Annotated in this window: 64 protein-coding genes, 1 tRNA gene, 1 other RNA gene and 5 pseudogenes (2 of these 71 running past the window's edge); 38 read left to right on the plus strand and 33 right to left on the minus strand. The window is 32.2% G+C overall.

The window, feature by feature from the left end; genetic code table 11:
* The 3 genes in view from CQA42_RS00585 to CQA42_RS00595 are tightly spaced (at most 30 nt apart) and all read right to left on the minus strand, a layout consistent with a single transcriptional unit that may run on beyond the window.
* A protein-coding gene (locus CQA42_RS00585) for an NAD(P)-dependent oxidoreductase (protein ID WP_115582765.1) crosses the window boundary here: on the minus strand, positions 1 to 483 show its 5' portion. The gene continues 432 nt to the left of window position 1, outside the view; the window shows 483 of its 915 coding nt (coding positions 1–483); it begins with the start codon at positions 481 to 483; its stop codon lies beyond the left edge, outside the window.
* 30 nt (positions 484 to 513) lie between these two features.
* A complete protein-coding gene (locus tag CQA42_RS00590) occupies positions 514 to 1122 on the minus strand; it encodes a UPF0323 family lipoprotein (protein ID WP_115583112.1) in 609 nt (202 codons plus the stop codon).
* An 8-nt stretch (positions 1123 to 1130) separates the two neighbouring features.
* Positions 1131 to 1463, minus strand: a complete 333-nt coding sequence (locus CQA42_RS00595) for a histidine triad nucleotide-binding protein (protein ID WP_115582766.1) — start codon at positions 1461 to 1463, stop codon at positions 1131 to 1133.
* A 355-nt stretch (positions 1464 to 1818) separates the two neighbouring features.
* Between CQA42_RS00595 and CQA42_RS00600 the strand changes: the two genes are divergently transcribed.
* Both CQA42_RS00600 and CQA42_RS00605 read left to right on the plus strand, forming a co-directional pair.
* Positions 1819 to 2235: a hypothetical protein gene (locus CQA42_RS00600; protein WP_258865516.1), complete on the plus strand. Its 417-nt coding sequence runs from the start codon at positions 1819 to 1821 to the stop codon at positions 2233 to 2235.
* Positions 2236 to 2293: 58 nt separating this feature from the next.
* A complete protein-coding gene (locus CQA42_RS00605; RefSeq protein ID WP_115582767.1) occupies positions 2294 to 3319 on the plus strand; it encodes a thiamine pyrophosphate-dependent enzyme in 1026 nt (341 codons plus the stop codon).
* On the opposite strand, the gene CQA42_RS00610 is transcribed toward CQA42_RS00605, so the two are convergent.
* A complete protein-coding gene (locus CQA42_RS00610) occupies positions 3300 to 3512 on the minus strand; it encodes a DUF3343 domain-containing protein (RefSeq protein ID WP_147289239.1) in 213 nt (70 codons plus the stop codon). The genes CQA42_RS00605 and CQA42_RS00610 overlap by 20 nt on opposite strands.
* A gap of 4 nt (positions 3513 to 3516) precedes the next feature.
* Positions 3517 to 4575 (minus strand): YedE family putative selenium transporter, encoded by a 1059-nt coding sequence (yedE, locus tag CQA42_RS00615; RefSeq protein ID WP_115582769.1) that lies wholly within the window; start codon positions 4573 to 4575, stop codon positions 3517 to 3519.
* 174 nt (positions 4576 to 4749) lie between these two features.
* Here yedE and CQA42_RS08370 point away from each other — a divergent pair, with 174 nt between their 5' ends.
* The 6 genes from CQA42_RS08370 to ribA all read left to right on the plus strand — a co-directional run bounded on the left by CQA42_RS08370 (position 4750) and on the right by ribA (position 7232).
* Positions 4750 to 4875, plus strand: coding sequence for a hypothetical protein (locus CQA42_RS08370; RefSeq protein WP_258865517.1), 126 nt, complete (start codon positions 4750 to 4752; stop codon positions 4873 to 4875).
* A gap of 8 nt (positions 4876 to 4883) precedes the next feature.
* On the plus strand, positions 4884 to 5798 hold the full coding sequence (locus CQA42_RS00620; RefSeq protein ID WP_115582770.1) for a phosphonoacetaldehyde reductase: 915 nt from the start codon (positions 4884 to 4886) through the stop codon (positions 5796 to 5798).
* 9 nt (positions 5799 to 5807) lie between these two features.
* On the plus strand, positions 5808 to 6191 hold the full coding sequence (locus tag CQA42_RS00625) for a YbgC/FadM family acyl-CoA thioesterase (protein WP_115582771.1): 384 nt from the start codon (positions 5808 to 5810) through the stop codon (positions 6189 to 6191).
* Entirely contained in the window at positions 6184 to 6438 is a 255-nt protein-coding gene (locus tag CQA42_RS00630; protein WP_115582772.1) for a DUF493 domain-containing protein, read from the plus strand. The genes CQA42_RS00625 and CQA42_RS00630 overlap by 8 nt, the downstream gene beginning before the upstream one ends.
* A gap of 48 nt (positions 6439 to 6486) precedes the next feature.
* A tRNA-Leu gene (locus CQA42_RS00635) sits at positions 6487 to 6571 on the plus strand.
* A gap of 91 nt (positions 6572 to 6662) precedes the next feature.
* On the plus strand, positions 6663 to 7232 hold the full coding sequence (gene ribA / locus CQA42_RS00640) for a GTP cyclohydrolase II (protein WP_115582773.1): 570 nt from the start codon (positions 6663 to 6665) through the stop codon (positions 7230 to 7232).
* A 9-nt stretch (positions 7233 to 7241) separates the two neighbouring features.
* Here the strand turns inward: ribA and CQA42_RS00645 are convergent, their stop codons facing one another.
* A complete protein-coding gene (locus CQA42_RS00645; RefSeq protein WP_115582774.1) occupies positions 7242 to 9317 on the minus strand; it encodes a heavy metal translocating P-type ATPase in 2076 nt (691 codons plus the stop codon).
* A 126-nt stretch (positions 9318 to 9443) separates the two neighbouring features.
* Between CQA42_RS00645 and ssrA the strand changes: the two genes are divergently transcribed.
* Positions 9444 to 9815, plus strand: a transfer-messenger RNA (tmRNA) gene (ssrA, locus tag CQA42_RS00650).
* Positions 9816 to 9933: 118 nt separating this feature from the next.
* On the opposite strand, the gene CQA42_RS00655 is transcribed toward ssrA, so the two are convergent.
* The 3 genes from CQA42_RS00655 to pta all read right to left on the minus strand — a co-directional run bounded on the left by CQA42_RS00655 (position 9934) and on the right by pta (position 13363).
* Positions 9934 to 10293, minus strand: a complete 360-nt coding sequence (locus tag CQA42_RS00655; RefSeq protein ID WP_408941424.1) for a MerR family transcriptional regulator — start codon at positions 10291 to 10293, stop codon at positions 9934 to 9936.
* A gap of 364 nt (positions 10294 to 10657) precedes the next feature.
* Positions 10658 to 11842: an acetate kinase gene (locus CQA42_RS00660; RefSeq protein WP_115582776.1), complete on the minus strand. Its 1185-nt coding sequence runs from the start codon at positions 11840 to 11842 to the stop codon at positions 10658 to 10660.
* Positions 11843 to 11851: 9 nt separating this feature from the next.
* Positions 11852 to 13363, minus strand: a complete 1512-nt coding sequence (gene pta, locus CQA42_RS00665; RefSeq protein WP_115582777.1) for a phosphate acetyltransferase — start codon at positions 13361 to 13363, stop codon at positions 11852 to 11854.
* 655 nt (positions 13364 to 14018) lie between these two features.
* On the opposite strand from pta, the pseudogene CQA42_RS08185 reads away from it, so the two are divergent.
* From CQA42_RS08185 to CQA42_RS08190, 6 genes and pseudogenes are all read left to right on the plus strand, one after another.
* A pseudogene (locus tag CQA42_RS08185) lies at positions 14019 to 14838 on the plus strand (beta-ketoacyl synthase N-terminal-like domain-containing protein); the annotation flags it as partial.
* A pseudogene (locus CQA42_RS08375) lies at positions 14833 to 15033 on the plus strand (CoA-transferase); the annotation flags it as partial. The pseudogenes CQA42_RS08185 and CQA42_RS08375, both read left to right, overlap by 6 nt.
* A gap of 66 nt (positions 15034 to 15099) precedes the next feature.
* A complete protein-coding gene (locus tag CQA42_RS08315; RefSeq protein WP_220271569.1) occupies positions 15100 to 15351 on the plus strand; it encodes a TIGR00366 family protein in 252 nt (83 codons plus the stop codon).
* A 17-nt stretch (positions 15352 to 15368) separates the two neighbouring features.
* Positions 15369 to 15563: a TIGR00366 family protein gene (locus CQA42_RS08320; RefSeq protein WP_258865535.1), complete on the plus strand. Its 195-nt coding sequence runs from the start codon at positions 15369 to 15371 to the stop codon at positions 15561 to 15563.
* Between the two features lie 103 nt (positions 15564 to 15666).
* A pseudogene (locus tag CQA42_RS08380) lies at positions 15667 to 16257 on the plus strand (TIGR00366 family protein).
* Positions 16197 to 16379, plus strand: a complete 183-nt coding sequence (locus CQA42_RS08190; RefSeq protein WP_181881466.1) for a hypothetical protein — start codon at positions 16197 to 16199, stop codon at positions 16377 to 16379. Before CQA42_RS08380 ends, CQA42_RS08190 begins: the two are co-directional and overlap by 61 nt.
* Before the next feature lie 44 nt (positions 16380 to 16423).
* On the opposite strand, the pseudogene CQA42_RS00695 reads toward CQA42_RS08190, so the two are convergent.
* Both CQA42_RS00695 and CQA42_RS00700 read right to left on the minus strand, forming a co-directional pair.
* A pseudogene (locus CQA42_RS00695) lies at positions 16424 to 16681 on the minus strand (winged helix-turn-helix transcriptional regulator); the annotation flags it as partial.
* A gap of 83 nt (positions 16682 to 16764) precedes the next feature.
* Positions 16765 to 17202 carry a copper resistance protein CopD gene (locus tag CQA42_RS00700; RefSeq protein WP_115582781.1) on the minus strand — a complete coding sequence of 146 codons (438 nt, stop codon included), beginning with the start codon at positions 17200 to 17202 and terminating at the stop codon, positions 16765 to 16767.
* Positions 17203 to 17364: 162 nt separating this feature from the next.
* Here CQA42_RS00700 and CQA42_RS00705 point away from each other — a divergent pair, with 162 nt between their 5' ends.
* Positions 17365 to 18438, plus strand: coding sequence for an MBL fold metallo-hydrolase (locus CQA42_RS00705; RefSeq protein WP_115582782.1), 1074 nt, complete (start codon positions 17365 to 17367; stop codon positions 18436 to 18438).
* Between the two features lie 541 nt (positions 18439 to 18979).
* On the opposite strand, the gene CQA42_RS00710 is transcribed toward CQA42_RS00705, so the two are convergent.
* From CQA42_RS00710 to CQA42_RS00730, 5 genes and pseudogenes are all read right to left on the minus strand, one after another.
* Positions 18980 to 19804: a phosphate/phosphite/phosphonate ABC transporter substrate-binding protein gene (locus CQA42_RS00710; RefSeq protein WP_115582783.1), complete on the minus strand. Its 825-nt coding sequence runs from the start codon at positions 19802 to 19804 to the stop codon at positions 18980 to 18982.
* 283 nt (positions 19805 to 20087) lie between these two features.
* On the minus strand, positions 20088 to 21194 hold the full coding sequence (locus CQA42_RS00715) for an acyl-CoA dehydrogenase family protein (protein WP_258865518.1): 1107 nt from the start codon (positions 21192 to 21194) through the stop codon (positions 20088 to 20090).
* Positions 21195 to 21549: 355 nt separating this feature from the next.
* A complete protein-coding gene (locus CQA42_RS00720; RefSeq protein WP_115582785.1) occupies positions 21550 to 22716 on the minus strand; it encodes a ferritin-like domain-containing protein in 1167 nt (388 codons plus the stop codon).
* A 119-nt stretch (positions 22717 to 22835) separates the two neighbouring features.
* Positions 22836 to 23075, minus strand: coding sequence for a hypothetical protein (locus tag CQA42_RS08340; protein ID WP_220271573.1), 240 nt, complete (start codon positions 23073 to 23075; stop codon positions 22836 to 22838).
* A 111-nt stretch (positions 23076 to 23186) separates the two neighbouring features.
* Positions 23187 to 23726, minus strand: a pseudogene (locus CQA42_RS00730) (DEAD/DEAH box helicase family protein).
* Between the two features lie 220 nt (positions 23727 to 23946).
* Here CQA42_RS00730 and CQA42_RS00735 point away from each other — a divergent pair.
* The 3 genes from CQA42_RS00735 to CQA42_RS08195 all read left to right on the plus strand — a co-directional run bounded on the left by CQA42_RS00735 (position 23947) and on the right by CQA42_RS08195 (position 25800).
* Positions 23947 to 24573 carry a helix-turn-helix domain-containing protein gene (locus CQA42_RS00735; protein WP_408941427.1) on the plus strand — a complete coding sequence of 209 codons (627 nt, stop codon included), beginning with the start codon at positions 23947 to 23949 and terminating at the stop codon, positions 24571 to 24573.
* Positions 24574 to 24719: 146 nt separating this feature from the next.
* The gene (locus CQA42_RS00740; protein ID WP_115582787.1) at positions 24720 to 25469 is read left to right on the plus strand and encodes an ATP-binding protein; all 750 of its coding nucleotides are present in this window, start codon (positions 24720 to 24722) and stop codon (positions 25467 to 25469) included.
* A gap of 187 nt (positions 25470 to 25656) precedes the next feature.
* The gene (locus CQA42_RS08195; RefSeq protein WP_181881435.1) at positions 25657 to 25800 is read left to right on the plus strand and encodes a hypothetical protein; all 144 of its coding nucleotides are present in this window, start codon (positions 25657 to 25659) and stop codon (positions 25798 to 25800) included.
* Positions 25801 to 25880: 80 nt separating this feature from the next.
* Here the strand turns inward: CQA42_RS08195 and CQA42_RS00745 are convergent, their stop codons facing one another.
* Entirely contained in the window at positions 25881 to 26276 is a 396-nt protein-coding gene (locus CQA42_RS00745) for a group III truncated hemoglobin (protein ID WP_115582788.1), read from the minus strand.
* Between the two features lie 80 nt (positions 26277 to 26356).
* On the opposite strand from CQA42_RS00745, the gene CQA42_RS00750 reads away from it, so the two are divergent.
* Positions 26357 to 26953 (plus strand): Crp/Fnr family transcriptional regulator, encoded by a 597-nt coding sequence (locus tag CQA42_RS00750; protein WP_115582789.1) that lies wholly within the window; start codon positions 26357 to 26359, stop codon positions 26951 to 26953.
* A gap of 116 nt (positions 26954 to 27069) precedes the next feature.
* Here the strand turns inward: CQA42_RS00750 and CQA42_RS00755 are convergent, their stop codons facing one another.
* Together CQA42_RS00755 and CQA42_RS08200 are read right to left on the minus strand one after the other, a co-directional pair.
* Positions 27070 to 27648 (minus strand): YceI family protein, encoded by a 579-nt coding sequence (locus CQA42_RS00755; protein ID WP_115582790.1) that lies wholly within the window; start codon positions 27646 to 27648, stop codon positions 27070 to 27072.
* A 208-nt stretch (positions 27649 to 27856) separates the two neighbouring features.
* Complete coding sequence (locus CQA42_RS08200) at positions 27857 to 28030, minus strand: hypothetical protein (RefSeq protein WP_181881436.1); 174 nt, start codon at positions 28028 to 28030, stop codon at positions 27857 to 27859.
* Between the two features lie 558 nt (positions 28031 to 28588).
* On the opposite strand from CQA42_RS08200, the gene CQA42_RS00760 reads away from it, so the two are divergent.
* Positions 28589 to 28867, plus strand: a complete 279-nt coding sequence (locus tag CQA42_RS00760) for a hypothetical protein (RefSeq protein WP_147289240.1) — start codon at positions 28589 to 28591, stop codon at positions 28865 to 28867.
* Positions 28868 to 28884: 17 nt separating this feature from the next.
* Here CQA42_RS00760 and CQA42_RS00765 read toward each other — a convergent pair whose 3' ends face one another.
* Entirely contained in the window at positions 28885 to 30276 is a 1392-nt protein-coding gene (locus CQA42_RS00765; protein WP_147289241.1) for an McrC family protein, read from the minus strand.
* A complete protein-coding gene (locus tag CQA42_RS00770; RefSeq protein WP_115582793.1) occupies positions 30273 to 32549 on the minus strand; it encodes an McrB family protein in 2277 nt (758 codons plus the stop codon). Before CQA42_RS00770 ends, CQA42_RS00765 begins: the two co-directional genes overlap by 4 nt.
* Positions 32550 to 32869: 320 nt before the next feature.
* On the opposite strand from CQA42_RS00770, the gene CQA42_RS00775 reads away from it, so the two are divergent.
* The 13 genes from CQA42_RS00775 to CQA42_RS08205 all read left to right on the plus strand — a co-directional run bounded on the left by CQA42_RS00775 (position 32870) and on the right by CQA42_RS08205 (position 43767).
* Positions 32870 to 33673, plus strand: a complete 804-nt coding sequence (locus CQA42_RS00775; protein WP_147289242.1) for a HipA family kinase — start codon at positions 32870 to 32872, stop codon at positions 33671 to 33673.
* The gene (locus CQA42_RS00780; RefSeq protein ID WP_115582795.1) at positions 33666 to 34388 is read left to right on the plus strand and encodes a DUF3037 domain-containing protein; all 723 of its coding nucleotides are present in this window, start codon (positions 33666 to 33668) and stop codon (positions 34386 to 34388) included. Before CQA42_RS00775 ends, CQA42_RS00780 begins: the two co-directional genes overlap by 8 nt.
* A 140-nt stretch (positions 34389 to 34528) precedes the next feature.
* The gene (locus tag CQA42_RS00785) at positions 34529 to 35620 is read left to right on the plus strand and encodes an ATP-binding protein (protein WP_115582796.1); all 1092 of its coding nucleotides are present in this window, start codon (positions 34529 to 34531) and stop codon (positions 35618 to 35620) included.
* Positions 35621 to 35733: 113 nt separating this feature from the next.
* Positions 35734 to 35988, plus strand: coding sequence for a hypothetical protein (locus CQA42_RS00790; protein WP_115582797.1), 255 nt, complete (start codon positions 35734 to 35736; stop codon positions 35986 to 35988).
* 10 nt (positions 35989 to 35998) lie between these two features.
* Positions 35999 to 36358, plus strand: coding sequence for a hypothetical protein (locus CQA42_RS00795; protein WP_115582798.1), 360 nt, complete (start codon positions 35999 to 36001; stop codon positions 36356 to 36358).
* Positions 36348 to 37118 (plus strand): restriction endonuclease subunit S, encoded by a 771-nt coding sequence (locus CQA42_RS00800; protein WP_181881437.1) that lies wholly within the window; start codon positions 36348 to 36350, stop codon positions 37116 to 37118. The genes CQA42_RS00795 and CQA42_RS00800 overlap by 11 nt, the downstream gene beginning before the upstream one ends.
* Before the next feature lie 42 nt (positions 37119 to 37160).
* Positions 37161 to 37838, plus strand: a complete 678-nt coding sequence (locus CQA42_RS00805) for a restriction endonuclease subunit S (RefSeq protein ID WP_115582800.1) — start codon at positions 37161 to 37163, stop codon at positions 37836 to 37838.
* A 169-nt stretch (positions 37839 to 38007) separates the two neighbouring features.
* On the plus strand, positions 38008 to 38295 hold the full coding sequence (locus tag CQA42_RS00810; protein ID WP_115582801.1) for a GIY-YIG nuclease family protein: 288 nt from the start codon (positions 38008 to 38010) through the stop codon (positions 38293 to 38295).
* Positions 38296 to 38746: 451 nt separating this feature from the next.
* Positions 38747 to 39973: an aromatic amino acid transport family protein gene (locus tag CQA42_RS00815; protein WP_115582802.1), complete on the plus strand. Its 1227-nt coding sequence runs from the start codon at positions 38747 to 38749 to the stop codon at positions 39971 to 39973.
* 36 nt (positions 39974 to 40009) lie between these two features.
* The gene (locus tag CQA42_RS00820) at positions 40010 to 41365 is read left to right on the plus strand and encodes an L-serine ammonia-lyase (protein ID WP_115582803.1); all 1356 of its coding nucleotides are present in this window, start codon (positions 40010 to 40012) and stop codon (positions 41363 to 41365) included.
* Positions 41366 to 41758: 393 nt separating this feature from the next.
* Positions 41759 to 43171, plus strand: coding sequence for a class I SAM-dependent DNA methyltransferase (locus CQA42_RS00825; protein ID WP_115582804.1), 1413 nt, complete (start codon positions 41759 to 41761; stop codon positions 43169 to 43171).
* Positions 43172 to 43198: 27 nt separating this feature from the next.
* Positions 43199 to 43612, plus strand: coding sequence for a DNA alkylation repair protein (locus CQA42_RS00830; protein ID WP_115582805.1), 414 nt, complete (start codon positions 43199 to 43201; stop codon positions 43610 to 43612).
* Positions 43606 to 43767 (plus strand): hypothetical protein, encoded by a 162-nt coding sequence (locus tag CQA42_RS08205; protein ID WP_181881438.1) that lies wholly within the window; start codon positions 43606 to 43608, stop codon positions 43765 to 43767. Before CQA42_RS00830 ends, CQA42_RS08205 begins: the two co-directional genes overlap by 7 nt.
* A 197-nt stretch (positions 43768 to 43964) precedes the next feature.
* On the opposite strand, the gene CQA42_RS00835 is transcribed toward CQA42_RS08205, so the two are convergent.
* Together CQA42_RS00835 and CQA42_RS08210 are read right to left on the minus strand one after the other, a co-directional pair.
* The gene (locus tag CQA42_RS00835; RefSeq protein ID WP_181881439.1) at positions 43965 to 44522 is read right to left on the minus strand and encodes an FkbM family methyltransferase; all 558 of its coding nucleotides are present in this window, start codon (positions 44520 to 44522) and stop codon (positions 43965 to 43967) included.
* Positions 44519 to 44749, minus strand: a complete 231-nt coding sequence (locus CQA42_RS08210; RefSeq protein WP_181881440.1) for a hypothetical protein — start codon at positions 44747 to 44749, stop codon at positions 44519 to 44521. Before CQA42_RS08210 ends, CQA42_RS00835 begins: the two co-directional genes overlap by 4 nt.
* A gap of 292 nt (positions 44750 to 45041) precedes the next feature.
* Between CQA42_RS08210 and CQA42_RS00840 the strand changes: the two genes are divergently transcribed.
* Positions 45042 to 45296, plus strand: a complete 255-nt coding sequence (locus CQA42_RS00840) for a hypothetical protein (RefSeq protein ID WP_147289243.1) — start codon at positions 45042 to 45044, stop codon at positions 45294 to 45296.
* Positions 45297 to 45653: 357 nt separating this feature from the next.
* Entirely contained in the window at positions 45654 to 45872 is a 219-nt protein-coding gene (locus CQA42_RS00845; RefSeq protein ID WP_115582807.1) for a hypothetical protein, read from the plus strand.
* 513 nt (positions 45873 to 46385) lie between these two features.
* On the opposite strand, the gene CQA42_RS08215 is transcribed toward CQA42_RS00845, so the two are convergent.
* Positions 46386 to 46553 carry a hypothetical protein gene (locus CQA42_RS08215; protein ID WP_181881441.1) on the minus strand — a complete coding sequence of 56 codons (168 nt, stop codon included), beginning with the start codon at positions 46551 to 46553 and terminating at the stop codon, positions 46386 to 46388.
* Positions 46554 to 46731: 178 nt separating this feature from the next.
* On the opposite strand from CQA42_RS08215, the gene CQA42_RS00860 reads away from it, so the two are divergent.
* Positions 46732 to 47166: a cupin domain-containing protein gene (locus CQA42_RS00860; RefSeq protein WP_115582810.1), complete on the plus strand. Its 435-nt coding sequence runs from the start codon at positions 46732 to 46734 to the stop codon at positions 47164 to 47166.
* Between the two features lie 40 nt (positions 47167 to 47206).
* Here CQA42_RS00860 and thyX read toward each other — a convergent pair whose 3' ends face one another.
* The 4 genes from thyX to CQA42_RS00880 form a co-directional block, all read right to left on the minus strand.
* The gene (gene thyX / locus CQA42_RS00865; RefSeq protein WP_115582811.1) at positions 47207 to 47827 is read right to left on the minus strand and encodes an FAD-dependent thymidylate synthase; all 621 of its coding nucleotides are present in this window, start codon (positions 47825 to 47827) and stop codon (positions 47207 to 47209) included.
* Between the two features lie 14 nt (positions 47828 to 47841).
* Positions 47842 to 49071 (minus strand): FtsW/RodA/SpoVE family cell cycle protein, encoded by a 1230-nt coding sequence (locus tag CQA42_RS00870; RefSeq protein WP_309544411.1) that lies wholly within the window; start codon positions 49069 to 49071, stop codon positions 47842 to 47844.
* 105 nt (positions 49072 to 49176) lie between these two features.
* Positions 49177 to 50940, minus strand: a complete 1764-nt coding sequence (uvrC, locus tag CQA42_RS00875) for an excinuclease ABC subunit UvrC (RefSeq protein WP_115582812.1) — start codon at positions 50938 to 50940, stop codon at positions 49177 to 49179.
* On the minus strand, positions 50921 to 51403 hold the full coding sequence (locus CQA42_RS00880; RefSeq protein WP_181881467.1) for a hypothetical protein: 483 nt from the start codon (positions 51401 to 51403) through the stop codon (positions 50921 to 50923). Before CQA42_RS00880 ends, uvrC begins: the two co-directional genes overlap by 20 nt.
* 88 nt (positions 51404 to 51491) lie before the next feature.
* Between CQA42_RS00880 and CQA42_RS00885 the strand changes: the two genes are divergently transcribed.
* The gene (locus tag CQA42_RS00885; RefSeq protein ID WP_115582814.1) at positions 51492 to 52931 is read left to right on the plus strand and encodes an L-aspartate oxidase; all 1440 of its coding nucleotides are present in this window, start codon (positions 51492 to 51494) and stop codon (positions 52929 to 52931) included.
* Between the two features lie 2 nt (positions 52932 to 52933).
* Here the strand turns inward: CQA42_RS00885 and CQA42_RS00890 are convergent, their stop codons facing one another.
* The 5 genes in view from CQA42_RS00890 to CQA42_RS00910 are tightly spaced (at most 14 nt apart) and all read right to left on the minus strand, a layout consistent with a single transcriptional unit that may run on beyond the window.
* The gene (locus tag CQA42_RS00890) at positions 52934 to 54556 is read right to left on the minus strand and encodes an LTA synthase family protein (protein ID WP_147289244.1); all 1623 of its coding nucleotides are present in this window, start codon (positions 54554 to 54556) and stop codon (positions 52934 to 52936) included.
* A complete protein-coding gene (locus CQA42_RS00895; RefSeq protein WP_115582816.1) occupies positions 54516 to 55208 on the minus strand; it encodes a 5'-methylthioadenosine/adenosylhomocysteine nucleosidase in 693 nt (230 codons plus the stop codon). Before CQA42_RS00895 ends, CQA42_RS00890 begins: the two co-directional genes overlap by 41 nt.
* A gap of 10 nt (positions 55209 to 55218) precedes the next feature.
* The gene (fabD, locus tag CQA42_RS00900) at positions 55219 to 56136 is read right to left on the minus strand and encodes an ACP S-malonyltransferase (protein WP_115583115.1); all 918 of its coding nucleotides are present in this window, start codon (positions 56134 to 56136) and stop codon (positions 55219 to 55221) included.
* Between the two features lie 10 nt (positions 56137 to 56146).
* Positions 56147 to 56689, minus strand: a complete 543-nt coding sequence (locus CQA42_RS00905) for a peptidylprolyl isomerase (protein ID WP_115582817.1) — start codon at positions 56687 to 56689, stop codon at positions 56147 to 56149.
* Between the two features lie 14 nt (positions 56690 to 56703).
* Positions 56704 to 57122, minus strand: partial view of a tol-pal system YbgF family protein gene (locus tag CQA42_RS00910; RefSeq protein ID WP_115582818.1) — the 3' end only. Its footprint extends 502 nt past the window's final position; only the last 419 of its 921 coding nucleotides appear in the window; the start codon falls outside the window, past its right edge — the gene reads right to left on this strand; the stop codon is at positions 56704 to 56706.

Raw genomic sequence — 57122 nt, forward strand, 5'->3', positions numbered from 1 at the left:
TTGTTCTATTAGATAATGTATAAATTTATTATTATCATCAAATGGTCCATACATATGCTCAATACAAACATCAATAATATTTATATTATCAAAATATCTAAAATAATTACTAAGATGATTTTTACTCATGCAATATGGATTTGTCATGGGATTTTGAAGAGTATTTATATTGATGAAAGTTTTGATATTTTTATCATTGGCAAATTCCAAAACCTGAATACCAAATAATAGATTAGAATCTATTATTTCACTTAGTTTATTGCCATTTCTGCCATAATTTGTAGCAGTATGAATAATAAAATCAATATTTTTTTCTATATGATTTAAATCTTTAGAATCTACAAGCTCTATATCATAGTCTTTTAGTCTCCAAAGATTACTATCTTTTCTTATTACTCCAATGATTTTATTAGATTTATAAAATGCTTTTACCAAATGGCTACCTAAGAATCCACTTGCTCCAGTAATTAAAATAGTTTTCATTCAAAATTGCCTAAGACTTTTATATGATTCTTATCCACCAAATGCACTTTGACTTCTATCACTGCTACCAGCACTACTACTATTACCAAAAAAGCCGCTTTTTCCACTGCTTGCAGTAGCTCTATTTGTGCTTGCTCCTGCTTGATTTCCAAATGAATTTTTGCTTCTTTCATATGCTTGTGGCGATTTGTATGTCGTTCTTTGCTGTGTTTGAAAATTTTGATTATTAAAGAGTTTGTTTCCTATCCAGCTGCCTATTATCGCACCAGCAGCAGAAGCAAGTATAGCCTCACCAAGTCCTAATCCTGTTCCTGTTGGATTTGTAAGCTGTGAAGTACCATTATCAATTTTCTTTTCTTCTTCTTTTAGCATCTCATTTATTTCTTCATTGCTTAACATTCTCTCATTTCCATCTTTTGATTTTAAAAGCACTCTTGTTGTATCACTTGGGTGTTCTTCTAGAATCTTATAGCTTCCATCTTCTTGCTCTTCAATAATTACAAAAGCCCCTTGCTTTATAGAATTTGATGTTGCCTGCTCTTTGTTATCTTGTGAATTGCAACCTGATAATACAAATAATGTTGCAATTCCTATACTACCTGCTATGCTGTATTCACCTATTTTTCTAATATGTTTCATTTTATTTTTTATCCTAATTTTTCCCATTTTAACTTTGCTCCTCCAAGTATATGAAAATGTAAGTGCGGGACTTCTTGCCCACCATCGCTACCTATATTAGAAATGATTCTATAACCATTCTTATCTAAACCAACTTTTTTTGCTACTTCTTTTATAAACTCATTTAAACCTTTTAGCAATTCTGCATCTGCATTATGAAAATCTTTTATACATTTTTTTGGAATTGCTAATATATGAATAGGTGCTTTTGGATTGATATCATAAAATGCTAAAAAATCATCATTTTCTAATACTTTATTTGCTGGAATCTCTCCACTTACTATTTTCTCAAATATTGTCATTTTATACCTTTAGTGTATTAAATTAGATTGAAATTATCTTATATCATTATTTAAAAATTAATTATTTAAAAATTAGATTCTACATAGTTTTTTATTGTGAAAGCTCGCAATATTATGATACTTTCAAATCCATTCTTGATGCATTAGATAGATTTTCTCACCCTTATACTTATTACACTTCAAATAAAGATGATTTATGCTTTTTTAGAAATTCTCCATTTGGCACTTTTAGCTACATAGGCAAAGGTAATAGAGCTTATAGTATTCTTAATCGTTTAAATGCAGATATTTTCGTGCTAACTACGCCTGGACTTGATGTCTTGCAAATAAAACGCAATCGTGGTGTAAAACATTATTGTCATATCGTGCATGCGCTTACACCTATGACTTATCGTGTATTTGGTATAGATTATTTTGTTCTGTATTAGTTGCAAATAGTGCTCAATTAGATTTTATCCGTGATATAGAATCTGCTCATAATACCAAAGCAAAATATATAGCAATTACTGGTAGCACTTATCTTGATGAATTAAGCTTAAAGCAAGATTCTAATAAGAATCTAAATAAAGATTCTAATACAATATTAGTATCGCCATCATGGGGAAAAGAAAGTCTTCTTTTTAAATTTGGATTAGATTTGCTTTTACCCTTGGCACAAAGTGGCTATCACATTATCATTCGTCCGCACCCACAAAGCTTTATCTCTAAAGATGAAAATGAAAATATTAAATATTTACAAGAATCTTTACAATCCTATAGCAATATAAAATAAGAAATTGCGTGAGGCTTATTTAGATAATTTGCATTGCAAAAATTTAAAAAGGATAATAATGCTAGATACACAAGAATTCGGAAAGCTTTTAAAAGATATTGGAGTAGAGCAATTTAGTGGCGTGCCTTGTTCATATCTTGCACCACTTACAAGTCTAAATCATACTTTTAAGATTCCAATACTTGGCTTTGTATCACTTCGAGGCAAGCGAGATGAAAATAACAAAAACACAGATGAGCCCCAACATGAACTCTTAGGCGTGATAACTGATAAGCTTTTAGAAATTTGTGAGATAAAATATGAATTTTTAGATTTTGATATTAAAAAGGCAAAAATACAAATAAAGCATGCAAAAAAGATTTTAGATTCTAATCAAAGTTTCTTTTTTATCGTGCAAGAAGGGACATTTTGCAAAGTTCCATTAAATCTCAATCCACTTGATAAATCAAATATTGTTTTATTAGATTCTAAAAAAATGAAATCTAGTGCAGAATCTACTATTCCATCGCGACTTGAGGCACTTAGAATCTTGCATAATCTTGCATTTAGACATAATGCCCTACTTTTTGCTACCACTGGAAAATGTGGCAGAGAACTTTATGAGATTGCTGATAATCCAAATCAATTTTATATGGTTGGCTCTATGGGTTGTGTTAGCTCACTATCCCTTGGCATAGCACTTGCAAGTAAGCATAAAGTTATTGCTATTGATGGAGATTCTGCACTTTTAATGCGACTTGGAAATTTAAGCACAAACGCATATTATGCGAAAAATCGCAATCTTGATAATTTTTGCCATATTTTATTGGATAATCAAAGTCATGATAGCACAGGTGGGCAGTTTAATCTCTCGCCATTTGTAGATTTTGCAAGTATTGCAGAATCTTGTGGATATGATAAGGTAAATATCGCTTATAATTTAAATGATTTTCAAAAGTATATAAATCTATTTTTGGAAGCAAATGCTGGTGGCGCTCACTTTATATATTTAGCGATAAAAAAAGGTAGCAAAGAAAATCTTGGACGACCAAAAATACTACCACAAGATGTAGCAAAGAGATTATCTAATTTTTTATCTCTTTAAATTTATAAGGAATATTGTAGTTTGTTAAAAGCAAATCAACTAAAGAAAAATCATCAATATATATTGCAATACCACAATCACTAGAGATTTCTCTAGGAATCGTAGTGATTTTATGGCTAATTTTTGATTGTTTTAGTAGCTTTTCTACTTGAAAAGCATAAAAATCTACATCAAATATTAGATAACCCTTCATTGCTTTATTTTTTTTCTTTTGCAAAAAATGCGACAATCAAACAAAATGCGATACCTAGTAAAACTGCAGTAGGTGCATTTGCTGTAATTCCATTTGCAGAACTTGCTAGATTAAAATTGTGTGCTATTGCACCGCCAAGAAGCAATCCAAGTACAAATATACCAGCATCATTATCACCTTCTCCAGCAAGCACGAGCTGTCTTCCTGGACAACCACCACCAAGACTAAATGCTAATCCACATAATAGCATGCTAAGAAAATTCCATAATATATTATTGTGTGCTATTGGCTGATTTGTAAAACCTAGTGAGAAAAATCCAAATGCTAGATTTGTAATAAATGCTGCAACAAGCAATGCCATTACACCTTGTAGCATTGCGCTATCTTTGATTAAATATATATTTTTAAATGCTCCAATAGTGCAGAATCTACTTCTTTGAAATATAAAGCCAATAGAGATTCCAGCTACAATTGACAATAAAAATGGAGCATGCGCTGCCCCTGGACCTTTTGTAGAAAATGATATAGGTGAATTATCACCAAATACTTTCCAAGCAAAAAATAACAATAATGCAATGATAAAAAATAAAAATCCAAATCCAGAAAATTTATTTAACTCTTTTTTAGAACCAAGAGAAAATCCTCTTTTTATAAAAAAGCTTCCAACAATTATTCCACCAACAAGTCCAAATAATCCAGCAATAGCACTTAAATCCCCAGCACTAAGTCTTAAAAACAATCTCCAAGGACAGCCCAAAAATACCAATGCCCCTATCATAGCAAAGATTCCAAGTATAAATCTTATAACAGGCGATGAACCACCTCTTCCTTTGAATTCACTAAAAATCAATGATGCTATAAATGCGCCAATAACAATACCAATAATCTCTGGTCTTATATATTGTGTAGCTTGCATTTGATGGAGGTTTAGTGCTCCTGCTATATCTCTTGTAAAACATGCTGCACAAACACCCATATTTTTTGGATTCCCAAAATATACAAGGATAGGTGCCAAAACCCCAAGTAACGCTCCTGAAATAACAGGCATAGTTGCAAATTTCATAAATAATTCCTTTGTATTTATTTTAGATTCTAAACAGCTTGAAGAATTTTTAAAAAGAAAGATTACAAAAGCTGTGTATGCTTAAACCTTAAGCTAATTATTGTAAAACCATATGTTGTAAAAGATGCTTATTGTAATGTAAAATACTGCAAAATTCAAGATAAAGGCAAAATTATGAATTTTTCTTATTACAATCCAGTAGATATTAGGTTTAATGTATCTTATATTGATATTTTAAAGGATATAGATTTTAAAAATGCCTTGATAGTCACTTCAAAAGGATTTAAAAAAGAGGCATAATAAAGAAAATGCAAGATATATTTAAAAATAAAATTAATTATGTTTTTGATGAAATATCACCAAATCCAGAGCTTTCATTTTTGCAAAATATAAAAAAAGATTTGCCTAATTTTGATTGCATTATAGCTATTGGAGGTGGAAGCGTGCTAGATAGTGCGAAATTTTTATCTCTTAAAAATGAAATTATGGCTAAAAATGGAGCATTAGAAATCATAGGTAATGTAGAATCTAAATCCATATATGCTATACCAACTACAGCAGGGACAAGTAGTGAGCTAACAAAATGGGCGACTATTTGGGATAAAGATTCAAATATAAAATATTCTCTAAATCATAATCTTTTATATCCCAAAATCGCTATTTATGATATAAATCTCATGCAAAGCATTCCAAAAGATATTACGATTTCTACTGGACTTGATGTATTAAGTCATGCAGTAGAATCTATTTGGAATATTAATGCAAATCCAATATCTACAAACAATGCAATAAAAGCAATAGATTTGATACTGCAAAATCTAGCTTTATTAAGCTGCAATCTAGATTCTAGAGATTTAAGAGAGAATCTAGCTCTTGCTTGTATATACGCAGGATTTGCTTTTTCAAATACACAAACTGCACTAGCACATGCCATAAGCTATCCAATCACAATGAGATTTGGAATCCCACATGGAATAGCTTGCTCTTTTAGTATTCCATTGTTATTAGATTGCATTCCTAAAGGAGAATCTTGCTCTTTATTGTTACAATACAAAGATAGAATAAAAAATCTTTTTTATGATTTAGAGATTTCACAAGATTTAAAGGATTATGGGCTAGATTCTAAATTTATTAATGAAATATTTGTTAGTCTAAATCAAAGAGCAAAAAATAGCATTTTTGATATTAATTTTGTAAAAGAGAGATTTTTAGAAAATATATAATGAGGATTTATGCAAGTAAGAATATATTACGAAGATACTGATTGTGGCGGCATTGTATATCATACAAATTATATAAAATACTGCGAAAGAGCAAGAAGTGAGCTATTTTTTAGTAATGGCGTTATGCCAAATACAGATAGAATAGGACTTGTTGTGCGGCATATAGAATGTGATTTTTTAGATTCTGCAAAGCTTGGTGATTTGCTTGTTGTAAGTTCAAAGATTTTAAAACTTGGCAAAAGTAGTATAATCCTAAAACAAAGTATAAATCTCGATACTAAAGTAATTTTTGAAGCAACTATAAAACTTGCTTGTATTGATGTAATAAATAAAAAAATAGAGAAGATTCCAAGTGAAATTTTAAAAATATTAGAGGCGATGCAAAATGGATAATAAAGATTTAAATATAGAATATCCTAGAATCTGGGAATATCTAATCATCACAAGCAATAAAGATATATTACAATCAAGTATAAAAGATAAGTTTGGTTCATTGGATTATAAATTTGAATTCTCTAAAGATAGCACAGGTGGTAAATATTCTAGTTATAATTTTAGTATCTATGTAGTTAGCCAAAAAGAAAGAGATGAAATTTTTAAAATATTAACAAATATAAAAGATGTAAAAGCAGTTATTTAGCTTAATATTATTTTAAAAATAAAATTATATAATCTCGAATTCAAAAATGCGGGAATGGCGGAATTGGTAGACGCACCAGACTTAGGATCTGGCGCCGCGAGGTGTGGAGGTTCGAGTCCTCTTTCCCGCACCATTTATCTTTCAAAATAATAAAATTTATTCTTACTTTAAGATACAATACATTTTTCTAAAACAATATCTTTTTAACTAGGACATTATATTTTATGGAAGTATCAAAGCAAGCAAATTTACCAACAAAATTTGGTAATTTTATCATTCAATCTTTTAGAGAAGATAATAATAAAGCAGAGCATTTAGTATTAAAAAGTAATGAGTTAGGTGCTATTCCACTTGTTAGAGTGCATTCTGAATGTATGACAGGCGATGTTTTTGGTAGTAGGAAATGTGATTGTGGTGATGAGCTAGAAATTGCAATGAAAAGAATCGCAGCAGAAAATGGAATGATTATATATTTGCGTCAAGAGGGTAGAGGGATTGGGCTATTTAATAAAGTAAATGCCTATAATCTCCAAGACAATGGATATGATACGGTTGAAGCAAATAATAAATTAGGATTTGGAGCAGATTTGAGGAATTATGATATAGTTGGTAAGATTTTTGATTATTATGGGATTAAGAGTATTCGACTTCTTACAAATAATCCAAAAAAAATAAGCGAAATATCAAAATTTGTTAAAGTGCAAAGAGATAGTATTCTTGCTACACCAAATCAATATAATAAAGAATATCTAAAAATCAAACAATCAAAACTAGGGCATTTACTAGAATCTTAGATTCTAGGTTTATGCCTTTAAGATTCTCATTGAATTTAATAATGCAAGCAATGCTACACCCACATCCCCAAATACAGCTTCCCAAATAGTTGCAACACCAAATACTCCAAGAATAATAAATAATATCTTTATAATAAATGCAAAGGCAATATTTTGATAAATAATATTTTTTGTCTTTTTTGCGATTTCTATAGCTTTTACCATGCTTGATATTTTGTCATTTATGATTAATACATCTGCACTCTCTTTGCTTACATCACTACCTAATTTTCCCATACTTACACCAATATCTGCTAGAGCAATACATGGTGCGTCATTTATACCATCACCTATAAATACAGCATTTCCGCTAGCATTTTGTTTGAATTCTATAAAATATTTTGCTTTTTCCTCTGGCAAGAGATTGTATTTTACATTCTCTAAGCCTAGCTTATCACATATTTTTTTTGATGCAAATTCATTATCACCAGTTAGCATTATCATATTTGTTACACCAAGATTCTGCAATTCTTTAAGTGCCTCTAGTGAATCTTCTTTTAATTCATCTGCTACGAGTATGTATCCTGCATAGACTCCATCTATTGCTATATGTGCAACACTGCCATCAATATCGCAATTATTATGTTTTATATTGTATTTATGCAATATTTTGTCATTACCAGCTAGAATCTCTTTGTAATTACAAGTAGCCATTATTCCAAGACCGCTTATTTGCTCAAATTTTGTATTATTACATTGATGAGGATGTAGTGTTTTGTTGTATTCATCTTTTATAGAAAGCGCTATTGGGTGATTTGAAAAATTTTCTGCACAAAAAGCATATTGTAAAACATCATCTTTGCTAAATCCATTTTGCGGGATAATATCTACAACTTTAAACACACCTTTTGTAAGAGTGCCTGTTTTATCAAATGCAATATGACTTACATTGCTAAGTGCTTCTAGATAATTTGCCCCTTTTATCAAAATATGATTTTTTGAGCAGCTTCCAATGCCTCCAAAATATGCTAATGGCACACTTATTACAAGTGCACAAGGGCAGCTAACCATCAATACTACTAATGCTCTATAAATCCACTCACCAAATTCACCAAAACCAAATAATGGAGGAAGTATTGCAATTGCAAGTGCTATAAAAAATACAATTGGTGTATAGATTCTTGCAAATTTTGTAATAAAACTCTCCATTTTTGCTTTTTTATTACTTGCATTTTGCACCAAATCAATAATCTTTGCAACACTAGAATCTTCGTATAATTTCGTTACTTTTATCTCTAATATTCCATTTAGATTTAATGTGCCTCCTAGAATTTTTGTATCAATTTGTGCTTCTTTTGGTATTGGTTCGCCCGTAAGAGCTTTCGTATCAATGAGGCTTTTTCCGTTTATTACAATTCCATCAGTTGGAATCTTCTCTCCAGGCTTTACTATAAAAATATCATCTATTTTTAAATCTTGTGGTGGAATATCAATGATATTAGAATCTTGCTTTAAGTGGGCGATATTTGGTGCGATTTGCAATAGATTTTTTATTGATTTTTTTCCTTTTTGCACCGCTAAATCTTGCAGAAACTCTCCTGTTTTGAAAAATAACATTACAGCCACTGCCTCTTCATATGCTTGAATTGCAAATGCAGAGATTGTAGCAATAAACATTAATGTATTTTCATCAAAGAAATCTCTTTTTTTGATATTATTAAATGCACTTTTAAATATATCTTTTCCAGAGATTAGATAAATAATTATTAAGATTCCAATCGATATATATTTTGTAATCTCATTATCTACAACATGCAATACAATAACAGCTATTAAAAATACTGCTATTAATCCACTTAAAAAACATAACTCTTTTTTTGTATCAAATTCATCTGTTGTTGGATTTTCTTTGCTTATATTTATATTTGATTCTATAGATTTGATAGTTTTTATTGCTAGATTGATATTTGTTGTATCAATTTCTAATATATTATTGTTTGTGTCAATATGCACATAGCTTACACATTCTAGTTTTTGTAATGCACTTTCTATTTTATTAGCACAAGAAGAACAGCTAATATTTGTAATATAAAATTTTTCTTTCATAATATCTCTTTTGATATAAAATTAAGGTTTGATTATAACAAAATCCTTGACAATTTTATTTTTAAGGATTAGAATGATAAGGTTTTTTAAAGTTTTCTTATTTATGCCTAATTTATTCCTAATTATGGGGCTGATTTGGCGTTCGACAGAAAGTAGAAGATAAAGATTGCATACCAGTTTGATTGATACTGTAAAATCATCACATAAATTTAAACGCAAATAATAAAAAACTAGCTCCAGCTTACGCAAGAGCAGCGTAAGTTTAACAATCCTTTTTGGAGCGGAGTGATATAGATTCTAGCTATATATTTACTCTTCATTTTTGCTAGATAGCTATTGTATTAGTTGCTTTGATAATACATAGTGAAGTCTTTCAAAGTGGCTTAATATCATCGAAGCTTGTGATATAAGCAAATATAAAGCTTCATTTTTTAAGTATGTCGAGGTTTTTATTGGTCTATTTTTTGGACTGGGGTTCAATTCCCCACAGCTCCACCAAAATCTTTTATATTATTTATTTTTACATTTTTAAGATATTTTATTTAGTTGTTTTTATTATTTAGTGCTTTTTATATAGTGTATTTTTCGGATATTAATTGCTTGTTTTGAGGCAATTTTACACTTCATCAAATCCTTTACATTTGTAGTTTTCAGGCTTTTTCCCAAGCCTTATAAATTCATCATAAAATTCTACCTTACCCTCAAGCATATTTTCTATAAGCATTAAACGTTTCATTTCCTCACGCACAATCTCAAGCTGTTTTTTAATCATTGCTTGACGTTTTGTTAGATTTGATTTATCTTCACCACTTGAGAGAAGTTTAATATATTCATGCACTTTCTTGATGCTCATACCACCTTTGCGTAGGCAATCTATCCAAATTACTTGCTCTAGTCCTTTTAAAGAGAAGTAAAGCACTCCATTTTTATCTCGCTCTAAGTTATCAAATAGTCCTTTGCTTGCCCAAAAACGCAATGTCCGTGAAGGAATATTAAGTCTGCGTTCAACATCGATGATTGTATAAGCTATAGATTCTCCTTATTAAATTTTATTTTAGAATGTATTATCTACTTTTTTATATATTATATATCCTTACACCTAATGTTTGTCAAGGCTTTAGATGTAATATAGGATTATTTTTTTAAGTTGTTTTAATGTGATTACAAAAAAATATAAATAGAGATTCTATCCCTTGTATAATAAAGAGTTTTTTGGTGTAAAAAAAGATAGAAAAGTTTGCAAGCCCTAAAAATAGTCCTTGAAATAAGGCAGGATTTAGAATAAAGAATTTTAAATTAGATTCTCAAAGGTAAGAATTTTACCTTTAAGAATGATTAATTTATTTGATTAGACTTTCAGTTATACTTGCGATTTCAAGCTCTTCATCGGTTGGCACTATGAGAATTTTTACTTTTGAGCTTTGTTTTGAGATGAGTTTAAGCTCCCCTCTTAAGCCTTTATTTATATTTTCATCAAGTTCAAAGCCAAGATGGGCAAGTTTAGCGCATACAAGCTTTCTTATATCATCAGCATTTTCACCAACTCCAGCTGTAAAGATCAAAGCATCAGTGCGAGGTAATATCGCAAAATATGAGCCTATGTATTTCACAAGGCGGTAGATATACATATCTTTTGCAAGTTTAGCTTTTTGATCACCTTGTTCAATAAGATTCTCAACATCTCTTAAGTCATTGTGCCCACAAATTCCCAAAAAACCACTTTTTTTATTCATTATAACATCAAGTTCTTCTGTAGTGTAGTGTAAAATTCGCACCAAATGGGACATAATCGCAGGATCAAGATCTCCACATCTTGTGCCCATCATAAGCCCTTCTAAAGGCGTAAAGCCCATAGAAGTATCTATGCTTTTACCATTTTCTATAGCACAAAGACTTGCTCCATTGCCAAGATGTGCAGTGATAGCATTAAATTTATCATATTCAATGCCTAAAAACTCAGCTGCCTTTTTACTCACATAAGAATGAGAAGTGCCATGAAAGCCATATTTTCTAACACCTTCATCTTCATAAAAATCATAAGGTAAAGCATACATAAAAGCATGTTCTGGCAAACTTGAATGAAAAGCCGTATCAAACACAGCTACATTTTTGACCTTTGGAGCAGCTTCCATCATAGCACGAATGCCTATGATATGAGCTGGATTATGAAGTGGGGCGATGACTGCAACACGGCGAATTTCTTTTAATACTTTATCATCGATAACACAAGGCTTGGTAAGGTTTTTGCCTCCATGGACTACTCTATGACCGCAACCATCAAGTTCATTTAAATTTTTTAAAAATCCAGTTTGCCTAAAAAATGATTCTATCATCTCTACACCCCGCTGATGGTTTGGCACTGGATCATCAAGGCTTACTTTTTCTTGAGTTTTTAAACTTTGTAGGGTTGTTTTACCTTGATGTTCACCTATTTTTTCTATTACTCCGTTAGCAATAGGGTATTTGTCTTCATAAAGTTTGAATTTTAAAGAGCTTGAACCTGAGTTTAAAACTAAAATTTTCATTATTTGTCCTTATTTGTTATCTTTTGCTTGTATAGCACTTAATATCACGGTATTTACTACATCATCGACCAAACATCCTCTACTTAAGTCATTTACTGGCTTTTTAAGTCCTTGTAATATAGGACCTATAGCTAGGGCATTTGCTGTTCTTTGCACGGCTTTATAGCCTATATTTGCAGCATTTAAATCAGGGAAAACAAAGACATTTGCTTTGCCTGCGACTTTAGAATTAGGCATTTTACTTTTTGCAGTTATCTCATCAATAGCTGCATCAAATTGTAAAGGACCATCAATAAACAAATCTGGATACCTTTCTTTAGCTATTTTTGTCGCTTCCTTGCTTGCTTCTACACTCTTTCCACTGCCACTATCTCCACTTGAGTAAGATAAGATTGCAACCTTTGGATTAAGCCCAAATGCTTCGGCTGTATTGGCACTTGAATAGGCTATTTCAGCTATTTGTTCTGGAGTTGGATTTGGAGTTACTGCACAATCAGCAAAAACAAGCAAGCTATCTTCTAAACTCATAAAAAACATACCAGAAACGGTTTTTACACCTTCTTTTGTTTTAATAAGTTGCAAAGCAGGGCGTATGGTCTCAGCTGTAGTTGTGCTTGCTCCACTTACCATTGCATGAGCTTTATTAGTATAAACCAAAAGCGTGCCAAAATAAGTTCTATCTAAAACTAATTTTTTAGCTTCCTCTAGGCTCATGCCTTTAGCCTTTCTTGTTTCATGTAATTTATTAGCAAATTCTTCATGAAAAGGTGAATTTAGTGGATTTAAAATTTGCACATCTTTAAGTCTAAGTTCTAACTTATCAGCTTTTTGGCGAATTTCTTTTTCATCACCAAGTAATATAATATCAACTACTTCAAGATTTTTAAGTATCTCACAAGCTTTTAAAATTCTCTCATCATCACTTTCTGGTAAGACTATGATTTTTTTATCTTTTTTGGCCCTTTGTATGAGATCATATCTAAAGCGATTAGGTGTTAGGAATTGATAATTATCAAATTCTTTAAAATCTTGCTTATTAAACCACTGATCAATAATGATAAAATTCTCATGATTTAGTCTTTTTTTAAGATAATCTTTACTCATCAAGGCATTATCTTTTTCAACTATGGCATAAATTGGAGCATTGAGTTCTTTGGCAAGTCTAGTATTGATTTCAAAAGAACCTAGAATCCCAAACCTTGAAAAACCAGCCACAAAGACAAAATCATATTCCATGGTAAGTTTTTCATAATCATTAATTATTTTATCTATAAAGATATTTTGATCTTCATTGTAAGATTTAAGTCCATTTTGGAAATTAAAACTATAAGCACTTGCTAGGTCTTGTTTTAAGTCAAAGTCTTGGATGAAGATTCTTAAGCTTTCTATGGTGTCTTCACTTACCACAGGACAAAAAAGAGCAAGTTTTTTATATTTTTGGCTTAAAAGTTCAAGTAACTCTGCAGTGATTTTGCGATTTAAATCTTTATGGCTTGAGCGGATAAGATAGAGGCTTTTCATGAATTCTCCTTTGTAGTTGTGGGCTCTTAGAACTTCTTTTCTTTAGATTTTGCAAACTATAGAAAGTAATAATTTAGTTTAAAAAAAATTAAAAAGTGGTTAAAAAAATAATTTCTTTAAATTTCACTCTTTAGTGTTGTGATTGCTTTACTATTGGTAAAATAATGATCCACTTATAATCAAAAATTAATCATTCATATAAGTAGAATCTGCACATATTTATAGCTATAAAATTAATACAATATATATATATGATATAGTTGATAAATTTTTAGAAGATAAAGTTTTTAAAATAAATAAAATCTAAATTGTATAATTTTTATTAGATTCTACTTTTAAGTAAGATTAATTGTTAGATAAACCTTTTATTTTGCTTTATTGTTTTTTAAATTAAATAAAATGTTAATTATAGTCTTTCCATACTTTTCATACTTAATTAATAAATTTTAGATATTAATAAAAATTAATTAATTATAAAGATAAGCAAAAAATTCATAAAAAATTAATTTATTTGTTATTTTATTGCTCAAATAATCTAAATTTTAACTTAAATTGTTTTATTTTTGATTTTTATTGGTTTTAAATTTTATAAGCCTTGTATTCACATGAGATGAAAAACAAGAGTAGTCTCAAATTTCAAACTAAGTAGAAAACGATGCAAGAAGTTGTAATCGTAAGTGCAAAAAGGATAGCTTTAGGCTCATTTATGGGAAGTTTAAAAAACACTAAAGCAGTAGATTTAGCTAGTGCAGTAGCAAAGGCTATATTCGCTGAAACTAAGCTTGATTTAAAGCTTGTAGATGAAGTAATTTTAGGACAAATACTTCAAGCAGGAGTAGGGCAAAATGCTGCTAGACAAGTGTTGATAAATAGCGGTATAGATAATAGTAAAAGTGCTTTTACTATTAATAAAGTTTGTGGTTCTGGGTTGAAAGCCATAGGACTTGCAAGACAGAGTATATCCTTAGGTGAGGCTGAAGTTATTTTAGCAGGTGGAGCTGAAAATATGTCCATGTCTCCTTATTTGTTAGAATGGATTAGAGAAGGTTATAAAATGGGTGATAAAAAAAATCATTGATTCTATGATAAAAGATGCTTTGACTTGTGCTTTTAATAACTATCATATGGGTATAACAGCTGAAAATTTAGTCAAAAAATATAGTCTTACTAGAGAAGAATAAGATAAATTTGCTCTAGATTCTCAACAAAAAGCTAAAAAAGTATTAGAAAATACAAAAATACATATAGATGATATAGATTTAATAGAAGCAAATGAAGCATTTGCAGCGCAGTCTTTACGTGCTTAAAAGAACTAAACCCAAAAGATACAAGTAATATCAATGTAAATGGTGGTGCCATAGCATTAGGACATCCTGTTGGTGCAAGTGGGGGCAAGGATAGTTGTAAGTTTGCTTCATGAGATGAAAAGAAGAGATGCAAGATATGGGTTAGCGACCTTATGTATAGGTGGTGGAGCAATAGATCTTGTAAATGGGACAAAAAAAGTAATAGTTGTTATGGAACATTGCGATAAAAATGGTAATTCAAAGCTTAAAAAAACTTGCTCTTTACCTTTGACAGGTGCAAAATGTGTTGATAGAGTAATAACTGAGCTTGGAGTATTTGACTTTGAAAATGGTAAGATGAAACTTGTTGAATTACAAGGATAAGCCACTTTAGATGAAGTTAAGGCTAAGACTGAAGCTAGCTTTGAAGTGTGCTTGTAAGGAGATATGATGATAGGAAAGATCTCATCGTTTATGTCGCGGTTGGTGCAAAGATATTTGCCCGACCCATTAGTTTTTGTTGTTCTTTTAACTATTATTGTTTTTGTTTGGGGACTATGTGTAGTTGAACCAAAAGAAGGACAAAATTCTATTATGGCTATAGTTGGCTTTTGGGGTGATGGATTCTGGAGTTTTCTAGCTTTTACAACTCAAATGGCTATGATAGTTGTTACAGGTTTTGCTCTAGCAAGCTCTGATTAAGTAAAAAGACTTTTAAAATTTCTTGCTTCTTTTGCAAAAACACCAAAACAAGGTGTGGCATTAGTATGTTTTTTGGAGGATTAGCAAGTGCAATAAATTGGGGCTTTGGGCTCGTTATTGGTGCGCTTTTTGCCAAACAAATTGCTAGAAATTTAAAGGCAGTTGATTATGGTTTGCTAATAGCTTGTGCATATATAGGCTTTATGACTTAGGGTGGAGGATTGAGCGGATCTATGCCACTTGCAGCAAGTGATCCAAGTAATATCATAGTGCAAAAACACCTTGGTGCCAAAAGAACCTAAGGTAGTCGATCCTGTGCTTTTAGCTGAAGAACCAAGCTATCAAAAAGAACTTCCAAAAGATGCAACTCCTGCATTAAGACTTGAAGAGAGTAAAATTTTAGCTATCATCACGGTTGCGCTTGCTACTGCTTATTTGGTGTATCATTTTTATAATAAAAGCTTCTTAAATGGCTTAAATAGTGTTAATCTTTTGTTTATAACTATTGGTTTGTTTTTACACAAAACACCTATGGCTTATATGAGAGCCATTAAACATGCTGCCGGAAGTACAGCTGGAATCTTAATATAATTTCCTTTTTATGCAGCAATTGCTGGAATAATGGATCATTCAGGTGTTGGTCAAATTATCACCGAGTTTTTTATTGGTATAGCAAACAAAGATAATTACGCTGTTTGGGCATTTTTTAGTTCTGCTGCAATTAACTTTGCCGTGCCAAGTGGTGGAGGGCATTGGATTATTTAAAGACCTTTTGTAATTGATGCTGCTAAAGAGCTTGGTGCTGATTTTGGAAAAGCAACAATGGCAATAGCTTATGGTGAGCAATGGGCAAATATGATACAGCCATTTTGGGCTTTACCAGCTTTAGCTATCGCTGGGCTTTGAGTGCGAGATATAATGGGCTTTTGTATAACAGCTTTGATATTCTCTTTGCCTATTTAAGTAAAAACATAAAAATAGTATTATTTTTTGCATATATTATTATGTATAGATTCTGTATTATCTAAAAAATATTATAAACATTGCATAACAAAGGGCTTTGTAGAATCCTTTAAATGGTTATTTTAGCTTTGAGTGTATCAGAATCCTTATATTGTTCTCCACAAATACTAAGGCTTTGTAAAACACTCTCCAAGCTCTTTCCTAGCGGTGTTAAAGAATATTCAACTTTTGGTGGAACTTCTGCATAGACTTTATGTTTGATAAGTTTTGCTTTTTCTAACTCTCTTAGATTATCTGTTAAAACCTTTTGGGAGATATTTTGATTTTTACTAGCACTTATGGAAGATTTTAACTCATTAAATCTTTGTAGATCTTAACTTAAATACTATTTGGAATTAACATTAGTTTATTTAGGAATATACATAGATTCCTAAATAAAAAGTTACTACATCACCAATAAAACGCAAGCTTAGCACAAAGCACGATTCCAAAGCCAAGTATTAAAGCAACTGGATGGATAATCTTACCAATAGGATTGCGCTTGCCTAAAAACTTACAAGATAGCGAGGTGATAACCATAGCAACAATTAATAATGCAAGCAAAACTTTAAACATTAAAAATTGCTGCTGACTAGTTTCAAAATAACCAACACTAGAATTTACATAAATACTTAGCATTCCTCCACCAGTAATAACAAGCAATAACAAACATAGTGGCATAATCTTTATTCCACGACTTGAGATTGCCCCAAACATTTTATCTGCCATTTCATCGCCCAATTTCTTACGAACAGCTGAAAACAACACCACATCGGTAAAAATAAAACCCAAAAATATAATCGCACAAATCAAATGCACGATAAGAAAATACGGATATAACGCAGCCATAGCTTTCCTTTTAAATTATGTTGTAATGCGCGAATTTTAGTGCAAAAAAATTGATAAGAAATTGATATGTGATAAGTTTTTTAAAAATTATTGCTTGCGTATTTAATCAAGATTTGTTATCATTTTTCAAGTTTAGATAAGGAGGCTTTATTTGATCCTTTAGTGCAAAATAAGTTTTCATATCCAAAAGAATATACAAAAAAACATATAAAATCTTCAACAAATTTTAAAAATAATAAGGCACAAAACAAAGAGCCTATAAAGCGTATGACGAAGATTCAAAGACAAAATATAGAATCCAAAATACAAAATCAAATATTTCAAACAAAGCCAAAAAATCTTTTAAGAGAGCTTTTATCACCTGATAAGGTGGTGATTCCAAGTGTAAAAAGTGATTTATTACAGATTCCAAAAGAAGATAGTTTTGTATGGTTTGGGCATTCTTCTTTGTTTTTTTGGTTAAATAGCAAGACTTTGTTAATTGACCCCGTGCTTAAATCCTGTGCTTCACCTATTCCATTTCTTATCAAGCCTTTTAGTGGGGCAGATATTTATAGTGCAAGTGATTTGCCAAAGATAGATTATTTATTTATCACACATAATCATTACGATCATCTAAGCAAATCTACAATTAAAGCTTTGGTAAATAAAATAGGACATGTCATCACTCCACTTGGTGTAGGAAAATATCTCATCAAATTTGGTATAAAGCCTTGCCAAATATACGAACTTGATTGGGATGAGAGCTTAAAGCTAGATTCTACTTTGCGCACTCATTGCCTTACTACAAGGCATTTTTCTGGACGCGGTATTTTTGATAGAAATAAGAGTTTATGGGCGTCATTTATGTTAGAAAGTAAAGATAAAAAGATATTTTTAAGTGGTGATGGTGGATATGGTATGCATTTTAAAGCAATAGGCAAGAAATTCAAGTATATTGATTTTGCTTTTATTGAAAATGGGCAATATAATATTAAATGGGCTCAAGTACATTCTTTTCCAAAAGAAAGCTTGCAAGCTTTGAAAGATTTAAATGTAAAAAAAGCAATGCCAATCCACAACTCAAAATTTAAAATCTCTACACATAATTGGCGTGATCCATTAGATTCATTGCTTGCACTTTATAATAAAGATGAAAATATTAATTTTGCTCTACTTACACCAAAAATCGGTGAAATTACACCATTATGGCGGGATATAAATACACCACGATGGTGGCAAGAAATAAAATCTTAAGCAAGAATCTATTTCTTAGTAGATTTATCTAGATTCTCTATAAGTTTTATAGAACTAAATAGCTATAAAATACTTTTAAACTTTTACGAGCCGTAGGCACAGCAATTACAACGAACTTTATAGATTCATGTCATCATTGCTAGTGTAGCCGTAGGCATAGTGCAGCAAAGCAAAGTTTCTTTAATAATCCCATCTAGTATGTTATCAAATCCATCATTGCAAAGGAGTTAGCGCAGCGAAATGACTGCGACAATCCCGTAAAAATAAAAGCACAAATCTCAACCTTAGAAAAAATAAATACTGACACACAGAGTGCAGACACACCAACATAGATTGCCACGGGAGGCTAAAGCCTCCGCTCGCAATGACGATAAGAATCAACGTTGATGCCACGATGGCGACAAAAACGCTGTGGTAATTCATGTGATTTTGCTATTTAGTAACGTTCAAGTCACCCGCAACGTCGTTGCGAGCTATGTGAGCGCAGCGAACGCGAAGCAACCCATATATGCGCCGTAGGCAACCGCTTATAATTTCCTGTTTATAAATTATTTTCTAATAAATTTTGTTCTTCCATTGCGCTGTATAAATCATTATAGCCATTAAGTTCGCTCTTGCCGACTTCTTTCCATTGATTTAAGCCCTCCATGCTCATCATTTTTGTAATAATTGGGTCATTTTTACGCTCATTTTGGCTTAATAACATCTTAGAAAAGCATTCGCTAAGCTCCTTGCTAAAGCTAGGTAGCACGGAAAAATTGCAATGACAATAGCCCGGACTTGTCCAAAAGCTCGCAATTTCTGGGTAACTACCCTCCTGCAAAACGCGTATCCACGTGCTTGAGCCAATCGCGCCCGCGTCAAGCTTACCTTGCTTGATTGCATCAAGCACATCAAATTCGCTCCTGCCCGTGTCGCCGTGCTTGCCTAAGTCGCTATCGTATCGGACAATTTCTGTCGCAATGCTTGCTTTTTGCAGATAATATAGCGGAATAATCGCTGCTTGTGCGGAATCTCTGCTGCCTAAGCCAAATTTTTTGCCCCGCAAGTCGCTTAGATTCTGCAAATTGCTATTTTTGCGAGCGACAAATTTTGTCGTAAATTCAATATCTGTGTCGCGCATAATCAAAGCTTGCGCTTTTTTATGTGTCGCGTGCAATGTGCGAATCCACGCAACATTGGTGTTCCAAGCAATGTCAATATGTCCGCGCAAAAGCGACTCAACTTGTCGTTCATAATTACTAAATAAAACATAATCAAGCTTGATTCCAAAATCTCCATCATTTGCATAATCTCGTATAATGTCCCAAATCGGAACAACCTTTGGGTCATAGGCTACCGCGCCTAATAATAAAGTTTTTTTCATTATTTTCCTTTCTTTTAAGTTAGTTTTGTTTCAAAATGTGCCAATAGGCAATGGATTCTATAATGTGGCAGCTTCACTGCGATTATATGGATTACTAAATAAACTTCGTTTTCTAAAGAATCTTTGCTTTGCTTCGCACTCCCTGCGGTCGTATTGTTCGCAATGACGACAACACGGCGGGTTGCCAACGAGAGCAAACACGCTGGGCGAGATTCGCATAATAACAGAATCCCACGTGATGTCATTGCGAGCGGAGGCACAGCGAATATGCGCCGCTATAAGCCTACTTACGCAAAGCGTCTCCAAGCCATATTTTCACAACATCAAGGCTAGGAGCCATCACTTGTGCAGCATAAGAATCGCGTAAATAACGCTCCAATGGAAGCAGTTTACTATATGCCTTACCACCGCCAAGTCGCATCGCAAGGGTGCAAATATCGGTTACAAGCTCGGTTGCGTTAATTCGGCATGCAAAGATTTTTGTCGCAAAATCTGGTTCATTGTTATCAAGCGCTCGTGCCGCTTCAAACACCAGTGCAAGCGCACTTTGAGCCTTTGTGTAAAGCGTGGCAAGATGGATTCGCACAAGCTCAATATCACTTAGGGCGTTGCCATTTGTATATTTTCGCTCTTTAGTATGCGCTAAAGCAACGCTGTATGCAGTATTTCCAAGCCCTGCATAAATCGCACCAAGCCCAGTTACAAAAAACATAGCAACAATTCCTGCTTGTTCTTCACCGCCACCTTCTTCACCAAGAAGCCATGAATTAGACACTTTTACACCATTGTATTGCACAGGTTTGGAATTATTCCCGCGCATTCCAAGCCCGTTCCACACATTATGTTCATGCACGAGATTTTCACTATTACGCTCCACAAGCCAATTGTTGCGCTTGCCTTTTAGTTTACATGAATTAGTATATGTAAGGTAAATATCTGCAAATTCTGCAGCTGTAACAAAGCTTTTACGCCCTTTTAATATCCGAGAATCCCCACTTTCTTCTTCTATCATGTCAGGTGTATCAAAATGTGTTCCCGAACCACTTTCGCTATATGCAAGTGCAAATGTAAGCTCACCTTTTGCCACTTTTGGCAATACTTCAGCCTGCAAACTAGGGCTTGCAAATGTGCGAACAGCAGCAATAGCAGTATTATGCATCATGTAGCATAAAGCCGTTGTTGCATCAAAGCCAGCTAAAATACTGCAAACCTTAGCATGGTGATAATCCCCGCCGCCTAGTCCGCCAAATTCACGAGGCACAAGCAAGCCCATAAAACCTTCCTTACGCAACGCATCATAGGCTTCTTTAGGGAATCTTCCCTCTTCATCAACACTTTTTGTTATAGGTGTAACAAATTTACTCCCAAACTCCTTTGTCTGGGTTTCCAAGTTTTCTAATGTTAACATATTACTCCTTTTTGTAATAATCTCACGGATTTTTTAGAATTTAGGCATAGCCTTATTTATAAATCCAATATTGCTTATGCTGCCATTGCAAGGAAGAAGCCCATGGTAATCATATTTATTTGACTAGATTACTTCAGTAGCTTTACTCCTTCACAATGACGCAAGCGGTGCGCTTCGCTTGAATAATATGGATTACTAAAGAAACTTCGGCTTCGCCTCGTTTTGCTTCGCCGCTTCGTTACACTCCGCTTTTGCTCGCAATGACAGCTTTTGTAGCCTGCATGCAACAAGCACGGTCGCAAAGCCACAATAGATTTATAAATAAGGCTATAATATATTACATAAAATTTGGTGTATGCGCTCGGCTCAAATCTCGTGCTAATTCCTCATCAATTCCACATTCAACAAGCCTTTTTGTTCGATTTTTTTCCATTTGCTTTTTTAGATTCTCAACTTGTTCAAATCCATCTTTAAAATGTGCTATACTTTCTCCACCTCCAGCAAAAATAGCAAGCGATTCTATGAGTAATGTAGATTCCCCACTAGTTTCATCAAGATAAATCTGTCTACGAAAAACGGCATCTTTGAGTATATTAATCTTATTCGGATTTTGCGCAATCGCTGCTTTAACATTACTCATTCCATACGCAACATGGCGGCTTTCATCTTTTCTTGCAAGGTTTAAAAGCTTTTTTGTCGGCTCATCTTTGGCACAATCTTCCAAAAACTTCAGCAAATCAATAAAAGTTCCTTCACCCATAATATGTAACAAAAAGCTTGAAGCAAGATAGTTATCCTCTTTAAATAGGCTAAATAGACTTTGTTGCGTTGTTTTTGTGGAATATAAAACGCCTAGCCCTGTGGCTTTTGCGCGTTTGGTGAAGGTTTCAATATGCCTAGCTTCATCGCCAATAATGCTAGAAAGCAATAATGGAATCTGCGTAAAAAATGGCGAAACTTGAGATAAAAATTTAGCAGGAATATATAATGCGCTAAATTCATTCTCTACTAAATAAGTCATAATTTGTGCTATTGCAAATTCTAGTTTAGTAGGATAGTTTGGAATCTCCTGCCAATCTATATCTTTAGTTGCATTCCATTGTGAATTTTTAGAATCTTCATAGATTCCAGCAAGATTTTTACTCCACATTTCATCTTTATTATTTAGCTCAAAATGATAATTTGGGCTAGCAATTTCAGGGCGCACTCCTTGCGGTGCAAGCCCTATTTCATCGGGAGCTAGGGATAAATCGTGGTTAAAATGCAAAAATCGTGCAGCAGAATCTTTGCGCAGTTGATAAGCATAGCAATTTTTAAGCTTAGTTTTAGAAATAAATTTTTCACCCTTGAAGTTACACCATGAAACAAGCTCTTGCTCCAAATTATCATAGGCACTTAGAATCTCGATAAAATCATTTGTGCTAGCAAGCAAAAAGGCATTTTCAAGACGCAAAAAGAAAGGCTTAGAAATCGGGACATCGTCCATAATAAGGGAATGCTGCATAGTTTCATCTTAGGTTTAAAATACACAGATGGGCAAGCTGTCTGTGGTTTGCACACGGCAAAATAGCAGACAATTATAAATACTAAAAGCTTAAAATTTTATAAAAATACTAAAAAGCCTTAGTTTTTCGAAAAAATAAAATCTTTAAAAAGCTCTTGGAGTTTATAAGCGCTAAATGGTAGATATTCAGCTATGCTAAAGCCTACTATTTTTGAGCTTTTATCAAGTAAATTTAAAATTTGGGCAAGTTTTTCAAGATTCATTTTGCCACCACCGCTACCATCGCCCACTAAAGTGGGATTTGCAAAATAAGTATCGCTAAAATACTCTACATTTAACACATCTATATCAAAATACACTAGCAAAGCATCAAATTTATCTATAATTTTTTTAACTCCTCATTACTTACAAACTCTTTATCTTGCACTTTATATGACACGCCTTTTTTATCTAAAAATTCTTTTTGATAACTATGAATCTCTTGCAAGCCTACTTTCATAATACAGCGGCACAGTAGCCCCGTCCTCCACAGCCTGCTTCATATCATAAATATCGATATAATCCCCAAAAACACTACGCGTATTGGCATCATCTTTTTCTATAGGAGTTCCGCTAAAGCCTATATAAGTGGCATTTGGCAGGGCATCACGCACATTTTGCGCGTAGCCATAGCTGATTTTTTCGCCCCTTAATCTCGCCTCAAAACCATACTGCGTGCGGTGAGCCTCATCAGCGATAACGATAATATCCTCTCTATTGCTTAAAGTCTCAAAGCGTTCATTCTCATCTTTAAATTTTTGCATAGTTGAAAAGATAATCCCACCTTTTATGCCCTTTAGCACACTTTTAAGCTCTTGGGTAGAATCTATGTGTTTTTGGAGTGGTTCTTAAAAGCTCGCTTGAGTGGCTAAAGGTGGTAAAAAGCTGATTATCTAAGTCGTTTCTATCGGTTAAAATTACAAGGTTGGATTGCTTAGCCTATCTAAAGCCTTAGCTGTAAAAAACACCATAGAAAGGCTTTTTCCACTACCTTGTGTGTGCCAAACTACGCCTCCTTTTTGCTTGTTGCATTGTCATTGCGAGCTGATTTATCAGCGTGGCAATCCACACTCATCGCCTTTTGCACGCTTAAAATGGCTTTATTTACAGCATAGTATTGATGATAAGCAGCGATTTTTTTAATGATTTTACTTTGCGCATAGCCGTTTTATCAAGGAATTTCACATTTTCATAAGTGATAAAAAATATGAAGCATATTTATTCTTTTTTAACAACACTCTTTTAGTAAAGCTTGGCTTTAAGTATAAAGACTTATTTTTTACTCAAATGCAAAGAGTAGCTTCAGTGCATTTAATACAAAATACACCTTTAAAAGATGAAAACTTAAGCCAGATAGTATCAGCCTTTGCTCCTTATTTTCAACCCAACTCAGCTCATCTTGATCCCTTGATAGAGCTTAAATTTGAAGAGCTATTTTTGCACCTTGCTCTAAGTAAAAATTCTTTATTTTTAAGCTTTTTAAAAACTATCTTTAATACAAGTCGTTTAAGGCTTGATCAGCTTTTTGCTTATTGTGAGAGTGAGTTTTTAAGTGTGGCTGATATGGCTGAGTTTGCAGGGCTTGATAATGCTAGCTTTTCGCGTGAGTTTAAGCAGTATTTTAAAATCTCGCCTAAAAAATGGCTTGATGAAAAACGCCTTTTAAAAGCAAAATTCTTACTTCAATATGCTGATAAAAATGTAAATGAAATTTGCACAGATTGTGGTTTTAGCTCACCAGCTTGGTTTATAGCTCGCTTTAAAGAGCAATTTAATCAAACTCAAAAGCAGTATCAAAAGGCTTTGCAAAAAGCCTAAATAGCTCAAAAACATAGAATCTTTCATATATAAAATATTTTCTAACAAGATCAAAAAACTTATATTTTTCTCCAAAAAACTTGCACAAAAGATTTTTCACTTTTCATATACTTTGCCTTGTAATTTTAAATCATAAAGGAGAAAAAATGAAAATAAAGTTTTTTATCAGTGCTGTTTTAGCGGCGAGTTTAACTCATGGGATATTTGCAAGCGAGCTTAAAAATGTGGATTTAGAAGGTTTTGCAAGTCCAGAAAGTGTATTTGTAGATGAGGATTTTATATATGTAAGCAACATAGGCACAAAAGCCGATCCTTTGGGAAAAGATGGTGATGGTTTTATCAGCAAACTTGATAAAAATGCTAAAGTTGTAGATAAGAGTTTTGCTTCAAAACTCAATGCCCCAAAAGGTATGGCAAGGCTTGATAATAGGCTTTTTGTAGTGGATATTGACACACTTTATGCCTTTGATGTAAGAAACAAAAAAGAGCTTTTAAAGATAAATATCAATGGGGCTGTCTTTTTAAATGATATTGCTGTTTTAGATGCAAATACCTTGCTAGTAAGCGATACAGGCACAGGGATAATTCATAGAATCAATCTTGGAGATAATTCTGTGAATGAGTTTTACAGACTTGATCTAAGTCAGTTTGGCGGAGGAAATGGATTAGCAATTGATACAAAAAATAATGCTCTTATTATAGCAAGCTATCACCCAGATGGAGTTAGCGGAGGTAAGGTTATAAGGCTAAATCTAGCAAATAAAAACATTGAAACCTTGATAGATACAAAAGGAGCATACGATGGCGTGGCTGTGCTTGAGAATGGAGATATCTTAGTAAGCTCATGGGGTGAGAATCTACAAGGTGTAATTTACCGAATGAGTTTGATTTTATAATCTCAACTATACCTTATCATTATGATATAAATGCTTATCAGGCTATGTTAAAGCTACATGGAGAAATGGCGATAGTGGGACTACCTGCAAAAAAGATAATCCTAGCTTTAATGCAAATGGCTTTATTTGGAACTTTAGACGCAAAATTTATAGCTCACTTATTGGCGGGATCAAAGAAACGCAAGAAATGCTTGATTATTCTGTGAAAAATAAAATTTATCCAAAAATTGAGCTTGTCACAGCTGATAAACTTGATGAATCTTATCAAAAAGTAGCGCGAGGAGAGGCTGATTTTAGGATAGTTATTGATATGAAGAAGAGTTTGAGTTAAAACATTTTAAATCTAATGAAGAATTATTTTTAAATTAAGAGCTTTTTATAAAGCTCTTAAAAAAGTAAAAATAAGTCTTGCTAGAATCTTTGTTCAGAATATAGCACATTTTGGAAATTTATTGCTATCATTTGTGCTCTTTGTAAAATAATATTTACATTTTCAGGAGTAAATATATCATTTAAGCTTTTTTCAAAAAGCTCTAGCCAGATATCAAAAAATTCACGTGGAAAAGGTGGTAGTTCAAGATGAGCTTTCATAGGATGTCCTTTATAATCTCCCTCACCAAGTAGCATTCCTTGCCAAAAATTACCTATTTTAGCTTTGTGAGCATCCCAAGCTTCTTCACTTGTGCCAACTTTTGAATTAAAAATTGGCCCTAAGTTCTCATCTTTTCTAATCTTTTCATAAAAGACATTCATCAGTTTATCTATGCTTTCTTTATCTATTTTGGTGCTTTTTTTGTTACAATTCATTTGTTATCCTTGTCGTTGAAAAAAATAATGCAAAACTATAGATAATTTCAATATTTAAAAAAATGATATCGGTTAATATTATGAAAGAATGTATAAAATACTTAGAAAAAATCGGCACAAAAAGGCTTTATGAAAAAGGTAGTATCATCTTTTTTGAAGGAGAAAATGCCCAAAAATTTTTCTTGCTTTTAAAGGGTGTAGTGCGTGTTTATAAAAGTATTTCTATAAATAAAGAGTTAAATTTGCATTATTTTAAAGCTTTTGATTTTATTGCTGAAATGCCAGCTTTTAAAAAAGCTTCTTATCCAGCAAATGCAGTTTGTGAGCAAGATTGCGAGCTTTTAGAGCTTGATTTTGATACTTTTGAGCAATCTTGTTTAAAAGATGGAAAAATTGCACTTATGATGATTAATTCTTTGTTTGCAAAGATTATGATACTTGAAAAAGAGCTTTTAAGAGGCTCTATGGAGCTTAGAAAACGTTTTATTTTTTTTATACTTGAAAATGAGTCAAATTTAGATCAACTTTCTCAACGACAAATTGCTATATTTTTAAATGCAAGGGCTGAATCTTTATCTAGGATTATTAAAGAATTTAAAGTTAAGCAGCTCATCAGCACACAAAAAGGTAAAATTAAACTTGAAAATAAGCAAGCTTTACAAAATGAACTTTGGTGATTTAGGTTTGGTAGAGATATTCTTTTAAAAATTAGAAGATTTAAAAAGTTTATTATTAAAAAAAATAAATTTAGTTTAAAAATGGATAAAAAGCAGAGCTAAACTCTGCTTTTAAATTATTTAATAGGTGCTTCAAAATAGAGCTCTACTTGAGTCCAAGTTACTCCCTCATGAAGTTCTTCACAACCCTCAATAAGCTTTTTATAAGCATTGTCCAAAGAAAAATCAAGCAAATCTATAGTGCCAATAGCTGAAAGTTTGCCATCTTTAATATTGTATTGTAAAGGAACTCTTCTATCTACTCCATTCATTGTAATATTTGCAAGTATAGTTCCCTTATCTTTACCTTCAATAACATTTTCAAATTTAACTTTGATAAGAGATTTTGCATCTTTATCTTTCTTAAAATATGCAAAGAAAAAATTAGTCAAATTTTCATTTTTGACATCATCGCCAAGGTTAATCTTTGCTGTATCAATTACAGCTGTTGCACCTTCTAAAACTCCTTTTATACTTGAGTTATCTTTACCAAATTGAAGTTTGATATCATCAAAACTTCCCTTAACTAATGCTTTATCAATAGTTTTAAAAGCTCCAAAGCTTATCTTTGCTTTCTTAGCGTCTAAACTAGCTGCATTTAAAGCTAAGACACCAAAAAATAAAGCACATAGCGATACTAAAAAAGTTTTTTTCATACCTATCCTTTTTGTTGAAATACAATCTTCGCTTGAAGATATGAATGATTCTATCTCAAAGAAAAAAAACAAGTCAATAATTTTTATTGATTAATAATTAAAAAAAATTATGTGTAAGAAAGACAAATAAAGCAAGGATTTTTAAATACCATTTTACAAAATAAACTTAAGTGTAATGCAGTTTTTTGTAAAACTTATTTAATTTACTTTACCTTAACTCTATCTTTGCGATATCTAGCTCACGCACAAAACCCACTATAACTCCACTAGTATTTCCTTCTAAGTCAAGCAAGATAATCTTTTTAAAGCCATTGTGAGATTTTTCTTCGGCTAAAAATGCACCATAAAATTCAAGATTGGCAAATAAAAATGTCGTAATCACATCTGATTTAGTGCTTGGCTCTTCATAGATTCTAACTTCACCAGTTGGATTTTTAAAAACAACATTTAGCGTATAAGTTTGCTCTTTGATAATATCTTTAAGCTCTATAGTGCGTCTTATTGTAGTATCAAGAATACATTCTGTAAAATCCTCAATATTATCTTTTGTATTGCATTCAAGATTGCGTGATTTAAGCCATTCTAGTTGGCTTTGCTTGATATTTTCTTTAAGCCCTTTTTACTCAAAGGCATAACTCATCGCAAAATTATAAAGTGTATTCATATTAAATGGCTCAAGCGGGCTATAAGCTTGTTTTGAAACAATACCTAGCGTGCAAATAGTATTTTTTGCATCTAAGCTTTCACAATCATAAATACTTAAACTCTTTTGCTTATCACACTCTCCATAAGGATCAAGCGGATTACACAGCTCAAAATCCCCATAAACACCTTCTTAAAACCTCAAAAGTCCCTAGAATCTACGCTTTTTTCTAAGGTAAAAAATTTTGAACTTTTAATGCCACTAAAGACGCTTGATGGGGTAAATTTGCCACTTACTTTGGAATATATTATTCGCTTTATAAATCCCAAGCGTATTATCATTATCACAAATCATCAAAATTTCAACCCTGCACTTTCTAAATCTTTTGACAATAAAATTACTTTTTTAGATGAAGATAAATTAGTTGATGGTTTAAGTTTGCAAAGTATTCAAAATAAAATTAGCACAAGAAATAAGGATTGCATCAAAAGAGCAGGATTTGATCTCTTTGGTTTTATCTTTTCCTTTAAGGAGAATAAAATATTTTTGCGTCATAACTACCTCTTAAATGGATAAGGGTTGATTATAACAAACTACACATTAAAAAAACAGAGTGTAAGTTTAACTTTATTGGCTTCTTGGTTGTCTTTGTTAAAAATTTCTGGCTTAAAAATTAGCTCTAAATTTTCTAATGTATCCTTACAATCTTTTATCTTTGGATAGATCAAAAAGCCTCTCTTGCATTGGTATTTGGCTAAATACGCAAAGATTTGATACATATCACTTTGAGAAATACCATAATTTTGTTTTTCTTGGCTTAAAATCTTCCATTTGGTATCAGCGATAAAAAGGGGCTGTTTTGCTTGGATTTGCTGTTTTTGGTAGCCGACAATATCGGGGTTAAGTAAAAATCTTTTTTTATCACCCTCTACTACAAGATATTTGCTCTTTTCTTGGGTTTTAAGGTAAGAATCTTTTTTGTTTTCCTCAAAAATTTGTTCCATAAATGCTTCGTTTTCATAACTTAACTTCATACCGCATAGCCATTTTTTCATCTCACTTGCGACAAAAGATTCAAAAAGTTTATTCATATCAAAGAGTAAGGCAAAGGCTTGAGAATTGCCTTGATAAGAGGTAAAAGTCTTGCACCTTAGAAATATTTCACACCATTGTAGTAGAGGATAATAACCTTTTAAATACCTTGATTTGCGGCATTGGCTGAAGTCTTTTGCGATGTGTTGGCTAGGACTAATGTCCGCAAAGATAAATCGTGCTTGGGTGAGCTTCGTGCTTGTTTTTGCACTTAGATTCTGTGTGCTTAAAAACACTAAGGTGCTTTTAATAATACGATTTGGGGCGATATTAGCACTAAACTCATCACTGCTTGTAAAGAATTTCTCTTTGTGGGCGAAATTAAGCTTTAGATTTTCGTTAAAAAGCAGTTTGCCTTTTAAAAATTTGCGATTTTGCTCACGCACGATATAATCACTTTTTAACCCCTTTTTTACTAATTTTTCTAATTCCTCCAAAAACATTAAAATAAAAATTTCAAGTAAAGGCATTTTGGCTAACTTTAAGTGTGCAAAATGACTTTGTTTAAAAGGAGAATCTTTAAGAGATTGAAGCATTTTGAGTAAAAGTGTTTTGGCGGATTTTATAGAGTTTTGTTTATTATCTATATCCTTGGATACAAAACCCTCACTTTCTTTAGCTGTGCGAAAAGTTTTTGGCAAAATCTCTAGGTAAAAGCCGCTTTTAGTTTGGATAAGCCCGACATAATTTTGTGCCTTTAGCTTTTTACCTGCAAATTTTAGGTAAATATGATTACCCTCTGTGTGCGCAAATTCTACCAATTCCTCAAAGATTTTTCGGGCTTGATTTTCTAGTTTTTCATTTATTTGATTATCTTTTTGCCCTAAAACTTGTTGAATCTCCTCTACCCCAAAGCTTTGCCATTCAGCGATACATAAGGTTTTATGATTCATTGTTGATTGGTTTCGTATATCTTGATATAAGTTTGAGGATTGTTCCAAATCTCATTATCTAATGGCGCGATTCTATAGATTTTTTTCTCACTATCTACAAACTCATCACTTAAATTTATTCCCAAATCTTGCATACTCTTAGATTCTACCATTCCATTACCATTAAGCACCGCGTCAATCTTAGCATAATCCTCATAGAAATATTCTTGCAAAAGAGGGATTATTTTTTTGGCAAAAATTGTTTTTAAGTCATTCAAACTTAATTCATACCAAACATTTTCATTATTTTTAAAAAATTTTGCTCCTTCAAAGAAAAATGCGTGTCCTATGGTATGCTCCCTATCAAGCAAAAATTCTATGCGATGATTAAGGGTTTCTAGAATATTAGATAGGATTTCAGATTCTTCCACTTTATATTTTTCAATGTGGAAAGCACGTTCTAAATTGTTATTTTCATCTCTTTTGCCCTCTGTATCTCTCACTAACCAAATACTTTTGAGCACTTCACAATCTGGCATCATCTCGCTAAATTCAAATCTCCTACGCAACGCAGTATCAAGTAAAGCAATGCTTCTATCTGCTGTATTCATTGTGCCGATAATGTAGAGATTGCTAGGCACACCAAATATCTCTTGGCTATAAGGTAGGGTTACCCTTAGCTCCTCATCATTTCCAATTCTTTTGCTTGGTTCAATAAGCGTGATAAGCTCCCCTAAAATCTTGCTAATATTCCCGCGATTAATCTCGTCAATAATGAGGATATAGGGCTTAAGTGGGACTTTTTCCACAGGCTTAGAATCCTGCTTTTTATACTCTGTATTCTCAAATTCTTGAAGCTTTTTATAGAGTTCAAAATAATAAATAGCATTGCCGTGCCATTGTGATTGTGATTCGTAAGCCGGTTTAATATCTTTATAACTTTTTATATCTCCACTTTTAAATTTTGGATAATCTCTTAAAATAATTTCTTTAGTCAAGCTTTGCATAGAATTTGATTCTACGCTTGTCCCAATACTTATGGATTTTATCTCCCCATTTTCCTTAAGATTAATGGAGTAAATTTTCATTTTTTTATAAAAATCAAGTTCTTTCCCCTCATCTAAAACCTGTTTTAGAGAGAAAGCATAAGTTTGGAATAATTCTTGAGTATTAACTTGTTTATTTTCAGATTCATTGCTAGATTCTTCATGTTCTTGATAATTTATTAATGCCCTTTGGCAAATTTCTTTAAAGATTCCATTTCGCACTTCATAAGTCATATTTTGCGGATTATCAGTATTTGGCTTTATCCCTTCTACAAACTCCTCATAAGAGAAGCTTTGGTGAAAGGTGATAAAGGCGATTTGCCCGCTTTCTTTAAAGTATTCAAACAAAGCCTTAGCGTATTGACGGTTTGTTTCTTGGTTATTTTTTGATGTTTTAGTAATATCTAGGATTAGCCTTTCACATTCACTTTTGATTTTGTCATAATCTAAAGTATCCTTATCCTTACTAAACCCTAAAATCTCCAAAGCCTTATTGATGGTTTCATAAGTCTTACCTGTTCCTGGAGGTCCATAGAGGATTTGATTGAAAGGAATTGTATTTTGAACTTGAGTATTTGAATTATTTTGTATTTGATTCTCCTTTATTTCTTGTGAATTTTTACGATATTTTTGCCAAAGAGGTATAGATTTTTCTTGTATCATTGTTTCAAGGGTATAAGGAGTTTTGTCTCCCAAAAGTTTTTCATAAATTTGTGCTGTGCTTAGATTTTCCCCTAATTTTTCTCCCTTTGCGATTTTTTGTAAAACATTTTCGCTAAATATGCAAACCATTTTCATATTCTCAATTTCTTGGTAATGAAAGGCAATTTTCCATTTAAATGAATGCTCTAAAGTTATATTTTCTATCTTATCAAGTTGATTATTTTTGCTGTATTGGATAACTTCAACTATTTTTGACTTGATAATTTTGAATGCTTCTTCTGGATTATTATTTTTGTCATAAAAATCTTTTAACCAAGCATATTGTTTATCTTGCGAATAGAGATGTTCAGCCTTTACTTTGTATTCTTTCCCATTACAATGACAAATACCAAATTTCAAATTGCCTAAACCGCCAGCTACTCCCTTAATACTACCAAGATGTTTCAGTTTATGTTCTATCCAATAAGTAAAATCATCTCTATTTGCTCCACCTAGTCCTGTATATTCCTCTAAAGTCATATTTCTGACTTTTTCCAAACTCCAACGCTCTTGAAATTCCTTAAAAATTTTTTCATCATTTGTCATAAAACAGCCCCTCTTTATCTTAAAATTTCTAGTGCATATTTTATCAAAAAACAAATTCTACTATAAGCCAGTAAAATACTTACAATCCTCAATTACAAGGCTTAAATAAAAGCACTTATAAGCAACTCTTGGCTAAGATTGCACTAGAAACTAACAAATACAAATTCTATAATCTTTAAAGGATTCTTTGCCAAATCTTGTAGAGGAACTAAGCTTGGCATTGGTGGGGTAGGGGGAAGTAAATTTTGCCTGTATTGATTGGGTTAAGAAAATGTGAGTAAACAAAAGGTATTATTCTAGTTTATTGAGGCGGTAGAGCGGTGGAAAGAAAACTAATCAACAGAATACAAAGAGTAATGGGCTATGGAATGACTTGTCCCCTGCATATTGTTGCAAATGATGGAAAAGATTATATTTTAAAGACAAGAATCAAAACTTTTGATTCAAATGATAAACCTTTTACCTCATCAAAAGAGCTTTTTGCTGAAATTTTTTCTTATCTTTACCTAAATGCTTTAAATGCCTCTTATATTCCAAAGTTTTGCCTCCTTGAAGTCAATGACGAGACACTTAGCCTAGCACAGAAATTCGCAAATAGTCAAGACGAGAGAGAAAAACAAGCCTATGAAAACCTTAAGGTTTCAAAGGGCTTGAATCTAGGTGTAGAGTTTATACTTAATGCAAGTAAGCCTTTCACCCAAATAAACTTCACACAAGAATTTAAACGCTTAACTATTAATTATGACGCAAGATTGATGAATACAGATAGAAGTGCAGAAAATCCTAATATCTTGAAAGATTCTAACGAAAAGCATTGGTTGATTGATTTTGGTTTAGCATTAGATTCGCTCTATCTCTTTGAGGAGTTAGTATCAAAAACGGGATTGTTTGGTGCAAATGAAATTTATTTTGATAAATGTTGCTTTAGAGATTATCTTTTTAACGAAATAGAGAGAAAAAATATTAAACATTGGCGTTCAAAGATTGATAAAGTTAAACTAGACAATATTATCCAAAATATTTGTAAAATCACGCATTTATTTGAGGCACAATCACAGGAGCAAGAATATTTAGCCCAAATCATTGCCAAAAGAGAGCAATCAAAAAGGATTTTTAATGCGTAAAATCTACACTTATAGGGTGATAAAATACTTTCCACATATAAGAAGTGATGAGTTTTTTAATGTAGGTATTTGGCTATGGGACGAGCAAGGCAATAAAAAACAAATCTATATTGATAAAAGCCAAGAGCATATTAAGCACCTTTTTAAATTCCCCTCCATTGATAAAAAAGCCTTGCCTTTTTTCTTAGAAAACATAAGACAAGAAACAAAAGCACAATCTTGGTATGATAATCATTTACGCTTCAGCGAGATAGATTCCATAGTAAGCGAACAAGGCATAAATGAGGTAGCAAATATTTTATATGAGGATTATATCGGTTATAAGTTTCACATTAAAGATATGAAAGAACGATACAAAGAAGCGAATGAGAGGACAAAAATCATATTTGAAAAGAAATTTCAAACAAAGCTTTTATTAGAATCTCACAATGATTATTCTTTTTCTCTTATCAATAAAAAGACACAAAAAAAGTATTATGGTAGGTTTGGTAGCGTAAATGATAAAAAAGATATTCAAGATATTATGTATTTTAGTTTAAAGGACAAAAATTATACAAAAATGAATATTAACCTTTTAGGTATCGTCTCTGCTGATGAAAAAGAAATTCAATCGTGTAAAGAGGATTTTTTGAATCCTAATCATATTGCTTATGTTTCATATCTTAATAATGAAGAGAGTGAAAAATATTTTGAGAGTATTTCACAAACTGCATAATAAAAGTAAAATGAAGCACAAAGGCAAACTCCTTATACACAAGTGGTGGTTTTGGTAGAGAGGTTGCAAGAGTTAGCGGAGGATAAGAAAGGTTAAGCTTGAGCTTAGTAAGGTAAAAAATAAAAATCAAAGGAGTAATTATGCAAAATTCTTATGCAGATATTAAAGGGTTAGCAGAAAGAACATATAAAAATAAAAAAAATGGTGTCTCATTAATTTTAAGAGAGGCTATTTCAAATGCGATTCACGCTTGTATTATTGAAAAAACAAGAAGAAAAAATATCCAATATATACCTAAGATAGAAATAAAAATTGATTCAAAAAATAATACCATAATCATTAAAGACAATGGCATAGGCTTTTCACTTGAGGACAAACAAATATTTTTTAATATTGCAAAACAAAATAAATTAAAAACAGAAAACAATCTTCCCAGCAAAGGTTTAGGGAGGCTTGTATATCTATATTTTAGTGAAAAAGCATTTTTTGATACTATTAATGACAATAAAAATTTTTCATTTAACTATCCATCAGAACTTAATTTATTTGATGAACTTGAAAAAACACCACAGGAATCAAATGAGGAAAATGGAACAAGTTTAACATTAATAATAAAAGAAAATCTTTTAAAAACATTTATAGATAAATACAAAAAGGATATGACAAAGCTACAAGAATGGATTTTAGATAATTTTGCATTTTTATTTTGCGACTTAGATAATTTAAATTTTTCTATCGCCATAGATGAAAAGGTAGAAACTATACCTCTAAATAAAGTAAAAAAAGAAAATTATAAAATTATCATTCAACGAAAGGAATATAATGTATTTTTATTAAGCGTAAAAGGCAATGAAAAATTAAATATAAAATTAGTAGCACACAAACTATTGGTAGATAAGAGTCTTGAATATGATAGGGAAATAAAAAATCTAAAACAAACAATATACATATCCTCTCCTTTATTAGACGACAGAATTACACACGATGGTTTGAGCGTTGAAATTGAGGATATTAAGAATGAAATCAAAAAGGAAATAACTAAAATATTAGATGAAAAATTTAAAGATTATTTTGAAAATCAACAAAACCAATCCATACAAAATTTAAGTATTACAAAGCAAGAACTTCCATTTTTGGCTGACTTTATGCAAAAACCTAGTTCAATTAATGGACATAAAATTATTACAAAAGAAGATTTTATTAAGGAAGCCATAGAAAAAAAAGCAATTTAGAGAAAGATTTTTGGCTTAAAGAAGATAGTCAATTAGATGATAGACTACAAAAATCGGCATTATATCTCTATGTAAAGCATAGAGAGAGAATTTTAAAACTTTTAGAAAAGATGATGGGGGATTCTAACTTTAGCGAAGATGATTTTCATCAACTCTTAACAGATAAAAAATGTGAAAATTTAGTGATAGCAAATCATAATCTGTGGCTTTTAGATGATAAGTTTTCATATTTTACTGAAGGATATAACGCAAAAAGGGGTAAAAGTGAAGTAGATGTAGCGTTTTATATTAATCCCTTTATAGACAATGAAAGCCAACCAAGCCATATTGTGTTAATAGAGCTTAAAAAAACCCAAAAAAGCCCATAATGTAGGAGATATGATAAATCAAATTAAAAAATATGCAGAGTCTATATATGGCAAAGGACAAACTAAAGGTGGCATTGATATTGATATGTCAGAATGTAAATTTTTTGGTTATATCATTGCAAACAATAAAGATATAGAAAATGAGTATAAAGATTATGGCAGCCCTGATTTTAAAAAAATTCCATATACCACAAGCAGTTTTGAGGGTAATATAAACTTTTATCCAGAAAATCAACAAAATCCTATCTCTATGTATTTAACTTTGCTTGCCTCTCAAGATTTATTGAATATTGCAAAATTGAGAAATAAAATTTTATTTGAAATGTTACAAACATCCAATCCACAAAATGGAGAAAATAATGATGAATAATCTCCCGCAAGGTTGGGAAGTTAAAACGCTTGGGGAAGTGTGTGAGATTTACACAGGTAATAGCATAAATCAAGCAAAAAAAGAAAAAGAATTTACAAATTTAAAGGAAGGGCTAAATTATATCGCAACAAAAGATATAGGTTTTGACAATGTAATCAATTACAATAATGGGGTAAAAATTCCTTTTGAAAAAGTAAAAGATTTTAAAACAGCAAAAGTTAATTCTTCTTTATTGTGTATAGAGGGTGGAAGTGCAGGACGCAAGATAGGTTTTACAAATCAAAAAGTCTGTTTTGTAAATAAACTTTGTTGTTTTGAAACTTTGCAAGATGAACCTAGATTTATTTATTATTATTTGCAAAGTGATTATTTTATGCAAAAATTTAGGCTTAATATGTCGGGTTTAATAGGTGGAGTAAGCAAAGACCGCATTAAGCAAATTCAAATCCCCCTTCCGCCGCTTGAGGTGCAAAAAGCCATAGTGGAAAAGCTAGAAAATGCCTTTGCACACATTGATGAGGCAGTGCGTCATCTTAAGGCGGTTCAAACCAACATTCCGCGTCTTAAATCCTCCTTGCTCCACTCCGCCTTTAGCGGCAAACTCACAGAATCTCAAATCACTACACCTATTTCCATGCTTTCTTTTTCACAAAGAAAATCTAATCCCTCCCCGCTCCCTTTAACAAAAGAAATGCTCCCTTTCTTTTGCACAAAGGGAGAGCCTGCACACTCTCCACTTCTAGCAAAAAATCGGGCATGAGGCACTACTGCTCCTGCTTTTTCCGATTTTTCACACCACGAAGTGGGTGCAGAGTCTCACTATGATTGCCATTCTAAGGCTTTAGCCAAAGAATCTAAAGACAATAATACCCACACTCTCCCTAAAAATTGGGAAGTCAAAACACTTGGGGAGATAGGCAAGGTTGTTTCAGGTGGCACTCCCTCCACAAGCAACAAAGATAATTTTGATGGAGAAATTGCTTGGATTACACCCGCAGACTTATCAGGTTATAAAGAAAAATATATCTCAAAAGGGAAAAGAAACCTTAGCGAACAAGGTTTAAAAAACTCATCGGCTAGACTTTTGCCCCCAAATTCTATTCTTTTTTCATCAAGAGCACCGATTGGGTATGTTGCAATTGCTTCAAATACTTTATGCACGAATCAAGGGTTTAAGAATTTAATTCCTCATAGCAATGTGAGCAGTGAATATATTTATTATTTTTTATTGTATTCTAAAAGATTGGCAGAAAGTGTTGCAAGTGGGACAACCTTTAAAGAAATTTCTGCTACAAATTTTTCAAAACTTCATATCCCCCTCCCACCCCTTGAAACCCAAAAGCAAATCGTGCAGATTTTAGAATCCAAATTTGCGCATTTGGAGAAGTTGGCGCAGTTTGTGAATGCAAGCCTAGAAAATCTCCAAAAACTCAAATCCTCGCTTTTAAACCAAGCCTTTAAGGGTGAGTTGGTATGCTAGGCATTATGGATTGCTTCGCCTACGCTCGCAATGACAAAAAGGCAGAATCTGGATTGCTTCACTTCGTTCGCAATGACAAGAGAAAAAGCTCTCGCAATGACATTTTCTATTCCGTCATTGCGAACGAGTGAAACGAGCGAAGCAATCTATAAACAACAAAAGGAAGTAAATGAAGCAAGCCTATATCTACATACTTTTTAATAAACCAAATGGCACGCTTTATGTAGGTGTTACAAGCAATTTAGTTAAAAGGATATATGAGCATAAAAATAAGGTTGCAGATGGATTTACTAAAAAATATGGTGTGGATAAGTTGGGATATTATGAAATTTTTGATGATATAGAAAATGCGATTTTGCGAGAAAAACAGCTTAAAGGTGGAAGTAGAGCAAAGAAATTGGAGCTTATTACAAATTCAAATCCTAAGTGGAGGGATTTATATGAGGATTTGGTATGATTATTAAAGGTTATTATGTGTGGATTGTTGTTATGGATTGCTTCGTCAGCCTTTGGCTTCCTCGCAATGACGGCGGGATTTGTCATTGCGAGCGACCAGCGGGAGCGTGGCAATCTATTATTTTATGGATTGCTTCACTTCGTTCGCAATGACAAGAGAAAAAGCTCTCGCAATGACAAAAAGGCAGAATCTGGATTGCTTCACTTCGTTCGCAATGACAAGAGAAAAAGCTCTAGCAATGACGAGTATAAGGTATAGATTGCTTTTCTTATTATAAAAATCCTTTGTTCATACTTGCAGAAAATATTATATAAATCTTTTTATCTAGCTAATTTTGCTATCTATTAGAGTATAAAATATTTCTAAAGTTTAGCATTGTATTTTGCCTATCCTTTAGAAAAATTCAAGTTAAACTCGCTATGATATAATAGACTTTAGATAAGGAGTGTGTATGCCTAAATGGACAAGCTTTGATACCCGCTGGATGGTGTCATTGTTCGGGACAGCCGTTGGAGCGGGGATTTTATTCCTGCCGATTAAGGCTGGGACAGGCGGAATCTTACCCGTTATTATTATGACCGTTTTGATTTTTCCGATGGTGTGGCTATCTCATCGCGCACTTAGCCGATTTGTGTTGGAAGCAAAAAACAGCGAACACGATATTACGCAGGTTGCGGAGGAATATTGGGGGCGCAATGTTAGCCTTGCAATTACGATTCTATATTTCTTTGCGATTTATCCAATTTGCTTGGCTTATGGCGTTGGAATCACAAATACTGTTGATAGTTTTCTTGTAAATCAATTTGATATTCATTGTGAACGAGCGACTTTGGCTTTTATCCTTGTTTCTGCATTAATGGCGGTGATGTTTTTAAAAGAAGAATGGATTACATGGGCTTGCAATATTTTAGTTTATCCATTATGTCTTGTTTTATTTGTATTTTCGATTTATCTTATTCCATATTGGAATCTAGAATCATTAGGAAATATCCCGCAGGCTGATGAATTTTTAATTATCGTATGGCTAACTTTGCCCGTGCTTGTATTTGCGTTTAACCACTCTCCTGCTATTTCGACTTTTAGCATAAGCGTTCGGCGAGAATATGAACAAGATGCGTCTAAAAAGAGCAATCAGATTCTATTCTGGACGGCGGTTATGTTACTTGTTTTTGTAATGTTTTTTGTATTTTCATGTATTTTATCACTAGCTCCGCAGGATTTTGAGGAAGCAAGGTCGCAAAATATCCCGATTCTTTCATATTTTGCTAACAAAGTTGATAATCCAATTATATCTTATGGTGCGCCACTTGTTGCATTTTTAGCAATTGGCTCATCATTCTTTGGGCATTATTTTGGGGCTTATGAGGGCTTAAATGGAATTATCCGCAAAGGTGTAAAAACAGCTGGAATGACTCCTAATATTTCATATATCAAAATATTTAGCACAATTTTTATGTATGTTACAATTATTATTGTTGCGTATTTAAACCCAAGCGTACTAGATTTTATAGAATCACTAGGTGGACCTATTATTGCTATGATTTTATTTGTTATGCCTATTTTTGCTATTTGGACGGTTGCAAAACTTAAAAAATATCGCAACAGCAGCCTTGATGGATTTGTTTTAATTACTGGGATTCTAACAATTATTAGCGTTGTTTATAAGATGGTGGGGTAGCATATTTAGTCACAGATTCTAAGCATAAGGATAAACATGAGTAATCTTAGCATTTTTAAAATTGGAATTGGACCTAGCTCTTCACATACATTAGGACCAATACTAGCGGCTAATTTGTTCTGTGATATGATAGAATCTAAGCTAGATTCTATCAATCGCATAGCTGTTAGATTATTTGGCTCACTTAGCCTAACAGGCAAGGGGCATTTAAGCGATAATGCCGCAATTTGGGGGCTAAATGGACTAAAAGCAAAAGATGCAACTCATGAAATCCAAGCGCAGATTCTAAATAATGCACTTAACAATAAACATATATTATTATGCGGAAAAAAGGATATTGCATTTAACTATGAAAGTGATTTAATCTTTGATTCTAGCTTCCTGCCGCTGCATCCAAATGCTATTTCTTTTGAGGCTTATAATACACAAAATAATATCATTGCAAGCGAGACATATTATTCAATCGGCGGCGGTTTTGTTAAAACACAATCTCAAATGCAAGCAATAGATTCTATATCTGATACAAAGCAAAAAATTAATATCAACAACGCAAAAGATTTAATGGAGATTACGAAAAAAACAAAACAGAATCTAGCAAAAATCGCCCTTAATTATGAGCTACAATTTAACAATCTTGATTATATCCGCAATTATTGCCTTGAAATTTGGCAAGTTATGCAGGATTCTTATATGCAAGGCTGTCACCCAAAAGAAGAGAATCTGCCCGGACCGCTGCATTTGCACCGCCGCGCTAAGGGTATGTTTGAGCGTATGCACCCGACGACCGACCCATTTGGAATCATCGATTATATCAGCCTTTATGCCATCGCCATTGCCGAGCAGAACGCGGGCGGCGGGCGTGTGGTTACCGCTCCAACAAATGGCGCATGTGCTGTAATCCCTGCTGTTATGCTGTATCTTAAGAATCACACGGTGGGCTTTAATGACGATGCAATCATAGATTTCTTGCTCTGTGCGATGTTAATCGGCTCGCTTTATAAGAAAAACGCGAGCATTAGCGGCGCAGAGGCGGGCTGTCAAGCAGAGATTGGCTCGGCTAGCTCTATGGCGGCGGGTGCTATGGCTTGTGTGTTAGGTGGCAATGTCGCGCAATGTTGCAACGCCGCTGAAATCGCTATGGAGCATCATTTGGGGCTAACATGCGACCCTGCCTTTGGGCTTGTGCAGATTCCGTGCATTGAACGCAACGCATTTGGTGCGATTAAGGCAATTAGCGCGGCACGCCTTGCGCTAAACCGCAAAAGCACGCCAAGCGTGAGCCTTGATGCCGTGATTGAGACGATGTTTCAAACAGGCAAGGATATGAATGAGAAATACAAAGAAACCGCACTAGGCGGGCTTGCAAAGACGTTAAGCAATAGTGTGTGCTAAATTGGATTGTTGGTTTATGAACCAAAGCAATGTGTATGTCGTCATTGCGACGTATTCGTGGATTTTGCATGGGCGAACTGCCGCAGCATGTCTATCGTCATTGCGAGCCGTGCTTGTGCGGCGTGCAATCCAATAAAAAACAAATCGCGCAGCGCAACCTTGTGAGTCATTGCGAGGAAGTCGCAGGCTGACGTGGCAAAATGAGCATAGCGAAGTTTCTTTAGTAATCTCATGAATATGCGCTGCAGGCATACCTTTTGTCATATTGAGCATAGCGAAATATCTTTTATATGGTGGCAACTTCGCTGCGATTATTTTTTATGGATAAATTCGCTTCGTCTATAATGACAAAAGCTATCTCAAAGCGATAAATAAATCTAAAAAAGGATAAAAATGCAAGAAAATGCAATCGTTACAAAAGTGTGGAATTTTGCGACTATTTTGCGTGATGATGGGGTTACTTATACAGATTATGTGGCACAGATTAGCTATTTGCTCTTTTTAAAAATGGAAGATGAAAAAGAAGAGGTGGGCGAGACTTCGCAGATTCCAAGCAAGTTTCGCTGGAAAGAGCTCAATGCCCTTGATGGTGAGGAGCTTTTGGAAGCTTATAACAACGCGCTTAACACCCTTTCAAAGCAAGGTGGCGTAATGGGACTAATCTATAATGGCGCACAAAATAAAATAAAAGAACCAAATAAACTTAAAAAGCTTTTTACGCTCATTGATAGTGAAACTTGGATGGGGCTAAATGTCGATGTAAAAGGTGCGATTTATGAGGGCTTGCTAGCAAAAAATGCGACTGAAACAAAGGCTGGAGCGGGGCAGTATTTTACGCCTAGGGTGCTGATTGATAGTATAGTAAGGCTTATGCGACCACAAATTGGCATGCAAATTTGCGACCCTGCGTGCGGGACGGGTGGCTTTTTGCTTAGTGCATTTGAGTATATGAAAAAGCAAAAACCAAATAAAGATGAGCTAGAAAAGCTAAAGACGCAAAGCCTTGCAGGTAAAGATGTAACGCAACTTGTGGCGAGTTTATGTGCGATGAATATGTATTTGCATGGGATTTATAAACCTGATATACAAATCGGAGATTCTCTTGCTAAAAGGGGCGAGAAGCGTTTTGATATGGTGCTAACTAATCCGCCCTTTGGTAAAAAGTCCGCTACAAAAGTGCTTAGCAGCGATGGCAAGGTGAAAAATCAAAAAGAAGAATATAGTCGAGATGATTTTTTTGCAAGCACTTCAAATAAGCAAATAAATTTTTTACAACATATAATGAGTATTTTAAATATCGGCGGAAAGGCGGCTGTAGTGCTTCCTGATAATGTGCTTTTTGAGGGCGGGGCTGGTGAAAAGGTGAGAAAAAAGCTCTTAAATGATTTTAGCTTGCATACGATTTTACGCCTACCAACTGGGATTTTTTACGCACAAGGTGTAAAGGCGAATGTGGTGTTTTTTGATAAAGTAAAGCCAAAAGATAAGGACGCAAAAGTATGGGTGTATGACTTACGCACAAATATGAATTTAAGCCTAGTTACAAATACTTTAAGTAGCGAGCATTTAAAGGAATTTGAGGAATGTTTTTGTGCTATAGATTTTAAAAAACGCAAAGAAAGAGAAAGATTTAAAAGCTTTAGTATAAGTGAGATTTTAGAGCGAGATAAGAGTAATTTAGATATTTTTTGGCTAAAAGATGAGAATTTACAAGACTTAGAAGCACTTGAAAGCCCACAAGTCTTATGCGAACAAGTAAAACATAACCTAGAGCTTGCATTAAGCGAAGTTGAGGGGATTTTGTAAAAGTGTTTTGGTGAAAATAGAGGCAAAATGCAAAAGTTTGATTTAGATTCTAAACAAAAATTGCTAGAATTTTTAAAAGCACAGGCAAGCAAAAAGTATAAAGATTTTCATACAAAGCTTACGCCAAACAATCGTGAGATTTTGGGTGTGAATGTGCCTTGTTTGTGCTCCATTGCAAAGGAGTTAAAAAAGCAAGGGCAAGATAAGGCATTTTTGGAATTTTATTTAAAAAACAATAATGAGATTCTATATGCAGAAATCGAAATGCTGCTTAGCATTGTTTTAAGCGCACATGAGATAAACAATAAACAAGAATTTTGCGAGTTTATAAAACTAACTAGGCTTTTAATCAAGAATCTAAGAAGCTGGGTGAGTTGTGATATATTTACACCAAAGGTTGGGCAAGAATTTTGCGAGGAATATTTTAATTTTTTTTGCTAGAACTAAGCGCAAACAAAGGGGAATTTATATCGCGTCTTGGTATTGTTGGAATGCTTGCATTTATTCCACAAAAATCTAGCAAGATTTTAGAACATTTGCAAAATATAGATTCTGAATTTTATTATATCAATATGACAATTGCATGGGTTTTTTAGCATTATTTTTATCAAAGAAAATACGCTAACAGATTCTATAATTTATAAAGCACTTAAAAGCAATAGCCTAAAGCCCTTTATCCATAATAAAACAATTAGCAAAATTTGTGATTCTTTACGCGTAGATAAGGACACAAAAGACGCACTCAAAACCTTGCGGGCAGGAAAATAAAAGGGCTTAAAAGCCCTAAAAATTCTTAAAGTCTAAGGTTGTCTTTCGTCGCAACATAATTTGTCGTAACAAATTGTTCGTAAAATTCCCTGTATTCTGGTATTTTGTAGAGCTTGCTATTTGGTAAGATTCTATAAATTGACATATTTTTATCCTTGAAAAAATACCAAAAATCCTGAAAATAGGTTTTTGTATCAATATTGCACCCACCAAATTCAAATGTCACAATATCAATGGCATTTTTTGCAAATAATTCTAGCGCGCCATTTAAAACATCTAGTTCGTGTCCTTCGACATCAAGCTTCAATAAATGAATATGCTCTATATTGTGCATTTTGCAATAAGTATCAAGTGTGTTTATATGCACCTTTTGGCTTTGTTCAAAACTAATATTAAAATGATCTAATCGCCTAAGCGAAGCCAAGCTCGACCCTTGCTTGTCATAATAAAGTGTGGCATCTTGTTCTTGTGCGCCCAGCGCAAAATTATTAAGAATTATGTTTTCATCAGTGTTTTTAAATCGCTGTAAAAGGAGTTCAAAAGTAGGAATAGAAGGCTCAAAACAATGCAGACTTGCTATCACCCCCCCCCATTTAAGGCTTTAAGACATAAGGTTGCGTAATCACCCTTGTTTGCACCTACATCAAAAATGCAATACGGGGATTTGAGATTTTTGCTCAATACTTTAAATACACATGCCTCTCCGCTAGAATCTACACTTGCACCTGAACCAATGCCCGCACACAAAAGTATTTTTCTTGCAATTTGTTCAAATTTATGTGTTCTAGAGCTAAATAATTTTGATAGCATAAAAACTCCTCAATTTGGTAATTTGAGGTGTTATCATAACGCAAAAAGCAACAAAATCTAGTGTCAAAATAGCCTCAAAGGGTGAAAATTTGCTATAGTATAGCTTTTATGTATTTTTATTATAAAAACTTGGAGGTGTGAAATGGCGCAAAATGAAGCGATAAATAATGGCACAGTGAGCGATGAAGCGGGGCTAAAAGAGGCTATTGCAAGTAATCAAAGCTCGATAGAAATCGAAGGGAATCTCGCGTAAAAAGTCGTGCGGATAAAAGCCACAGGTGCGGTGGCGTGTGTGGTGGCAGTGGGTGCTGTGATAGCTATCATCGCACTTGTAGCAAGGACTTATTTTATGACACCTACTACCTCGGATGCGCTTATGGCGATTCCTGGAGATTCTAGCATGCAGGCAGATTTTGGTATGTTAATAGTGTTTGGGATTTTGACACTTGTGGCAATTAGTGCGATACTTATCGCGTTATTTAATAGATTACGAAAATATAGAGTGGAAAAGCTTTCAGATTCTCGCGTGAGGCTTGAGCGGAAGTAGCTTTCAAATTCTTGGAGCTAGATATAATTTTTTAGCAAAAAAGAGGGATTATTATAAATATCGCAATGCTTTGCATAGGTAAATATGATATTTTGGACATGTCATTTGCTCCCTACAAGATTGAAATATCCCACTTTAAAAAAGATTCTCATCAAAGATAAAAACTACTATAGCAGTTACAACTTTTTGCAGAGAGTCGCGAATGATAGGAATGAAAGTAAAAAGTGTCTATATTTAAAATCATTTTTTAGAAAAATAAAACTATTTTTTAAAAAATATAAATTTCTTCAAAAAAACCTTGACATACACCAAGTGTAATGCTTTTTAATTCGATTTTAAATAAATAAAGGAGCAAAAATGCCACAAAATATTTTTGATACAAAAGAGTTAAATGAGTTATCACAAAGTGATCCTGAATTTATCGCTAATATGCGCTATTTTATGGAATCTGAAGTAATGCAAGAAAGCACACAAATTGATGCTTCCACAAGAGCAAAAATAAGCTTAGCTGCAGTGATAAGCACACAAGGAGCAAATCTTTTTAATATACTCTTAGATTCTATGCTTGTAGCATAATCTGATACAAAAGATACAAAAACTTTACAAAATACGCCATATATTACAGCAATAGAAACAAAAGAGTTGATCTATCAAGCTACATATATAGGGCTATCTAAAAGTTTAGAATTCCTTAATATATGTAATAAGATTTTTAAAGACAAAGGTATTAAACTGCCACTAAAATCACAACAAAAAATCACAACAAAAAATCACAAGAGCACAAAGACAAGAAAAGGGCTTAGAAACTCAGCGCATACTTTTTGGAGATGTTATAGACAAAGGTAACAAATCTGCACCAAAAGATGTGCAACATATCCGCAGTCTTTTTATGTATGGTTTGACTTGTGTGGTAGGGAATTTTTTAGCGGGCAAACTTTGCTTAAAAATCCTGCAAAACTCTTGCTAGCACTCCCTTGTGTAATGCTTGTTTTTTATATATTGCTTTTTATTTTTGGTGCCATGGGTTATGTTACTATACTAATTTTATGTATTCTTGGTGGTGTTTGCAGGGATTTTAAACTCTGCTAGTCATTTTATGCTTTTAGAGCCAGCCAAAGGTGCAAAAGCATTTGCTAATGGATTATTTATTAGCACGGCAAATATAGGCACTACTTTTGGCACAATAGCTTGCGGGCTTTTTGTATCTTTAGAGGGTTCTCGTTTTGCAACTCTTGGGTCAGTTATTTTTATTATCATATGTTTTGTAATGGTATTTTTGCGTAATAGAGAACTTTATAGTAGTAAGAAGAATAGAACTAAAATATTTTAAACTAAAAATATTCTACATGCTATAATGATTTTTTTATAATTTTTTCATAAGGATTAAAAAATATTTAAAATATTAGTATTGATTATATCTTTAGGGAGTATGGTAATGGCGAGTGAAACACAATTCATTGATAGGGCAGGGATCTTAGGAAGCTTTAAAGGGGATTCTAAAATATTTAGTGGTGAAGTCAAGGTAAATATGATGTTTAAGGATAATTCATGGCGTAACTTTGGCGGAGGCTTAGTTGAGTTTAGTAAAAATGCTAGAAGTGCGTGGCATACACATCCAGCAGGACAGACTTTGATAGTAACAGATGGTGAAATTTTAACAAGCACAGAATCTGGTGAAAGCTTTATTGCTAAAAAAGGTGATGTGATTTCTTGCCCACCAAATATCAAGCATTTTCATGGTGCGACAAGTAAATCTAGCGGTGCTCACATCGCACTTACAGGCACAAAAGATTCTAAAAATGTAACTTGGCTTGAACTTGTAAGTGATGAGGAATATAAAAATGCACTACAAAAGGCAAGTGATAAATAATAAGTAAAAAATTTAAAAATATAGGCAAATTAATTTATAATTAATTTGCTACACAATCTTTAAAAATATATTTATGTTCATCTGGTAGAATCTCATAGATTTTATTTGCTAGCTCTCTAATCTCCCACAATGCACTTTTACTACTTCGTAATTCTAAGAAATTTTGCAGACTTCTTGCATTTATACTCCAGGTAAGTTCAGTCTTATAACTCTCTGGCAAGCAATATTTTGCGATATCTAAACTTGTATTTTCAAGCAATATTAATCTTAGATTTTCTAGTGCTTTTATGCTTGCACTATCTACATTTTTATCATTTGTTAATACCAAATATTTACTAGCTTTTTGCTCATTTTCTTCTACTGGTAAAAAACTAGATTCTGCTTTTAGTTCTTTTAGTGTGTATCTTGTAGATTTTACACTATAAGAAGCAATCCTATGTCTAGCTAATTCTTGCAACAAAGCCCTACTAATACCTTGAATGTAAAATGTATAATATATATGTTCTAGCGTGGATTTATGTTTATTTTTATTACCAACTCTATCTATTAAGGCTCTGTCTATACTACCACCATTATCACCTTTATCAAAGCTTTGCCAACAAGTTCTAATTGCATGAGAACATACGCTTAGTGGTGTATGATTTAGAAGTGTAATTTTCATAAAGTTCCCTTTTTTTATTTTATAGTCTTACTAATGGATAGCACCATACCTATAGCAATACAAGTAGCAATTATTGCACTACCACCATAACTTAAAAATGGCACAGCAATACCTTTTATAGGTATGATTCCAGTGATTCCAAAAGCATTTATCAAAAATGAAAAGCCAAGCATAATTGTTACGCCTATACAAAATAATGAATATACATTATCTTTTGTTCTATTTGCAATTTTTAAGATTCTATATAAAATCACTGCAAAAAATAGCAAACAAATAAAAAGCCCAACTATTCCGCCTTCTTCTACCAATCCAGCCAAAACTACATCGGTATGGACTTCACTTAAAAATCCAAGTTTTATGATACCATCGCCAATACCACTTCCAAAGATTCCGCCATTATTCATTGCAGAAATTGAATAAAATACCTGATATGGTTCTGGTGTATTTTCTATCCTCATGCTTTGTGCTAGATTTTCAGGAAATATTGATAGGACTAAATCTTGGATACTTCCCCACCAAGTTTTTACTCTTATTATTCTATGTTCACTTGTAATGATGGCTACTATAGCAAGTGCTAGTGAAGTTAGAAATAATATTCCTACAAGCTTAAAGCTCCCACCAGCAAAAAGTAGCATAATACCAAGTATAATTGCCATTAATACTACTTGCCCTAAGTCATTTTGCATAACAGCAATAAAAAACACAATAAATCCAAATACAAAAATATATGGCAATAAAACTAATAGCTCGGAAAATACACTATCTCTTTCCACTCCTACAAATTTTCTAGAAAAACTCCAAGCCAAAAATACTATAAATCCAATTTTGAAAAATTCAGATGGTGCAAGTGAAAATCCGGGCAATCTAATCCATCTTTTTGCACCACCAGCACTGCTTGCAAAGCTATCTGGTAAAAACTGCATAATAATTATCAAAAATACAGAAAAAAATAGTATAAAAAATCCAAATTTATAAATAAGCTTTGAAGGTTCTACTTGTGAAAATAGCCACATAAGCAAAATTCCAATCACAACTGCAAATAATTGTCTAACAAAAAAGTGAAACTCTCCATATCCATAAAAGTCTATTGCATAGGTGCTTAGCGAATATGATAGAATCGTGCTAAAAGATAGCAAGCAAACAGAATAATAAAATAGTATCTTATCAGCCAATTTTTTAGAATCCTCAATCAAAGAAAAAGTATTTAGAATCTTAGAATTTTGGATTCTATCAAAATTTTGCATCATATTTACTAGATTCTAATTTGTTTGATAATAAAGTTTTAAAGTCTTTTATCTAAAAAAATAAAGATAATAAATTAAAATCATATTCTATATAGAATCTATCTATTAATATTTCTTTTTTAATATTTCTTTTATTATATCGCTACTAGCATTATTGATATTTTCAAATGAGCCAAAGTGGTTTAATAGCTTTTTTATTTGTGCTTTTGAAAATGTAGAATCTAGCATATTTTTTGCCTTTTTTTGACGATGAAATGTGATAGCATATCTATGGACTTCATCTCTTAGCCTTTGTAAAAATAGTAATCTATCATCATTTTTATTTAACTTTATTGTAAGTTCATTTGTGCGGAGTATATCATTTGCCCCACCTTTAGAACGATATGCTTTAGAATCTACTTTTTCTTTTGCTATGGCTACTATATCTACATTTGCCCCACTAGAATCTAATACACTTTTAGCTATATTTATTTGCCCTTTTCCACCATCTATTAGCCATAAATCAGGAGGTGGAGTGGTAGAAAAATCTTTTGCTCTCCTACTTAATAACTCTTGCATTTGAGAGTATTCATCAATCCCTGTTAAATTATATCTTCTATAACTATCTTTTATAAATTCAAGTTCCCTCCCAGCTTGCCATACTATCATACCACCTACGATAGAATCTCCACTATGATGACTTGTATCAAATACTTCTATCCTATATGGTATATTTTGCAATCTTAGTAAAGTTTGGATAGATTCTAATAGCTTATCATCGCTATTGCTTTCTATGATATTTTTTGCATTATTTAGTGCTAAATCTATTAGATTTTGTTGCTCTTTGTTTTTTGGTTTTGTAATATTGATTTTTTTATCACTTTGGATAAAAGATAATATCTCATCTTTATCTTCTAAATCTATTGGCAGTAGTATAGAATCTAGATTTAATGCTATATTGTTTTTGTAATGATTAATTAGGGCTTGTGAATATAAATAAGATAAATTAATATCATTGTCATTGTGATTAATGAAATAATAATCACTTGAAGTGATTTTACCATCTCGCATAAATAGCTTAATAAGCACGCTTTTTTTATTATTGTTACTATATATCGCAAATATATCAAAGTTGTATAATTTTGCTAAGTCAATAGTGCTAAAATTAGAAAATTGGCTTATCTTTTTTATCCTAAATTTTAATATATTTGCTTCTTCAAATCGTAAATTAGAAGCCAAAGAGAGCATTTTTGTATTTAGCATTTTTATTAGCTTATTTGGATTTTTTAGTAAATCTATTGCTTTTTTGATGATTTTTTTATATTCATCTTGTGAGATTTTGCCTTCACATGGTGCATAGCATCTATTTATTTGATAAAATAGACAAGCCTTTTTTTCTTTTAGGCAACTTTTTTTTTGCACAAGTGGCAGAATCTCATAAATACTATCTGTAATATCTTTTATACCACTTGCATAAGGTCCAAAATATAAATGATCTTTATTTTTTACTACTTTTCTTACAACTTCTAGTCTTGGAAAGGATGAGCTATTGTCAATCAAAATATATGGATAAGTCTTATCATCACGAAGTAAGATATTATACTTTGGTTTTAGCTGCTTTATAAGGGAATTTTCTAAGATCAGTGCGTCTTGTTCATTATTTACTATAATAGTTTTTATATATTTTATTTTTTGCACCATATTGTAGATTCTAGGGCTTAGCTTTGAGCTTGGTTTGACTTTGTTGTCACTAAGGTTAAAATAGCTGCTTACGCGTTTTTTTAGGTTTTTTGCTTTTCCTATGTATAGGATTCTATCAAACTCATCAAAATATTCATAAATTCCGCTATCTTTTGGGAGATTTTTTATGCTAGTTAGAAGATTCATTATTTTTTTTGATTATATTTTTTATAGATAAAAAATATTTTGCATAAGGGCTATTTTCATCGATGATAAAATCACCATTTGCTCTTTCTTTATAATATTCTATGGTTTTATATCCTATATCAATATTTCCTATATCAAATCTATTTAGTATATTTTTTGGGAGATATGCTTTTGTATCTTTGATATTTTTTATAATTTCAAAATCATCAGAATCTTTTTTTATAATTTTTAGTTGTTCTATTGTACTTAGAATTATATTTTTTTTATAATTGTTAAATTCACTTACACTTGTTGGGTGATTGAATGCAAAAAGCAAAACTTCGCCTTTTATACTTGAATACATAAATGATTTTCGTAAGTTATAAGGTAGTGTTGCAACTATTTTATTTATAATTTCAATTGTGTTTATTTTTTTAAAATTATTTTGATTACGAATATTGGAGATGATAGATTGAAAATTATTCATTTGGTGATTATAGCATATTTGTTTTGTTTTGTTGGTTGTGGATATAAAGCAGATCCAATAAATACTCATAATGTAGAATCTAAATAAAATGAAATATGATGTTATTATAATTGGGGCTGGAGTAGCGGGGCTTTATTGTGCTAGATTTTTACCAAAGAATCTAAAAGTATTAATATTATGCAAAGAACAGCCATGGGAATGTAATACATTTTATGCACAGGGTGGTATTACTATTGCAAAAGATAATAATGATATAGCATTGCATGTAAAAGACACAATAGAGGCTGGCAGTAATCTAAATGATATAAATGCTGTAAAAATACTAAGTGAAGGCAGTCTTGATGTATTACAAGATTTATTAAAACAAGATTTTCCTATCGATAGGAAAGATAATGAGATTTTATTTGCAAAAGAAGGTGGGCATAGTGTATCAAGGATCATCCATAGCAATGGTGATGGAACAGGTAGGATGCTACATACGCATTTAATAAAAAATTTAGAGCATACATTATGGAAAAATGCAATTGTAATTGATTTATTGATAGAAGATAGCAGGGCGTATGGAGTTTGCTTAAAAACACAAAAAGGATTGCTAAATATCTATGCAAATCATATTGTCATTGCAAGTGGCGGAGTAGGGGGGCTTTTTAAATATCATACAAATGCTTATACAATAAGTAGTGATTTGCATGGGATAATCTTGGAGCACAATTTAGAATTAAAAGATATAGAAATGCTTCAATTTCACCCAACAACTTATATAAATTCACCACATGCAAGAAAACAGCTAATAAGCGAAGCAGTGCGAGGTGATGGTGGAATTATCGTAGATAAAAATAATAGGCGATTTTTATTTGATTATGATAGTAGGGGAGAGTTGGCACCTAGAGATATTGTATCAAGAGCTATTTTTGATTATTGCTCTAAAAATAAAGAACAAGCATTTCTTGATTTATCTAGCTTTACAAAAGAGCAATTTGCATGTAGATTCCCAAATATTTATAGAGAGTTAGCATCATATGGGCTTAAGATTCCACAAGATAAGATTCCAATATCTCCAGCATTTCATTATTCTATGGGTGGTATTGCAACTTCGCTAGATACAAAAGTGCTAGGAATGGAGAATCTTTATGCTATCGGTGAATGTGCTAATAATGGTGTTCATGGAGCAAATAGACTTGCTTCAAATTCTCTTTTAGAAGGGCTTGTATTTAGTAAGATTACAGCTTCACAAATACTAAATTCTACGATAAATAATAAAGAGAGAAATTTTCCATTAAATAATGAAATATTACAAAAAGATGGTGATGAGAGACTAAAAAATGTGCTAAGAGATATTATGTGGAATAAAGTAGGTATTGTACGTACGCAAAGCGGGCTAGATTCTGCACTTGGTGGTGTGGAAGTAATGCTTCTTGGTGAAATAGGAAGACTTCTTAGGCTAAGGCTCTTGGTAGCAAGACAAATCATCATTTCTGCATTAAAAAGAAAAGAAAGCTTAGGGGCGCATTATAGGATTGATAGTTAGGTTTATAGAAAGCTCTCATAAACCTTAGAATCTAAAGTAATGAGTTTGTTTATCTCATCTAATCCATATTCTTCTAGCAATGTTTTACCATATAAGGGATTTCTACCAAGTCCAAAAGATTCTACTTTAAAGCCAATAGAATCTAATATCAATGGTGTTATATCAAAATGGCTTAATTTGCGATTTATCAATAAATCTTTTGATGGAGTTGTGCTAAATTTTGCATTGATGAAGGCATTATAAATATTTCTATTTTTATAGTTATAAGAAAAAGCACTTAAATGATCACCAAGTATAATAATAGTCGTATCATTGTAAAAATCTTGCTTTTTTACCCATGATATAAAATCATTTATGATTTTATCGCTACATTTTATTGCATCTGTTAGGTTATTATCTAAATTTCCACAATATTGCTTATCTGTAAATCCACCTGGATAATGTGTATCAACTGTTGGTATATATAAAACAAATGGTTTATTTGATTTATAATCTTTTAGATATTGTTTTGCAAATTTGAATATTAAAGAATCTTTTATTCCCCAATATCCATATTTTATTTCCCCATATTTTTTAAAATATCCTTCATCTAAAATATCAATATTATGCGAAGCAAAGAAATATTTTGAACCAGCAAAACTGCTCTCATAACCAATAAAAGCCATTTGATTGTAATTATTTTGTTTTAATATATCGCTAATACATGTAAGATGTGGGAGGAATTCTGTCCTATTTATATATCTATCTCCAAAAATAACACTAGAATCTATTGGCAAACTAAGAGGCACTCCACATAAATATGAAATAGTCCCTGCAATAGTCCAACTAGTATTATTTACTTGATAGATTCCGCCAAAATTTTTATTATTGCTAAAATAAATATTTTTTAGTGCTATATTGTATAAGTTTGGAATAAGATTTTTCTCTCCTTTTGCCCTTTCCCATTCATCTGCATAAGTAGATTCCATAGATTCTGCTAGTATTAATATTAGGTTTCTAGGTTTGTTTGATTGTAAATCTGATGGAATCTTATAATGTTGCTCATATAACAAACTATATTCTTTAGTAAAAAATCCAATAGTATTAAAATGTTTATTAACACAATATAGTGCAAGTATGCAAAATATATAAGCATAATATTTTTTGATTTCTTTTATGTGCGAGGATATTTTGTATATCATATATATAATCATTCCAAGCACTAATATAAAAATTGTAAGTTTTATTAGATATGAAAATATAAAATCATCACTAAATAAAAATGATTTATAATAGATAACTTCTATTGTTTTAAACATAGCTATAATATTATCAAAGCCAAATATGATTATTGTAATACTAAGGATAATGCATAGGATAATTGTTGGAGTAAAAAAGTAGATAGAACAAATTAATACAAAAATGCTAGGAAGCAAACAATATAGTATAAATCTCTTATAAAATATAGGATTTATACCATCAAGTGGCATCGTAAGATGAAAGATGATAGCATTTAGTGTTGCGTTATTATGATAAGTCTCAACAACCCAAAAAGTAATAAATATTAAAAATATTGAAATAAAAATACTAAAATAGCTAAAAAACTTATTGTATTTCATCAAGTATTGAAATGATAAATGCCGCACTTCTTTTAGCAGAATCTACTAAAAATTCATCAAAACTAATATCTGCATTATCATCAGCACTATCACTAATTGCCCTAATAATACAAAATGGTATATTTAATAAACTAGATACTACAGCAATGCTAGCACCTTCCATCTCAACAGCACAAGCATTAAATTTATCAATAATCCATTGCTTTTTTGTAGCACTTGAAATAAAACTATCACCCGATGCAATAATTCCATATTTTAATTTTATATTTTGTTTAATTGCAGCTTTTTTTGCTATTTCATTTAGGTTGCTATCTGTATCAATATATAGCTTGCTTTCTGGTATAAAACCAAGTGGATGCCCAAATGCAGATATATCAACATCATATTGACAAAGTGAGCTAGCAAGGACAATATCACCAACTTTCAAATCACTACTTAAACCACCTGCTACGCCAGTAAAGATTATATAATCAGCATGAAAATGCAATGCAATAGTAGAGCAGGTTAGTGCAGCGTGTATTTTGCCTATTTTGCTATATGCAATTACGATATTGTAATTTTTATATGTAGTTGTATAAAATGAATTACCACCAATTTTAATTTCTTCATATTTTTTAAAAAAATCTAATAGCGGGGTAATTTCCTCTCTCATTGCACCAATAATACCTATTGTTTTCATTAAATTTTCCTTATTTATTTATCTCATTTATTGTAGATTCTAAACTAGCATTATTTGATATGCAATAAGTTGGCTTAGAACTTAGCCGCTTATTTAATCCTTTTAATACATTTCCATGCCCAAATTCAATAAAGCAGTCAATTCTATTTTCATTTTTTATTATTGATTGTTTATAAAATACAGGCTTTGTAAGCTGCATTGTAAGCAAATCAAGAGCTTTATTTTTTGTATTATAAGATTCTATCGTTGCATTTGAGATTATTTCAAATTTAAAGCAATCTAGCAAATAGCTATTTAATACTTCTCTAAATTCATCTATTATGCTATCAAGCAAAGGGCAATGACTTGCAATAGACATAGGAAGCATAACAAATCTTTTTGCACCTAATTTTTTAATATCTTCTTCTATGTTATTTAAGGCACTCTTAGAACCTGCTAATACTATTTGCCCACTACCATTATAATTTGCACACCAAATATCATTTTTATTTTTACAAAAATCTTCTACTATTTCATCTTCTAAGCCAATTATTACTGCCATGCCAGCATCAAGATTGTTGCAGGCTTGTTGCATGAGCTGACCTCTTGCATAGACAAGTTTTATAGCATTTTCAAATGATAGGCTGCCTGAAATTACATTAGCTGTTATTTCACCTAAAGAATGCCCAAGTGCAAATTCTGGAGTGATATCACTTTGCTTACTAAAAAGCATATATGATATATAGCTTACTAATAAGATTGCTGGCTGTGTGAATTGAGTTTTGTTTATATTTTCATTTTCATTAAAGAGTAAATCTTTCATATCTACTTTTAATACACTGCTAGCAGTATCAAATAATTCTTTTGCTACATCATAGCTATCATAAAATTCTTTACCCATACCAATTGATTGGCTACCTTGACCAGGAAATAAAAAAGCAACTTTCATATATTTGCCTTTAATGTTTGCATCCACATTTACCATTGCTTTGATGATGTTCTCCACCACAGCAACTATCCCCGCCACCACAACATGAATGTGAATATTTAATAACTTCATCTTCTGATGGTTCATTGCTAGATAATATTTCAACATCAAATATTAATGTTTTACCTGCTAAAGGGTGATTATAATCAATCATTACACTTGTCTCGCCGATTTCATCTACTATTACTTGGACACTTTGCCCATCATCACTTTGTCCAAAAAGTGTCATCCCTTTTTTTAAATCTATACCTTGAAATTGTTCTTTTGGCACTTCTTGTAAAAAATCTGGATTTTTTATACCATATGCATCCTGTGGTGCAATCTCAACTTGAAATTTATTACCTATATCTTTTCCTATCAATGCTTTTTCTAAACCAGGGATTATTTGATTTTGTCCTAATAAAAATGTTAGAGGTTTATTTTCAATATCACTAGAATCTAGCACTTCACCATTTTCTTTATTTGTAACTTTATAATTAATAGATACTAAATGACCATTTTCAACTTTACTCATATTGCTCCTTTATATTAATTTGATATATATTTTTTTGCTTCTTTTGCCTCTATACTATCTGGAAAAAGATTTATTACAGCATTGTAAAATTTATTTGCATTATTTTTGTCATTTAACACTCTAAAAGAATTAGCACTATTTAATAACAATCTAGGCATATATTTAGCTTTATCATCTATAGTAGCACTTTCTTTATAATAATAAATAGCATCTTTATATCTATTTTGTTCATATGCAATATTGCCAAGCATATAATTAGATTCTGCACTCTTATAATCAATCTCTATAAACCATTTATATCTTGCAATAGCTTCATTGAATTTTTTTGCATAAGTAAGACTTCTAGCCTCTTTAAAAATATCACTTCTTCTTGTGATATCTTTATTAAACAAAGATTCTTCTTTGTTATCTGTAATATCTCTAGAATCTTTTG

This window comes from Helicobacter sp. MIT 99-5507 (genome assembly GCF_003364295.1).
Taxonomy (GTDB): domain Bacteria; phylum Campylobacterota; class Campylobacteria; order Campylobacterales; family Helicobacteraceae; genus NHYM01.

Excerpts from the sequence above, each read along its gene's own strand:
- CQA42_RS00870 (WP_309544411.1), bottom strand. The coding sequence starts at position 49,071 with ATGCAAAATTTTGATAGAATCCAAAATTCTAAGATTCTAAATACTTTT.
- CQA42_RS00810 (WP_115582801.1), top strand. The coding sequence starts at position 38,008 with ATGAAGCAAGCCTATATCTACATACTTTTTAATAAACCAAATGGCACG.
- CQA42_RS00765 (WP_147289241.1), bottom strand. The coding sequence starts at position 30,276 with ATGAATCATAAAACCTTATGTATCGCTGAATGGCAAAGCTTTGGGGTA.
- CQA42_RS00905 (WP_115582817.1), bottom strand. The coding sequence starts at position 56,689 with ATGAGTAAAGTTGAAAATGGTCATTTAGTATCTATTAATTATAAAGTT.
- CQA42_RS00595 (WP_115582766.1), bottom strand. The coding sequence starts at position 1,463 with ATGACAATATTTGAGAAAATAGTAAGTGGAGAGATTCCAGCAAATAAA.
- CQA42_RS00605 (WP_115582767.1), top strand. The coding sequence starts at position 2,294 with ATGCTAGATACACAAGAATTCGGAAAGCTTTTAAAAGATATTGGAGTA.
- CQA42_RS00660 (WP_115582776.1), bottom strand. The coding sequence starts at position 11,842 with ATGAAAATTTTAGTTTTAAACTCAGGTTCAAGCTCTTTAAAATTCAAA.
- pta (WP_115582777.1), bottom strand. The coding sequence starts at position 13,363 with ATGAAAAGCCTCTATCTTATCCGCTCAAGCCATAAAGATTTAAATCGC.
- CQA42_RS08190 (WP_181881466.1), top strand. The coding sequence starts at position 16,197 with ATGGGCAAATATGATACAGCCATTTTGGGCTTTACCAGCTTTAGCTAT.
- CQA42_RS00755 (WP_115582790.1), bottom strand. The coding sequence starts at position 27,648 with ATGAAAAAAACTTTTTTAGTATCGCTATGTGCTTTATTTTTTGGTGTC.
- CQA42_RS08195 (WP_181881435.1), top strand. The coding sequence starts at position 25,657 with ATGCTTGATTATTCTGTGAAAAATAAAATTTATCCAAAAATTGAGCTT.
- ribA (WP_115582773.1), top strand. The coding sequence starts at position 6,663 with ATGGAAGTATCAAAGCAAGCAAATTTACCAACAAAATTTGGTAATTTT.
- CQA42_RS00630 (WP_115582772.1), top strand. The coding sequence starts at position 6,184 with ATGGATAATAAAGATTTAAATATAGAATATCCTAGAATCTGGGAATAT.
- CQA42_RS00590 (WP_115583112.1), bottom strand. The coding sequence starts at position 1,122 with ATGAAACATATTAGAAAAATAGGTGAATACAGCATAGCAGGTAGTATA.
- CQA42_RS08315 (WP_220271569.1), top strand. The coding sequence starts at position 15,100 with ATGATAGGAAAGATCTCATCGTTTATGTCGCGGTTGGTGCAAAGATAT.
- CQA42_RS00800 (WP_181881437.1), top strand. The coding sequence starts at position 36,348 with ATGATGAATAATCTCCCGCAAGGTTGGGAAGTTAAAACGCTTGGGGAA.
- CQA42_RS00885 (WP_115582814.1), top strand. The coding sequence starts at position 51,492 with ATGAAATATGATGTTATTATAATTGGGGCTGGAGTAGCGGGGCTTTAT.
- CQA42_RS00825 (WP_115582804.1), top strand. The coding sequence starts at position 41,759 with ATGCAAGAAAATGCAATCGTTACAAAAGTGTGGAATTTTGCGACTATT.
- CQA42_RS00795 (WP_115582798.1), top strand. The coding sequence starts at position 35,999 with ATGATAAATCAAATTAAAAAATATGCAGAGTCTATATATGGCAAAGGA.
- CQA42_RS00745 (WP_115582788.1), bottom strand. The coding sequence starts at position 26,276 with ATGAATTGTAACAAAAAAAGCACCAAAATAGATAAAGAAAGCATAGAT.
- CQA42_RS08210 (WP_181881440.1), bottom strand. The coding sequence starts at position 44,749 with ATGCTATCAAAATTATTTAGCTCTAGAACACATAAATTTGAACAAATT.
- CQA42_RS00830 (WP_115582805.1), top strand. The coding sequence starts at position 43,199 with ATGCAAAAGTTTGATTTAGATTCTAAACAAAAATTGCTAGAATTTTTA.
- yedE (WP_115582769.1), bottom strand. The coding sequence starts at position 4,575 with ATGAAATTTGCAACTATGCCTGTTATTTCAGGAGCGTTACTTGGGGTT.
- CQA42_RS00815 (WP_115582802.1), top strand. The coding sequence starts at position 38,747 with ATGCCTAAATGGACAAGCTTTGATACCCGCTGGATGGTGTCATTGTTC.
- CQA42_RS00880 (WP_181881467.1), bottom strand. The coding sequence starts at position 51,403 with ATGAATAATTTTCAATCTATCATCTCCAATATTCGTAATCAAAATAAT.
- CQA42_RS00645 (WP_115582774.1), bottom strand. The coding sequence starts at position 9,317 with ATGAAAGAAAAATTTTATATTACAAATATTAGCTGTTCTTCTTGTGCT.
- CQA42_RS08370 (WP_258865517.1), top strand. The coding sequence starts at position 4,750 with ATGAATTTTTCTTATTACAATCCAGTAGATATTAGGTTTAATGTATCT.
- CQA42_RS00740 (WP_115582787.1), top strand. The coding sequence starts at position 24,720 with ATGAAAATAAAGTTTTTTATCAGTGCTGTTTTAGCGGCGAGTTTAACT.
- CQA42_RS00785 (WP_115582796.1), top strand. The coding sequence starts at position 34,529 with ATGCAAAATTCTTATGCAGATATTAAAGGGTTAGCAGAAAGAACATAT.
- CQA42_RS00820 (WP_115582803.1), top strand. The coding sequence starts at position 40,010 with ATGAGTAATCTTAGCATTTTTAAAATTGGAATTGGACCTAGCTCTTCA.
- CQA42_RS00700 (WP_115582781.1), bottom strand. The coding sequence starts at position 17,202 with ATGGCTGCGTTATATCCGTATTTTCTTATCGTGCATTTGATTTGTGCG.
- CQA42_RS00895 (WP_115582816.1), bottom strand. The coding sequence starts at position 55,208 with ATGAAAACAATAGGTATTATTGGTGCAATGAGAGAGGAAATTACCCCG.
- CQA42_RS00610 (WP_147289239.1), bottom strand. The coding sequence starts at position 3,512 with ATGAAGGGTTATCTAATATTTGATGTAGATTTTTATGCTTTTCAAGTA.
- fabD (WP_115583115.1), bottom strand. The coding sequence starts at position 56,136 with ATGAAAGTTGCTTTTTTATTTCCTGGTCAAGGTAGCCAATCAATTGGT.
- CQA42_RS00620 (WP_115582770.1), top strand. The coding sequence starts at position 4,884 with ATGCAAGATATATTTAAAAATAAAATTAATTATGTTTTTGATGAAATA.
- CQA42_RS00770 (WP_115582793.1), bottom strand. The coding sequence starts at position 32,549 with ATGACAAATGATGAAAAAATTTTTAAGGAATTTCAAGAGCGTTGGAGT.
- CQA42_RS00790 (WP_115582797.1), top strand. The coding sequence starts at position 35,734 with ATGGGGGATTCTAACTTTAGCGAAGATGATTTTCATCAACTCTTAACA.
- CQA42_RS00860 (WP_115582810.1), top strand. The coding sequence starts at position 46,732 with ATGGCGAGTGAAACACAATTCATTGATAGGGCAGGGATCTTAGGAAGC.
- CQA42_RS00625 (WP_115582771.1), top strand. The coding sequence starts at position 5,808 with ATGCAAGTAAGAATATATTACGAAGATACTGATTGTGGCGGCATTGTA.
- CQA42_RS00750 (WP_115582789.1), top strand. The coding sequence starts at position 26,357 with ATGAAAGAATGTATAAAATACTTAGAAAAAATCGGCACAAAAAGGCTT.
- CQA42_RS00710 (WP_115582783.1), bottom strand. The coding sequence starts at position 19,804 with ATGAAAAAAACTTTATTATTAGGCGCGGTAGCCTATGACCCAAAGGTT.
- CQA42_RS08215 (WP_181881441.1), bottom strand. The coding sequence starts at position 46,553 with ATGATAATAAAAATAACTGACCCAAGAGTTGCAAAACGAGAACCCTCT.
- CQA42_RS00720 (WP_115582785.1), bottom strand. The coding sequence starts at position 22,716 with ATGCAGCATTCCCTTATTATGGACGATGTCCCGATTTCTAAGCCTTTC.
- thyX (WP_115582811.1), bottom strand. The coding sequence starts at position 47,827 with ATGAAAATTACACTTCTAAATCATACACCACTAAGCGTATGTTCTCAT.
- CQA42_RS00780 (WP_115582795.1), top strand. The coding sequence starts at position 33,666 with ATGCGTAAAATCTACACTTATAGGGTGATAAAATACTTTCCACATATA.
- CQA42_RS00845 (WP_115582807.1), top strand. The coding sequence starts at position 45,654 with ATGCCACAAAATATTTTTGATACAAAAGAGTTAAATGAGTTATCACAA.